We start from the raw sequence: 55241 nt of genomic DNA, 5'->3' as shown, positions 1-55241 counted from the left end.
CGGCTGCTGGTGCGCTGGCTGGCCCCGCTGCTGTTCGCCATCTCCGTGGTGGTGCTCTGGCGCGGCGGCGAGGAGCCCGGCGGCGGCTTCAACGCCGCCCTGATCGGCGCCGCGGCGCTGATGCTGATGTACCTGGCGCAGCCGGACGACCGCCGGCTGTTCCCCCGGGATCTGCCCTACGCCCTGTCCGGGTTCGGGGTGATCGTGGCCATCGTCACCGGCTTCGCCGGCTACGCGGGCGGGTCCTTCCTGGCCCCCCTCTACGGCCATCTCGCCGGCCAGCACCTGACCACCGCCCTGATCTTCGACGTGGGCGTGTACCTGGCGGTGCTCGGCATCGTCGCCGGGGCCCTGAACCACCTGGGCGGGCCGACCCGGCCCGGGTCGCCGAAGTCCCCGGAGCAGCTGGAGGCCGGGGTGGTGGCGCGCACCGGGATCCGGGTGCCGCCGGAGCAGTACGGCAGCTACCATGCGCCGCCGGAGTCGGCGGCGGCCGGGGCCGGGGCCCCGGGGAAGGAGGCCCTGCGATGATCATCGCGCTGATTGCCGCGGTCCTCGCCGGCGGGGGCGCCTACCTGGTGCTCCAGCGCGGCATGGTCCGCCTCATCATCGGCATGACGCTCATCTCCCATGCCGCGAACCTGATCATCCTGGCCACCGGGGTGGGCCGGTGGCGGGAGGAGCCGCTGATGGCCCGGGCCACCCCGGCCGGGGCGGCCGATCCCCTGCCCCAGGCCTTCGTGCTCACCGCGATCGTGATCACCATGGCGGTGACCGCGTTCATGCTCGCCCTGGCCGGGCTGGGCCGGGACGACGACACCCGGGTGGTGGAGGATCACGAGGCGAACCTGCTGCTGTCCACCGCCGGCCGCCGCGCCGGGGACTCCATGCCCGATGAGGGGCTGCGCCAGGGCCGGCGCTCCTCGGCGCGCGCCGAGGGCCGCGCCGCCGGCGAGGATGCCGCACCGGACGACGACGACCCGGGGGAGGACCGATGAGCCCCGAGACCATTTCCGCGGCGCTGCCGCTGTTCGTGGCGGTGCCGCTGATGCTCGCCGCGGTCTCCGCGGTGCTGCCCTCGCACCGCGCCCGGGTGGCGCTGTCCCTGGTGGTGCCGGCGGGGGTGTCCGCCTGCGCCTTCGCGCTGCTGGGCTGGACCGCGGCCCATGGCCCGGTGGGCCATGGGGTGGGCGCCTTCCCCGGCGGGGTGGCGATCCCCTTCGTCGCGGACCCGATGAGCATGCTGATGCTCGCCGTGGCCGCGGCGGTGGTCACCGTCGGCTCCTGGTTCGCGCAGGCGGTGGGCGAGAACTCCTCCCGCTTCTTCGGGGCGCTGACCCTGATGATGCTCGCCGGGGCGGCGGGGGCCTTCCTCACCGCGGACCTGTTCAACTTCTTCGTCTTCATGGAGGTCATGCTGCTGCCCTCCTACGGGATGATCGCGGTGACCGGCACCTGGCGCCGGCTCGCCGCGGGCCGGGCCTTCGTGCTGGTGAACCTGCTCACCTCCACGGTGCTGCTCATCGGGGTGGCCCTGACCTACGGCGCGGTGGGCGCGGTGAACATCGCCCTGCTCGCCGGGATGGCCGCCGAGGGCGGGGCCGGGGCGGTGGCCCTGGGCCTGGTGGTGCTGGCGCTGTGCGTGAAGGCGGGCCTGGTGCCGGTGCACACCTGGCTGCCGCGGACCTACCCGGGCACCTCCCCGGCGGTGATGGCGCTGTTCTCCGCGATCCACACCAAGGTCGCGGTGTACATGCTCTTCCGGATCTACGTGGTCATCGTGGGCATGAACCCGGCCTGGCACTGGCCGCTGATCCTGGTCATGGTGGCCTCCATGCTGGTGGGCGGCTTCGCGGGCCTCGCGGAGCGCACGATGCGCGAGATCCTGGCCTACCAGATGGTCAACGGGATGCCCTTCATCCTGGTCACCCTGGCCTTCACCGACGGCGACGCCCGGGCGGCGCTGGCCGCGGGCGTGTTCTACGCGGTGCACCACATGGTCACCGTGGGCTCCCTCATCATGGGCGCCGGGGCGGTGGAGGAGACCTACGGCACCGGCCGGCTGTCCCGGCTGTCCGGGCTGGCCCGCCGGGATCCGCTGGTGGCCTGGGTGATGGCCGCGATGAGCCTGTCCATCGTGGGCTTCCCGCCCTTCTCCGGCATGTTCGGCAAGGTGGCGGTGGTGTTCACCGCCGCCGCCGGCGGCGGGGCCCGCTCGGTGGTGGTGATCGCCGCGATCATCATCGCCAGCATCGGCGCCCTGCTGTCCATGGCCCGGCTGTGGCGCGGGGTGTTCTGGGGCCGGCCGATGCAGGGGGTGCCCGATTCCCTGCACGTCACCGCCGCGAAGGCGGCGCCCGCCGCGGCCCTGGCCCTGGTGGGCGTGGCCCTGTTCCTCGGCGCGGCCTGGGTGTCGTCCTGGACCGGGGCGGCCGCCGAGGCGCTGCTGGACGTGCCCGGCTACGTCGCCGCGGCGCTGGGCGACCCGGCCGCGGCCATCGGCACGATCACGAAGGGGGTCCCCTGATGCGCGTCATCCAGTTGCTCGGCTACGCGATCTGGCTGGTCGGCCAGGTCATCACCGCGGCCACGGAGGTGATCGCGGACAATCTGCGGGTGCGCCCCCGGCAGGCCCCGGTGCTGCTGGAGGTGCCGCTGCGGGTGGACCGGGACGCCGAGATCGCGGGCCTGGCCGCCTCCATCACGATGACCCCGGGCACCCTGGTGTGCGGGATCCGGGACGCCGGCGGGGGCGCGCGCTCCCTGCTGGTGCACTGCGTCTTCGGCGCGGACATACCCGCCCTGGCGGCCAGCTTCCACGAGATGGAGGAGCGGATGAGCCCGCGGGTGCGCGGGCTGCGGCGGCCGCCGGTCGCCGTGATCGACGACTACGACCCGGATGTGCACCCGGATCCGCGGGCGGTGACCGGCACCCAGCATGAGGTGGACGAGCCCCGGCCCGCGGAGCCGGCTGCCGGAGAGGAGCCCCGATGAGCGGGCGGTTGCTGGATCCGACGGTGGTGAACTGGGTCGCCGGGATCGGCGTGGCGCTGTGCGCGGTGGCCTTCGTGCTGGGGGCGGTGGCGGCCTACCGGGTGCGCGACAACGTCTCCCGGGCGGTGCTCGCCGATGCGGTGTTCTTCCCGATGGTGGGGGTGTTCCTCACCACGGCGCTGCTGCGGGAGACCGCGATCCGATTCGACATCGCCATGCTGGCGGGCCTGATGGGCATCCTGTCCACGGTGGGCCTGGCGCGGGTGCTGTCCCGGGGCAGGAGGTAGTGATGGGGATCGTGCAGGTGCTGTACACGGCGGTGTTCGCCGCCCTGGTGCTGCTCGGCTCGGTGTACCTGCTGGGTTCGGCGATCGCGATGTGGCGCAGCCCGGATGCGCTGACCCGGTTGAACCAGCTCTCCGCGGGCATCGCCTTCGGCCTGCCGGCGCTGGTGCTGGCCAATGTGCTGCTGGAGTTCAGCCACGGCACCATGACCTGGGGCAAGGCGCTCACCGCGCTGGCCGCGATCGTGGCGATGCTCGTGGTCGCGGCGGTGGCCTCGGAGGTGCTGGGGCGCTCGGTGCTGGGGGTGCGCGACGGCACCGCCGAGGATCATGACCGGCAGGTGCCGCATATCGGGGACGGGGAGCCGGACGCCCCGCCGGCGGGGCGGGACGCGCCCACCGACGGTGAACGTGGTTATCGGGCCGACCGCTGAGCCACCGGCGGCGTTACATCAGGAGGGCCTAACACCACCCCCGAAAGAGGGTGGGCCTACTTGCGCACGCAAAAGCGTGCGTAACAATGAATAAACTCCTGACCTGCGGAAACTCCGTTCATATTACAGGGGGTTCACGTTGTTCGCCTTTACCTGGGACAGTGGTCGGGGACGCCGATTGCGGCACGGGGCAGGCGGACCTAACGTATGGACCGAACGCGCTGGTGAGCCTGGGGTTCCACCGGGACCCCACTCGCCCGCCCGCCCCAGCGAGGCTCGTCCTCAGTCAGTTTCTTCCACTAGGAGTCCCACATGGAAAACGCCCCCGAGATCATCGAGGCCCTGGCCCAGTTCGCCCCGGACAGCGTCGAGGTGACCTTCCCCGACCTTCCGTTCGCCAACGTCGAGACGATCAACGGCGACGTGAACTTCATCCAGACCGGCGACATCAACATGCCCTTCGGTCGGGACGCCAACATGCCCTTCGGCGAGGATGCCTTCGACATCCACACCGAGGACACCGACTCGTACGACTTCCTCAACCCGGAGATCCACGCCGGCCAGGGCTTGGACGCCTCCCAGGGGAATTAGCCCCCAGAACCAGCGCAGAGCCCCGTCCCCGGCCGCATGGCCGGGCGGCGGGGTTTCCGCTTGCCCCGGGCAGGGGGCGCCCCTCCCCCCGCCGGCCCACCGGGTTCACCGGACCCCGGTCGCCGAGGGTGCGCGGCGGCCGGGGTCGGCTCGATCAGGCGTCGGCGTGCGCCGCGGTGAAGCGGCGGCGGACCTCCTCGCCCAGCCAGGCGTCGACCTTGCCCCAGTACTCGTAGCAGCGCTGCTCCACCTCGGGGCTGACCCCGTCCATGGCGCGGGCGATGTTGCCGGCGAGGCGATCCCGCTCGGCGTCGTCCATCACGTTGCGGACCAGATCCCCGGCCTGGGAGAAGTCATCGTCGGCGGCGTGGGTGACGTAGGCGCCGCGGAAGGGCTCCTCGCCCTGCGCGGCCCACAAGCCCAGATCCCCGGCGTCGGGCATCTCCTGGCCGCCCCGGCCGGCGGAGTTCGAGCCGTGCACCGGCAGCTCCGGGTTGGCGAAGCGGTAGGTCGCCGGCCCGTCCTGGGCGAAGGAGTTCACCGGGGCGACCGGGCGGTTCACCGGCAGCTGGTCGGAGTTGGCGCCGAGCCGGTAGCGGTGCGCGTCCGCGTAGGAGAAGGCCCGGGCCAGCAGCATCTTGTCCGGGGAGAAGCCCACCCCGGGCACCAGGTTCGAGGGCGCGAAGGCGGCCTGCTCGATCTGGGCGAAGAAGTTGCGCGGGTTCTCGTTGAGGGTGAAGTGGCCCACCTCGATCAGCGGGTAGTCGTGCTGGGACCAGGTCTTGGTCAGGTCGAAGGGGTTGTACCGGTAGCCCTCGGCCTCCGCCATGGGCATGATCTGCACCTTGACGTCCCAGGTCGGGTAGTCGCCGCGCTCAATCGCCTCGAAGAGGTCCTTGCGGGAGTGGTCGGCGTCCTGGCCGACCAGTTCGGCGGCCTCGGCGTCGGTGAGGAACTCCCAGCCCTGGCGGGTCTTGAAGTGGTACTTCACCCAGAAGCGCTCGCCCTCGGCGTTGATCCACTGGTAGGTGTGGCTGCCGAAGCCGTCCATGTGCCGCCAGTCGCGCGGGATGCCCCGGTCGCCCATCAGGTAGGTCACCTGGTGCGCGGACTCCGGGGAGTTGGTCCAGAAGTCCCACTGCATGTTCGCGTCGCGCAGGCCGGTGTCCGGCAGCCGCTTCTGCGAGTGGATGAAATCGGGGAACTTGATCCCGTCGCGGATGAAGAAGATGGGCGTGTTGTTGCCGACGATGTCGTAGTTGCCCTCCTCGGTGTAGAAGCGCAGCGCGAACCCGCGCACGTCGCGCCAGCCGTCCGGGGAGCCCTGCTCCCCGGCGACGGTGGAGAACCGGGCCAGCATCGGGGTGGTCGTCCCGGGCTGGAACACCGCGGCCTTGGTGTAGGCGGACACGTCGCCGGTGACGGTGAACTCGCCGAAGGCGCCGCCGCCCTTGGCGTGCACCACGCGCTCCGGGATCCGCTCCCGGTTGAAGTGGGAGAGCTTCTCGACCAGGTGCAGGTCGTGCAGCTGGATGCCGCCCTCCGGGCCGGTGGTCACGGAGTGCTGCTCGGAGGCGACCGGGGCGCCGTTGAGGCGGGTGGTGCCGCCGGTGGAGGTCCTGGGATCCAGGCCGTCCTCGGCGATGTCCTTGGCGGAGGTCATGGGTAACCCCTTTCAATTTCGGATGGCTGATTGGCATCGACCATACCCCGGCCCCCAGGCTTCCGCAATCGGTGCCGTTCTTTTGACAGCCTTACTCAATCATCGCAGGGCACGGCATGTTCCGGCCCGCCGATGGGTGGCTCCTGCTATGGTTGTGCCATGTCGAAGGGGCATGAGGCGGACCAGGTCACCGCCCTGGCGCTGCGCGCCGGGCGCGGCGATCGCGCCGCGCTGTCCGAGTTCATCCGGGCCACCCAGCAGGACGTGTGGCGGCTGCTCGCGCACCTGGCCAACCCGGACGTGGCCGATGATCTCACCCAGGAGACCTACCTGCGGGTGATGGGCGCGCTACCGCGCTTCGCGGCCCGATCCTCCGCCCGCACCTGGCTGTTGTCCCTGGCCAGGCGGGTGTGGGTGGATTCGGTGCGCCATGACATGGCCCGGCCGCGCTCCTCCGGGGTGAACTGGGAGGAGGCCGGCGTGGCCTCCTCCACCGGCACCTCCTGGGCGGAGCTGGTGGACGTCCGGGTGCTCCTGGAGGACCTCGATCCGGACCGCCGGGAGGCGCTCATCCTCACCCAGGTGCTCGGCTACTCCTATGCCGAGGCCGCCGAGATCGCGGGCTGCCGGATCGGCACCATCCGCTCCCGGGTGGCCCGGGCGCGCAAGGATCTGGTCGCCGCGACCCGCGCCCAGGACGCCGGGGCCACCGCCTAGGCGACCCCGGCGCCGCCCCCGTTCGGGGGGCTAGCCCATGAGCTCCCTGCGCCGCCGCCGGCGAATCAGCGCCACCGCGGTCGCCGCGGCCACCAGGACCGCCGCCACGCCACCGGCGATCCAGGGCAGCGCCCGGCGCGTCGGGGAGCTCGTCGCGGTGGCGTCCACCGCCGCCGCGGCGGCCCCGGTGCAGCCCGCGTCGATCTCCTCGCGCAGCGCCGTGGCGACCTCGGCGTAGGACTGCACCGCCACCGGCGCCCCGTAGGAGGACACGTCCCGGGCCATCTGCAGCGGGTAGCGCGGCGCCTCCGGGTTCACCGACCAGGCCTCCGGCTCATCGTCGTAGCGCGGCGGCTCCGCCGCCTCCCCGAGGATCTCCCCGGTCACCGGGTCCACCGGGGCCGGCCCCGGGCCGACCCCGCCGGGGTAGGGGTTCGGCGCCGTCCCGTCATGGCGGCCGATGAAGGCCGGGCCCTCGCCCTGCTGGGCCAGGTAGATCCCCTCCACCTCGGGTTCCCTGACCTTCGCGCTGAACAGCGGGATGTCGTCGTTGACGAAGTACACCGGGTCCTCGTCGGCGTCCACCAGCACGGGCACGATTCGGGTGCCGGTGGATTTGAGCACATTCGCCGCGGCCACCGCGGCGGAGAGGTCCGCGGCATGCGGGGCCACCCCGAAATCGCCGCCGGTGCGCACGTTGTTGGTGGTCGGCGCACCATCGGTGAGCAGGTAGAGCACGTCGTACGTCTGGGCGGGCACCTGCGCCAGGCCGCCCTCCCAATTCGTGCCGCCGGGTTCGCCGGCCCCGATCCGGTCGATCCGGTCCTTCAGCTTCGCCACGTCCCCCTCATCGGCGACCGGGAAGGGGCCGCCGGCGACCTTCGGGTTCGCCGGGGCCTTCGTGCCGAAATCGTAGACGCCGACGCTCGCGGAGGTCCCGGCGAGGACGTCCACGGCCGCCTTCGCGGCCCGTTTGAAGGCCTCGATGCCGCGCTCCCCGGCGGAGTCGGACACGTCGAGCACCAGCGCCACCGAGCCCCCGCAGGTCGAGTGCGGTTTCGGGTTGCCCTCCGGGGCCTCGCCGAACCACTCCGGCGGGACCTTGTCCGCCTGCCGGTCCGGGTTCCTCGGGATCTCCGCGGGCAGCGGACCGCCCATGTCCGGCCGGGGGCCGTACACGGTGCCCAGGTCGGCGTCATCGGGCACCTCCGGGTCCCGCTCCTCGGTGACCACCACCCCGTCGACGACCTCCTGGTTCACCGGGGGCAGGACGTCCCCGGGGCCGGGCGCGGGCACGTCCGGGGCGTAGCCGCCGGGACCATCGGGGATCGGCAGCGCGGGCTGCGGGGCGGGCCCGGGGCGCGGTGGGGCCGGCCGCGGCGGCGGGTCCTGGTCCCCCGGGTCGTCCCCGGTCCCGTTGTCCCAGCCGATCGTGCCGCCGGGGTCGCCGGGGTCCTCGTCGTCCTCCCCCGGGGCCCCGGCCCCGGGATCCTCCGTCGGCGTCCCGTCCCCGGGATCCTCCGTCGGCGTCCCGTCCCCGGGATCCTCCGTCGGCGTCCCGTCCTCGGGATCCTCCGTCGGGGGGATCGGATCCTCGGTCGGCGTCGGGGAGGTCGTCGCCTCCGGATCATCGGCGGGCGGCTGGGCCTGCGCCGGCGGCGGGGCGGCCAGGGCCAGGAGCAGTGCCGTGGCGGCGGCGGCGAGCCGGGGGCGGGGGGTTCCCGTGCTGGGGGTCATCGGTGGTACGTCCTTGCGTCTGCTGCCATGGGGAGCCGCTCCCCGCGGACGTCGCGCCAGCCGAAAACGGTGTGGAACCGGGGCCGGATATTACCGGCCCCGGTGCCGTTTGCACAGCCGCTACCCCATTCTGCGTCGTGCCCGGTGCGCCAGGACCAGCCCCGCGAGCAGCGCCAACGCGGCCGCCGCGGCATGCGGCGCCACCCCGGCGCCACCGGTCTTGGGCAGCGCGCCGCTGGCGATGTCGGCGACCCGCACCGTCAGCGTCCGGTCCGCCTGCGCCGGATTACCCGGCCCGACCTGCACCAATGCGCCATCCGCCGGATCCGCCAGGGCGATGGTGTAGCCCTCGGCGTGGCCGGTGACGTCGACCCCCACTGGGCTGGCCAGCAGGGCGTAGCCCTCCGGGGCCCTGGTCTCCACCAGGTGGTAGCGGCCCTGCCGCACCCCTTCGGCGAGGGTGGCGTTGCCGGCGCCGCCGGTGATCCGCTCATCCCAGTCGATGGACCCGTCCGGGGTGGACCCGTAGAGCGCGAACTCGGATCCGCCGAGCGGCGCCTCCTCGTCATCGGCGTCAACCTTGGTGATCCGCACCGTGGCCTCCTCGGCGGGGGCCAGCGGGATGCAGGCGTTGTCGTCGCCGGCGTCGAGGTCCCCGACCAGGCGCACCCCGTTCGGCACCCCGGTGCGGGAGGTCACCGAGGCGTCGCCGTCGCAGCGGCCCAGCCGATCCCAGTCCGCGGTGGCCGGTTCGACCACCTTCACCGGCAGGGTCACCGTGAACCTCTGCACGGCGCCGCCGGGCAGCGTGATCGCGTCGGCGATCGGGGCGCGCCGGCCGGCGTCGACCTCGGCCCTGGGGATCCGGTCCCGGAGGCCCTCGATGACCACGCCGGGGGTGTCGGGGGCCTCGATCACGGCGTCGCCGTCGGCGACGACGCCCTCCGGTAGCCGCGGCACGTCGCCGAGGTCGGCACCGCGGGCCTCCGCCGCGGCCTCCGGGTTGGAGACGGTGATCGTGTACTCCAGGTCGGCGGTGCCGTCCGGGTTGACCCGCACCGGCTCCCCGGCGACCGGGGTCTTCGCCGCCTGCGCGGCGGCGGTCTTGCGGTTGTCCACCACGCAGTCGACGGAGGCCAGGACCCCGCCGTCGGCGGTCAACCGCACCCGGAACCCGTCCTCGCCGACGTCGGTCACCGGCACCGGGATGCGCTTGCCGCCGTCGAAGGTGGTGCACACCGCGTTGCGGCCGTCGCGGGGCCGCAGCGCGAACCCGGGCCGGGCGGTCTCCCGCACGGTGACCTGCTGCGCCCGATCGGAGATGACGCGGAAGCCCACGGCGCCCTCGGCGTCGGTGCGCCCGCGCACCTCGGCGGCGGTGCCGGAGCCCTCCTCCAGCACCGGGTCGGCGGTGGTGGCGGTGAACTCCCAGCCCTTGCCGCGGGAGAGCTCATTGCCCTCGTCGTCGACGATCCGCTTGGTGATGTTCACCCGGCCGTTGCAGGGCCCGGTGACCTGCGCGCGCAGGTCCGTCGCGAGGCTGGCGTAGGACGCCACCGACACCGGGGCCTCCGGGGAGGAGATGTCCCGGGTCATGTCCCCGGCGCTGTGCCGGGTCTCGGGGTTGATGGACCAGCGCTCCGGAAGGTTCACGTAATCCCGGATCCCCTCCTTCTTGCGCAGCATCAGCCCGCCCCAGCGGGCGACGAAGAGCCCGGTGGCGTCGGCGCCCCAGCTGTTGGGCTTGGCCAGGCCGAAGTAGAACTCGTTCTTGACGTACTCCAGGTCGGGGTCGTTCTCCACGATGTCGGCGCGCAGCACGTCATCGCGGAAGAGGTGGTAGCCGCGCGAGGGGTTTCCCACCAGCAGCGGCACGATCCTGGTGCCGCCGGCCTTGAGCCGGTTCGCCTGGCCGACCGCGTGCCCCAGATCGGAGGCGTGCGGCACGGAGCCGTTGTAGTCCAGGCCGGTGCCGGCGTCATCGGCGGTGGGCACCCCGTCGGTGATGAAGTAGACGATGTCGTAGGCGCCGGTGGGCACCTGCCGCAGGCCCCCGTCCCAGTTCGTGCCGTCGAGGTCCTTCGGCGCCTTCGCCATCCGGGAGATGGCGCGCTTGACCGTGGCCACCCCGGCGGCGTCGGCGACGGGCACCGCCCCGTCGGTGACGGCCCCCGGGATCGCCGGGGCCTTCGTGGCGAAGTTGTACACGCCGATCTCGGTGGGGCTGCCCGCGAGGGCGTCGACGACGGCGTCGCCGGCGCGGCGGGATTCGCGCACCCCCTCATCGCCGATGGAGCCGGAGAGGTCGAAGACCAGCGCGATGCGCAGCCCGCACCGGGCCGGCACCTGCGGGTTCGCCGCGGGCTTGGGGTTCAGCCACGGCGGCGGGGAGTAGCCGGCGCGCCGGGTGCGCGCGGCGCGGGAGCGGGTGCGCGGCTGCAGCCCGTCCTGGGCCTCGGCCTCGGAGACCGGGGCCAGCTCGCCGACGACGGCGTCCTCGGGGACGTCCCCCGCCCCCGGATCGGGCTCCCCGGCCGGGGCGTCCTCGGCGGGGATCCCCTCCGCCGGGGGTTCGGTGGGCTCCTCCGCGGGGGCGGGGTCCGGGTCGGCGGGCGGCGCCGGGTCCGCGGCGTCGGGGATCGGCTCCCGGGTCGTCGACGGGGTCGTCGCCGGCGGGTCCGGTTCCGGGGTCGTCGTGGTCCCGGTGGTCTCGGTGGTCTCGGTGGTCGTGGTGGTCGTGGCCGCGTCCTCCGGCGGGATGGTCTCCTGCGCGAGGGCCGCCCCGCCGCCGCCGCACAGCAGGGCCGAGGCGGCGATCACCGCCAGCAGGCGGCGGGCCGGGCGGAGGCCGGGCAGATCGAAGGGGTTCACCATGGGGCGACCGTCCTTGTCGTGGTGGGGCGGGCGGTGGGCGGGGTGCCGGCGGCGGTCGGGTCAGTCATCCCGATCCCCCCGCCGGCCGAGGCGCATGGCCAGCAGGCCCGCGCCGAGCAGCAGCAGGGCGGCGCCGGCGATGCCGGCGACCGCGGCGCCGGTGACCGGCAGCGGGCTGCCCGGGGACCCGGGGGCGCCGGGTGCGCCGGGGGCGTCGGTTCCGCCGGGGTCCCCGGGCGCCGCCGGGGTGCTCGGCGGCGGGGTCCCGGGGTCGGGTTCCCCGGGCCAGGGGGTGGGCCACGGCGGGCGCTCCGGATCGGGGCCGGGCCCCTCGCCGGGGTCGGCCTTGGCGAAGACCACCGGATGGCAGTCCCAGGCGCCGTCGGCGCCGACCGGCACGGTGATGAGCAGGGGCCGGAGGTCCGGGTAGGAGTGCCCCGGGTCCTCGGGGGCGCGCACGGTGACCAGGTACAGGCCGGGGCGCAGTCCCGGGAACGCCGCGGCGCCGCCCTCGTCGGTGACCGCGGCCGCGGCGACGTCGCCGGCGGCGGCCTCGGCGGCGGCGACGCTCATCCCGCGGGCGGCGACCCAGCCGGCCGCGGTGGTCAGGTCCACGCCCTCGACGGGCCGGAGGGTGAACTCCACCCCGGCGAGCGGCCCGGGGGGCAGTTCGCCGGCGGGGACGTCATCGTAGGGGTTCGGCTCCGGCAGCCGGATGGTGAGGCCCGCGCTGGGGCAGGCCCCGGCGATGTCGGCGGCGTCGAGGCCGGTGACCTCGCCGGTGACGGTGGCGGCGGCCGCCGGTGCGGCGGCGAGGCCGAGTGCGGCGATCGCCGCGGTGGCGGCGGCCGCCGGTGCGGCGGCGAGGCCGAGTGCGGCGATCGCCGCGGCGGCGGCGCGGCGGCGGATCCGGGCGGTCATCGCGGGTCCCCCGTCGGCCCGGCCGCGTCCCCGGCGGGCCCGGCCCCCGGGTCCTCCGGGGCGTCCGCGGGGTCGTCCCCGCCGGCCTCCCCGGGACCGCCGGCGCGGAGCATCCGGCGCAGCCACCACACCAGCCAGGCGATGATGAGCGCCGCCCCGGCGAGGATGGCCCACATCCACCACTGCCAGGCCGGGCCGGAGTCGGCGAGATCAGCCTCATCGGCCGGGTCCATCGGCACCCGGTGCCCGGTGACCAGCAGCCGGTGCGTGTTGATCCCGTAGGGGGTGCAGGTGACCAGGGTGATCAGGTCCTCGTCCGCGACGGCGGCGAGGGCGTCGGTCTCCTCGGGAAGCACCACCTCGGTGGCGTGCACCTCGTACTTGAGGCGCTGCCCGGCCACCGCGACGTAGATGGCGTCGCCCTCCCGGACGTCCTTGAGGTTGTCGAAGAGGGTGGCGTTGGCCAGCCCGGTGTGCGCGGTGAGCACCGCGTGGGTGCCCTCCCCGCCGACGGGGAGATCGGTGCCGTAGAGGTGGCCGACCCCGCGCTGCAGCGTCTTCTCGGAGGTGCCGTGGTAGACCGGCAGGTCCACCTTCGCCGCGGGCACCACCAGGCGGGCCATCGCCTCCTGCTGGTCCAGTTCCGCGAGGTAGGCCCGGTAGTCGGTGTTGTCCTCGCTGATCCGCGCCAGCCAGGGATCCAGGATCGGCCCGGAGGCGCGTTCGGCGTTGTAGCGGTGGGCGCTCTCCCACGCCGCGGAGAGCTTCGCCGGATCGGTGTTCTGCTCGATTTTCGAGTACTCCTGGGCGGCCCGGACCTGCTTGGCGTTGTTCCACTGGGTCGCGATGACCGGGTAGAGCAGGATGACCAGGCCCAGCAGCACCAGGGCCACCGGCGCCAGGACGCGCTTGAGATCGCGCTTGGGCTCATCCGGCGCGGCGTGGTCGACGGCGACGCTGGCGTTGTCCATGGTCATGGACGGCTCCGATGCTGGGGTTCGCGCGGGCGGGCGCCCGCGCTTTGGGGATGTCATATGGGGATTACCCGCCGGCGGCGAATGCCGCCGCCGGCGGGGGTTGACCGGGGCGCCCGGGATACCCCGGGGGCCTCGGCCGGCGGCATGGCGGGCGCCTTAGGCCTTGGTGCCGTTGCGCTTGGCGAGCCACACGCCGGCGCCGATGATGAGCGCGCCGAGGGCGGCGATGATCCCGATGCCCATGCCGCCGGTCAGCGGCAGCGAGGGGGCGGTGGACTCCACGTTGGTGATTTTCTTGGTGAGCGTCACCCCGTCGCCGCCCTCCTCGCCGAGGGCGGTGCGGCTGAAGTCGACCTCCACCGGCTCGGCGAGCAGCTCGTAGCCGGCGGGGGCCTCGACCTCGACGAGGCAGTACTTGCCCGAATCGCCCTCCTTGTCATCGGCGAAGTCGGTGATGTGCAGCGCGTTGATGGTCGCCTGCCCGTCCACGGTGGTCCAGGTGTTCTCCCCGGCGACGCTGATCCTGTCGCCGAGATCGTCCTTGGTGGAGCAGTTGTAGAGCTCGAAGACCGCGCCGTTCAGGGGCTTGTCCCCCTCGCCGACCTTCTCCACGCGCAGCTTGCCGAAGATGGTCTGCACCTCGTTGGTGTCGGTGCTGCCGTCGGGGCCGCCGGAGCCCTCGTTGGAGGTCACCGTGGCGGTGTTGGTCACCGCGACCCCGCCGAGGCCTTCGCCGACGTTCGATTCGGCGCCCTCCGGAATCTCCTTGACGGTCGCCGGGATGGTGGTGACCACCCGGGCCTCGTGGCCCTTGCTGAGCTTCTTCAGGCCCGCCTCGGTGAAGGTGACCGTGACCGTGCCGCCCGATTCCGCCGCGGTGAAGTCCTCGCCGGGGGTCAGCGCGGTGCCGTTGTCCAGCGCCGCGGTGATCTTGGCGGGGTCGATCTCGACCATGTTCTCGTCGTAGTCGTCGACGATCTCGTACTTCGCCAGGCCGCCCGTCGCCGGGGTGGGGATGTCCGAGGTGATGGTGTAGGTGATCTCGTCGCCGGTGTGCTTCCCGGCGTCGACCACGGCCTTCTCGGCCTTGTTCTCCGTGTTCTTCGGGTACACCTGCACGTCATAGTTCCAGCCGGACTGGGTGGCCGGGTTGGTCATCGGCACCGAGACCAGGAAGGGGCCGCCGGGGACGTGGCCGGCGGGGGCGGAGATCTCCTCGACGAGGTAGCGGCCCACCTTCAGACCCTCGAAGGAGACGACGCCATCGCCCTCCGTGGTACCCGTCCGGGGCTGCTTGCCCTCCTTCTGCGCCAGGGCCTTCTCCAGGGTGAGCTGCTGGCCCGCGACGACATCCTCGGCGGAGTCGTAGGCCCGGATCAGGGTGATCTTGTACTCCACGCCATTGAGCGGGGTACCGGGCGGGTCGGCGAGCTCATTGCCGTCGGCGCCGTTGTCGGTCTTCTCGCCGGCGCGCTTGTGGATGGTGATGGAGCCGGGCTTGTCGAAGTCGATGGTGGCGGCCTGGTCGGAGGCGCTCGGCGGCTCCACGGCCACGGCGGCGGGGGCCAGGTCGAGGCTCGCCGGGGCGGCGAAGACGCCGGTGGTCAGCGCGAGGCCGAGGATCGCGGCGCTGGCCGCGGGCCGGGTGAAACGACGGTCAGTGTGCATATGGGTCACTCTCTCTGGATGGGGGCGAACCCCGGGGTGATGAGATTCTGGGGTGGTCGACCGGCGAATGGGGACATCCGCCCTCGCCGGCCGCCGCCTCCGGCCTGCCCCAGGGGGGCGCCGGGTGCCCGGCCGGGCACCGGATCGTCCGGGTCACCCGGGACGACACCTACTCCGAATCTATGGTTCACCCGCCCCGCAAGCAATTCCCCGATGAGCGAAGACAACGCCGTTGAACTGGGACGATGCAGCACCGCGCTACGACTGGGCGACCGCCGCCCACCCCCTTCCCGGACCTGGCGGACCCCACCGATCCGCGCATGCGGGGGTGCGCCCGGCCCGCCCACCCGATATGAGCTGCATCGACGCAAAGGGGCGAATCACGGTCAACCCACGCGGGGGGCATGCGGGTCACCCCCGGCGGAGAAATACCGTTTCCCATATGAGATTGCGCTTTTCATGATTGCTGTGGGCTGCGCCACAATCACAAATCACCCCCATTCGCACCCCCTATCGCCGGTGGCCGGGGCCGGACACGCGAGAACCGGGGCCGGTCCAGGGGACCGGCCCCGGTCACGGGGTCGCGCGGGCGGCTAGCTCAGCCGCCGCCGGGCGGCCAGGGCCGCGGCGAAGGCCAGCAGCGCGGCCAGCGCGAAGGGCGCCGGCCCGGTGCCGCCGGTCTTGGGCAGGGTGCCGGTGGTCAGGTCGGCGACCCGCACCCACAGCTCATCGGCGGCGGCGTCCTCCTCACCCGGGCCGACCGCGACCAGGCCGCCGTCGGCGTCATCGGCCAGGGCGATGGTGTAGCCCTCGGCGTGGCCGGTGACCTCGACCGCCACCGGGCTGGCCAGCAGGGCGTAGCCCTCCGGGGCCTTGGTCTCCACCAGGTGGTAGCGGCCCTCGCGCACGCCCTCGGCGAGGCGATCGTTGCCCGGCCCGCCGGTGATCCGGTCATCCCAGTCGATGGACCCGTCCGGGGTGGAGCCGTAGAGGGCGAACTCGGAGCCGTCGAGCGGCGTGAGCGTGTCCTCGTTGTCCACCTTGGCGATGTTCACCACCGCCTCCCGCGGCGGGGTCAGCGGGATGCAGGCGTTGTCATCGGCCGGATCCTCGTCGCCGGCCAGCTCCACCGAGTTCGGCACGCCCACCGGGGAGACGGTCGACCCGTCGCCCTCGCAGCGGCCCAGCCGATCCCAGTCCGCGCCGGCGATGTCCTCGACCTGCACCGGGATGGTCACCGTCACCGGCAGCTCCTTGCCCGGGGCCAGGGTGGCCGACTCGGCCAGGCGCACCCGGCTGTCCCGGGTCAGCTCCGCCTGGGCGATGGTGGCCGTTGGCCCGGTCACCTCCACCCCGTCGACCTCGGCGAAGGCGACGGTGGCGTCACCGGCGGCGACCACATCGGCGGGCAGGCGGATGATGTCGAAGAGCTCGCCGGCGGCGGCCTCGTTGGCGGTGGAGGGGTTCGCCACGGTGACCGTGTAGCTCAGCTCCGCGGTGCCGTCCGGGTTGACCTGCACCGGTTCGCCGAGCACGGGCTCCTTGCGGGCCGCCGCCGTGGGCACCTCGCGGTTGTCCACGATGCAGTCCACCGCGCCGAGCCGGTTCTTCAGCTCCGGCATGGTCACCGCGAACCCGTTCTCCCCCTTGTCGCGCACCTCGACCGGCACCCGCTTGCCGTTCTTGGAGGTGAAGCAGCGGGCGTTCTTGCCCTCCTGCGGGGAGAGCGCGAAGCCCTCCTGGGCGGTCTCGGTGAGCGTCACCTCCAGGGGCTTCTTGGCATCGACCCGGAAACCGGTGCGGCCCTCGGCGTCGGTGACCCGGGCGAGGCTGTCGACCCGCTCCGAGCCGTCCTCCAGCACCGGATCGGCGGTGCTGGCGGTGAACTCCCAGCCTTCGCCGCGGGAGAGCTCATTGCCCTGGTCGTCGACGATCCGCTTGGTCACGTCGACGCGGCCGCGGCAGCCGGCCAGGATCTGCTCGACCAGCCGGACCGGCACCTCCTGGTAGGTGTCCACCTCGATGGGGGCGTCCCGGGAGGAGAGGTCGCGCAGCAGCCGGCGGCCGCTGTAGGGGTTGGTCTCCTCCACCGACCACAGCTCCGGATGATCCCGGTAGTACTCCTTGCGGCCGTTCTTCCGGTAGTAGTCCTTGTACCTGCTCCCGGTCCACCGGGCGACGGTTTCGCCGCCCTGGTAGATGATGTAGAGCCGATCCCGCACCTTCGTCGCGCGGTAGCCGACCTCGATGTCATTGCGGTAGGGGAAGAACTTGGTGTTGCCGAGCCCCACCCCGATCGGCACGATCCGGGTGCCGGACTCCTTGAGCCGGTTGGCGGCGATGATGGCGTCGGTGACGTCGGCGGCGTGCGCGCCCATCGGGTAGCCGCCGGTGCGGGCGTCGTTCGTGGTCGGTTTGCCGTCGGTGACGAAGTAGACGATGTCGTAGAGCCCGAGCGGCACCTCCTTGACCCCGGCCTCGGTGTTGGTCCAGGCGTTGCTCGGCCGCCGCAGGTTCTGGGCGTTGTTCCGGGCCGCGGCCACATCGGCGTCATCGAGCATCGAGTAGGGGCCGCCGGTGGCCTGGGGGACCTGGCCGCCCTCGTAGGCGAAGTTGTAGATCCCGATCTCGGCGGGGGTGCCGGCCAGTTCGTCGATCACGCCGTTGGCGGCGTCCTGGGACCCCTGCTCGCCCGCCGCCCCGATGGAGCCGGAGAGGTCGAAGACCAGGGCCACCCGCAGCCCGCAGCGCACCGGCGCCGACGGGTTCGGTGCCGGGTTCTCGGTGAACCAGTCGGGATAGCCGCCGGCTCGGCCCATCCGGGGGGTCGGCCGGTCGGCGCCGGGGCTCAGCTGACCGGGGAGCTCCACCGGCTCCCCGGATTCGATGAAGCCCCCGTCCTCGGCGGCCTCGCCGTCGTCCCCCTCGGTGGCCTCCGGTTCCTCCTCCGCGATGGCCTCATCGCCCTCCCCGGTCCCGGGGGTCTCCTCGGCGGTGCTCGGGGCGGGCTCGGTGGTGGCCGGCTCCGGCGCGGGGGCCGGATCCTCGGCGGGGGCCGGATCGGCGCTCGGCTCCGCGGTCGGCACGTCGGCGGTGGTGGTCTCCGCGGTGGTCGGCTCCGCGGTGGTGGTCTGCTCCGCGGTGGTCGTCGAGGTCTCCTCGGCGGGGATGGCCTCCTGCGCGCCGGCGGCGTTGCCGCCCAGCAGGAGCATCGCACTCACCGAGACCAGCGCGATGGCGCGGCGGGGCAGGGCCCGCCGGATGGATCCGTTTCGGGGGGTCGCCATGGCGGCGTCGTCCTTTCCTCGGCCGGCGCCCTCGGCGCCGCGTCCGCTGCTGCTGTCCTCGCGCCTACGCATCGTCGGCGTCCCTTCGGCCGACCCGCATGAAGAGCAGGCCCGCGCCGACGAGCACGATCGCGGCCCCGGCGATCCCGGTGACCTGCGCGCCCGTCACGGGCAGCCGACTGCCCGGGGAGCCGGGCTTGCCGGAGCCACCCGGGGAGCCGGGCTTGCCCGGCGTGCCGGGCTTACCGGGCGTGCCGGGATCACCCGGGTCACCGGGCTTCCCCGGATCACCCGGCTCACCGGGCTCCCCCGGCTCACCGGGCTCCCCCGGGTCCTCCTCCGGTTCGGTCTTCGCGAAGACCACCGGCTCGCAGTTCCACTCGCCGTCCGCCCCGGTGGGCAGGGTGAGCAGGAAGGGCGCGTACTCGGGGTAGGAGTAGGCGGGGTCCTCGGGGGTGGTGACGGTGACCAGGTAGAGGCCCGGCGGCAGGGCCGCGAAGCGGGCGGCGCCGGTCTCATCGGTGGTCGCGGTGCCGGTGGCGTCCTTGGGCGCGGCCTCGGCCTCCCCGACGGTCATCTTCCGGGCGGCGACCCAGCCGGCGGAGGTGTCCAGGTCGATGCCCTCGACGCGCTCCGCGGTGAACTCGGTCCCGGACAGCGGACCACGGGGCTTCTCGCCGGCGGGCACCTCGTCATAGGGGTTCGGGATCGGGGTCTGGATGGTCAGCGCCACGGTGGGGCAGGTCGCGGAGACCTGCGCCGCGTCGAGGCCGGTGACCTCGCCGGTGACGGTGTCCGCGGCCGCGCCGGCGGCCATGCCGAGCGTGCCCAGCACCGCCACCGCCCCGGCGGCGGTGACACGGCGGAATAGGTTCAGCTGGTTCATCGGTCGTGCTCCTCGGTCGCGGCGGAATCGCCGTCGGGGACCCGGTCGGGGTCGGTGCCGGCTTCGGCGCGCCGGCCGCGCAGCGCCCGGATGAGCCACCAGGTCAACCAGGCGAGGATCAGCAGGGCGGCGGCGAGGATCGCCCACATCCACCACTGCCAGTGCAGGCCGGAGTCGGCGAAGCCCGCCTCATCGGCCGGGTCCATCGGCACCCGGTGCCCGGTGACCAGCAGCCGGTGCGTGTTGATCCCGTAGGGGGTGCAGGTCACCAGGGTGATCAGGTCCCGGCCGGGCTGCACCACGAGTCCCTCGGTCTCCTCGGGCAGCACCACCTCGGTGGACTCCACCTCGTACTTGAGGCGCTGCCCGGCCACCGCGACGTAGATGGCGTCGCCGGTGTGGACGTCCTTGAGGTTGTCGAAGAGGGTGGCGTTGGTCAGCCCGGTGTGCGCGGTGAGCACCGCGTGCGTGTCCGGGCCGCCGACCGGGAGATCCGTGCCGTAGAGGTGGCCCACCCCGCGCTGCAGCACCTTCTCCGTGGAACCGTGGTAGACCGGCAGGTCCACCATGGCCGCGGGCACCACCAGGCGGGCCATCGCCTCCTGCTGGTTCAGCTCCGCGAGGTAGGCCTGGTAGTCCGCGTTGTCCTCGCTGACCCGGGAGAGCCAGGGGTCCAGGATCGGCCCGGAGGCGCGCTCGGCGTTGTAGCGCTGGGCGCTCTCCCAGGCCGCGGACAGCTTGGCCGGGTCGATGTTCTGCTCGATCCGGGAGTACTCCTGGGCGGCGCGGAGCTGCTTGGCGTTGTTCCACTGGGTGGCGACCACCGGGTAGAGCAGCACCAGCAGCCCGAGCAGCACCAGCAGCGCCGGCGCGAGGACCGTGCGGGCCTGGCGCCGGGACGGCTCGGCCCGGGTCTCCTCGACGATGACTCCGGTGTCGGCGGCGTCCATGGATGGCTCCGATGCTGGGGCTGACCGTGGCGGGGCGGGTGCCCCGCGGTGGGCGGAAGGGGGTGATGGGGGCTGCCGGCCGACCCCGCGGTTGCGGGGGCCGGCCGGCGGTGACCCGGGCGGGCCCGGGCCGGTCGCCGCGGCCTAGGCCTTGGCGTTGTTGCGCTTGGCGAGCCAGGCGCCGGCGCCGACGATCAGCGCGCCCAGGGCGGCGATGATCCCGATGCCCATGCCGCCGGTCAGCGGCAGCGAGGGGGCGGTGGACTTCACGTTGGTGATGTCCTTGACCAGGGTCACCGAGTCATCGACGGCGCCCTCGCCCTCCGAGTAGCCGATCGCCTCGCGGGTGAAGTCGACCTCCACCGGCTCGGCGAGCAGCTCGTAGCCCTCCGGGGCCGCCACCTCGACCAGGCAGTACTTGGCGGGGCCGGCCGGGGCATCATCGGCGTAGTCGGTGACGTGCAGCGCGTTGATGGTCAGCGACCCGTCCTCGCCGGTGGTCCAGTCGGTGGCGCCGTCGACGGTGATCTGCTCGCCGAGCTCATCCTTGGAGGCGCAGTTGTACAACTCGAACTTCGCGTCGGCCAGCGGGGTGGCATCCTCGTCGGCCTTCTCCACGCGCAGCTTGCCGAAGTATGTCTGCACCTCGTTGGTGTCGGTGCTGCCGTCGGGGCCGCCGGAGCCCTCGTTGGAGGTCACCGTGGCGGTGTTCGGCACGACCACGCCGCCGGTGGCCTCGCCCTCGGGCACGGTCTCGTCGCCGTCGATCTCCAGCACCGTGGCGGGGATGGTGGTGACCACCTTCTCCTCGGCGTTCTCGGAGAGCTTGGCCAGACCCGCCTTGGTGAAGGCCACCCGGACCTCGCCCTCGATGAGCTCCGCGGTGAAGTCCTCGCCGGGGGTCAGCGCGGTGCCGTCGGAGAGCGCCGCGGTGACCTTGGCGGGGTCGATCTCGACCATGGTCCCGTCGTAGTCGTCGGTGACCACGTACTTGCTCAGCCCGTTCTCGGAGGGGGTGGGGATGTCCGAGGTGATGGTGTAGGTGATCTCGTCGCCGGTGTGCTTCCCGGCATCGACCACGGCCTTCTCGGCGGCGTTCTCGGTGTTCTTCGGGTACACCTGCACGTCGTAGTTCCAGCCGGACTGGGTGGCCGGGTTGGTCATCGGCACCGAGACCAGGAAGGGGCCGCCGGGGACGTGGCCCTCGGGGGCGGAGAGCTCCTCGACCAGGTAGCGGCCCAGGGCCAGGCCCTCGAAGGAGGCGACGCCGTCGGCGTCGGTGATGATGTCGGTGACCGGCTTGCCCGCCTTCTGCGCCAGGGCCTCGTCGAGGGTGAGCTGCTGGCCCTCGGTGACGTCGGCGGCGGTCTCGTAGGCCTTGATCAGGATGACCCGGAACTCGGCGCCCTCCAGCGGGGTGCCGGGCGGGTCGGCGAGCTCATTGCCGTCGGCGCGATCGGCGGACTTCTCCCCGGCGCGCTTGTGCACGGTGATGGAGCCGGTGCGGTTGAAGTCGATGGTGGAGGCCTGCTCCTCGGAGGCGCCCTCGCCGGAGCCCTCGCCCTCACCGGAGCCCTCGCCCTCACCCCCTCCCTCGCCGGAGTCGGCGGCGCCGCCCTCCTCGCCATCGGCCTCCTGGGCGACGGCGGTCGGGGTGAGATCGAGGGCCTCGGGGATGCCGTAGACGCCGGCGCCCAGGGCGAGGCCGAAGACGGCGGTCAGGGTCACGGACCGGAGGGTGCGTTGCTGTGCGTGCATGTACGGGGCTCTTTCCTATGCCGGGGTTTTCCCGGGGGACGGGCAGGTCGGGTGACGGTCGGCTCCCTCGCCGGCGCATCGCGCCGGGTCGGGTCACGGGGTTTCCGACACGGCACCTGAGACTGAACCTATGGGGCAGCCGGGCCCCCAACAACACGAAAATGACGTTCACGCTGGGACGATGCCGGAATCCCCGCCCCCGGGGTCGCCGCCGCCGGCGCAACCGCGATAGGGCACGCCCATCGCCGGGTTCTCCGCGGGCCGCCCTGCGAAACCTTCGAAACTTCCGCACGCACGCAGGAAAGATAAGGCTGACCTCAAGCTTCACTCGGAAACGCCTTGGCTGCGGCCCGGGCCTCCGCGGGACCCCCCAACGTCGGGGGCGTTACCAATCGCAATGTGGGATGGATCACATTGCATGGACTATCGATGCACCCCCGAATTCCCCCCCGGATCCGGGGGCCCGCGCGGGAGGGGGTGCGGCCCGCCGGGGGCCCCGCGAACCGGCCGGCCCTCCCCGCCGCACCCCCGCGCGGGGCCCGGTGCGCCGCCGGCGCCGGCGACCCCGATCCGGCGGGCCCGCACCGGATGCGCCGCAGGATCGCGCGGGGCGCCGGCGGCCGCCCCGGCCGCCGGCGCCCCGCGCCGGATGCGTGGACCTCAGTCCAGCAGCAGCTCCGCGATCTGGATGGTGTTCAGCGCCGCGCCCTTGCGCAGGTTGTCCCCGGCCACCACGAACACCAGCCCGCGGCCCTCCGGCACGGACTGGTCCCGGCGGATCCGGCCCACCAGGGAGGGGTCCGCCCCGGCGGCGGCCAGGGGGGTCGGCACGTCGACGACCCGCACCCCGGGGGCGGCCTCGAGCAGCTCGGTGGCCCGCTCCGGGGTGATCCCCCGCTCGAACTCGGCGTGCACCACCAGGGTGTGCCCGGAGTACACCGGGATCCGCACGCAGGTGCCGGCCACCGCCAGCTCCGGGATGCCCAGGATCCGGCGGGACTCGTTGCGCAGCTTCTGCTCCTCGTCGGTCTCCCCGGCGCCGTCCTCGACCAGGTTGCCCGCCCAGGGCAGGGCGTTGAAGGCGATCGGGGCCACGTAGGGGCCCAGCTCCCCGGCGGCCATCGCGGAACCGTCGGTGACCAGCTCCTCGGCATGGTCCAGGTTCTCCCGCAGCTGGGCGGTCAGGGTGCGCACCCCGGCCAGCCCGGACCCGGACACCGCCTGGTAGGAGGCCACCCGCAGCCGGGTCAGGCCCGCCTCCGCGTGCAGCGGGCCGAGCACCGGCATCGCCGCCATGGTGGTGCAGTTCGGGTTCGCGATGATCCCCTTCGGCGGGTTCTTCGCCTCGCCCGGGTTGACTTCGCTGACGATGAGCGGCACCTCCGGGTCCTTGCGGAAGGCCGAGGAGTTGTCCACCACGGTGGCGCCCGCGGCGGCGAAGCGCGGCGCCTGCTCCCGGGCCAGGGCCCCGCCGGCGGAGAACAGGGCGATGTCGATCCCGGCGAGATCGGCGTCCGCGACGGCGGCGACGTCCTCGACGACGACGGGCGTCCCGCGGTAGTCCAGCTCGGTGCCGGCGGAGCGGGCGGAGGCGAAGAAGCGGACCTTGTCCGCCGGGAAATCGCGCTCCGCCAGGATGGTGCGCATCACGCGGCCGACCTGGCCGGTGGCGCCGACGACGGCGAGGGTGGTCATGGGGGAACTCCTGTCAACTGGGTGGGGATGGTGATGCGGGGCGGGGCGGGGCTAGCGGCCGGTGCCGGCGTAGACCTTCGCCTCCTCCTCCCCGCCGAGCTCGAAGGCGCGGTGCAGCACCCGCACCGACTCCTCCAGGTCGGTGTCGCGCACCAGCACCGAAATCCGGATCTCGGAGGTGGAGATCAGCTCGATGTTGATGCCCGCCTCGCTGAGCGCCTCGCAGAAGGTGGCGGTGACCCCCGGATGGGACTTCATCCCGGCGCCGATGAGGGAGACCTTGCCGATGTGATCGTCGTAGGTGACGTCCTGCCACTCCCCCTCGGCCTGCATCCTCTTCAGCAGCTCCATCGCCCGGGGGCCGTCGGCGCGCGGGCAGGTGAAGGTGATGTCGGTGCGGTTGTCCGCCAGCTTGGAGACGTTCTGCAGCACCATGTCGATGTTGATCTCCGCATCGGCGATGGCGCGGAACATCTTCGCGGCGTGCCCGGGCTCGTCGGGGATGCCCAGCACGGTGACCTTGGCCTCCGAGGCGTCGTGCGCGACGCCGGTGAGAACTGCTTCTTCCACGGGGATATCCTCCACTGATCCGTTGACGAGGGTGCCGGGCTCGTTGCTGTACGACGAGCGAACCCGGAGGGGAACGTTGAACGCGCGGGCGTACTCCACGCAGCGCAGCTGCAGGATCTTCGCGCCCACCGCGGCCTGCTCGAGCATCTCCTCGAAGGAGATCGTCTCCAGCTTCTGCGCATCGGGCACGATCCGCGGATCCGCGGTGTAGACCCCGTCGACATCCGAGTAGATCTCGCACACGTCGGCGTCCAGGGCCGCGGCCAGGGCCACCGCGGTGGTGTCCGAGCCGCCGCGACCCAGGGTGGTCACGTCCTTCGTCTCCCGGTTGACCCCCTGGAAACCGGCGACCAGGCAGATATGCCCCTCGTCCAGGGCCTCCCGGACCCGGCCCGGGGTGACCTCCAGGATCCGGGCGTTGCCGTGCCGCTCGGTGGTGATCACCCCGGCCTGGGAGCCGGTGAAGGAGCGCGCCGAGGCCCCGAAGCTGGCGATCGCCATGGCCACCAGGGAATTGGAGATCCGCTCCCCGGCGGTGAGCAGCATGTCCATCTCCCGCGCCGGCGGCACCGGGTTGACCTGGGCGGCCAGGTCCAGCAGCTCATCGGTGGTGTCGCCCATCGCGGAGCAGACCACCACCACGTCATTGCCCTGCTTGCGCGATTCCACGATCCGCTCGGCGACGCGGCGGATGCGCTCGGCGCTCTCCAGCGACGATCCGCCGTACTTCTGCACGACCAGTGCCATGGTGTCGGGGCTCCTCGTGTCCGTCCGTGCCCGCCGGGCGCCCGCCGCGAACCGGCGGGACCCGGCGATATGTCCCGTTCAACATACAACAGCGCCGACGCGCGGTCCGAGGCCGGCGGAGCGCCCCGGCGGTGATCGCCGCTAATCTGGCGGCGTGCACTCACCGCCGCTCGCCATCGCCCTGGGCCTCGCCTCGGCGCTGTCCATCGCCTGGGGCACCGTCATCCGGCATCAGCTCTCCGGGGTGCTGCCCGACGGCACCGGCACCCTGCGCGGGGTGCTCGGCGTGGTCGCCCGCCCGCTGTGGTGGGCCGGCCTGGGCCTGGCCATGCTCGGCTACGGGCTGCAGATCGGCGCCCTCGCCTTCGGCTCCCTGCTGCTGGTGCAGCCGCTGCTGGTGATGAAGCTGATGTTCACCCTGCCGCTGTCCGCCCGGGTCAACGGCCGCCGGATCTCCCGCACCGAGACCGCCTGGGCGACGGTGCTGTCCATCGCGGTGGCGGTGCTCATCATCCTCGGCCGGCCGCTGCCCGGCGCGGCCCGGCCCCCGCTGGCGATCTGGCTGCCCGCGCTCGCCGTGGGCGCGGTGGTGTTCCTGCTCATGTACCGGGGCGCGGACCGGCTGCGCCGCGGGCCGAAGGCGGTGCTGCTCGGCCTGGCCACCGGGCTGCTCTACGGCTACGTCGCGGTGCTCAGCAAGGCCGTCGTCGACGTCGGGGTGCGCGAGGGCGCCCTGGCGCTGGCCGCCTCCTGGGAGCTGTGGTTGCTCATCGCCCTGGCGCTGGTGGGCACCGGGGTGCAGCAGGCCTCCTTCAACGCCGGGGCGCTGCGGCACTCCCTGCCCGCGATGACCTGCGGGGAGCCGATCATCGCCTTCGCCCTGGGCTACGTGGTGCTCGGCGAGCGCTTCCAGGTCTCCGGCTGGAACTGGGCGGCGCTGGCGGTGGCCCTGGCCGCCATGGTGGTGGCCACCGTGCAGCTCTCCCGCCGGGGGGTGTGAGCCCGCCCGCGCGGCGGACCCCGCCCGGGGGAAAACCCCGCCGATCGACGTGACCGGGATCACCTTCGGCACCCCCCGGCGGCCCACTCCGTGTTGAGTCGCCACACATCCCGGTTGTAGGCTGCCTCACATGCAGCGCGCGCTTCTCCTTCCGTGCCGCGGCGGGGCTTAACCGAGACCGGCATCCCCTCCGCGGAGTCTTTCGGGTCCGGTCGGCACGATCGCGTGCACCAGAAGACACACAAGGAAGAGACCGACGCCATGTCCCCCACCGACGCCTTCATCTCCGCGCCCTCCCGGATCACTACCCCGGACGGGCCCATCCCGGAGGGCCAGCCCGCCTGGAACACCCAGCGCAACTCCTCGATGCCCGTGCACCGCTACGAGCCCTACGACGTGGAGGTGCAGGACTTCCAGCTGCCGGACCGCACCTGGCCGGACAAGCGGATCACCCGCGCCCCGCAGTGGTGCGCCGTGGATCTGCGCGACGGCAACCAGGCCCTGATCGACCCGATGAGCCCCGAACGCAAGCGGCGCATGTTCGACCTGCTGGTGCAGATGGGCTACAAGGAGATCGAGGTGGGCTTCCCCTCGGCCTCGCAGACCGACTTCGACTTCGTCCGCGAGATCATCGAGCAGGACCTGATCCCCGATGACGTGACCATCCAGGTGCTGGTGCAGGCCCGGGAGCACCTGATCCGGCGCACCTTCGAGGCCTGCGAGGGCGCGAAGAACGTGATCGTGCACTTCTACAACTCCACCTCCATCCTGCAGCGCGAGGTGGTGTTCCGGAAGGACAAGGAGGCGATCAAGAAGATCGCCGTGGACGCCGCGGAGCTGGTCAAGGAGATCGCCGCGGACTACCCGGGCACCAACTGGCGCTGGGAGTACTCCCCGGAGTCCTTCACCGGCACCGAGGTGGAGTACGCCAAGGAGGTCTGCGATGCGGTGATCGCGGTGATGGACCCCACCCCGGAGCACCCGATCATCATCAACCTGCCCTCCACGGTGGAGATGATCACCCCGAACGTCTACGCCGACTCCATCGAGTGGATGAGCCGCAACATCGACCGCCGCGACTCGGTGATCCTCTCCCTGCACCCGCACAACGACCGGGGCACCGGGGTGGCCACCGCGGAGCTGGGCTACCTGGCCGGCGCGGACCGGATCGAGGGCTGCCTCTTCGGCAACGGGGAGCGCACCGGCAACGTCTGCCTGGTCACCCTGGGCCTGAACATGCTGGTGCAGGGCGTGGACCCGCAGATCGACTTCTCCGACATCGACCAGGTGCGCCGCACCGTGGAGTACTGCAACCAGCTGCGGGTGCCGGAGCGGCACCCCTACGGCGGGGATCTGGTGTTCACCGCCTTCTCCGGCTCCCACCAGGACGCGGTGAACAAGGGCCTGGACGCGATGGCGGAGAAGGTCCGCCCCGGCGCGGCGGTGAAGGAGCTCACCGACGAGGAGCTGCGCAAGGTGGTCTGGGAGGTGCCCTACCTGCCCATCGACCCGAAGGACGTGGGCCGCACCTACGAGGCCGTGATCCGGGTGAACTCCCAGTCCGGCAAGGGCGGGGTCGCCTACATCATGAAGACCGACCACGGCCTGAACCTGCCGCGGGCGATGCAGGTGGAGTTCTCCTCCGTGGTGCAGTCGGTGACCGACGCCGAGGGCGGCGAGGTCAACCCGAAGGCGATGTGGGACATCTTCGCCGGGGAGTACCTGGACCGGGAGGCCCCGCTGGAGACCATCTCGGTGACCGTGGACGCCCCGCAGAACGAGGCGGAGGACACCCACGTCAAGGCCCGGGTGGTGCACAACGGCGCCGAGCAGGTCATCTCCGGGGTCGGCAACGGCCCGCTGGCCGCGCTGGCCGCCGCCCTGGAGACCCTGGGCATCGACCTGGAGGTGCAGGAGTACGTGCAGCATGCGCGCACCGCCGGCGATGACGCCGAGGCCGCCGCGTACGTGCTCGCCGACGTCGGCGGGCGCAAGGTGTGGGGCTGCGGCATCGCCGGGTCCATCACCTACGCCTCCCTGAAGGCGGTCATCTCCGCGGCGAACCGCGCGCTGGCGGGGGCGTAGCCCACGGTGGCCGGGGATCCGGACGGCGGTTTCGTCGCGGCGGTCGCCCGCACCACCGGCATCCACCCGCGCTCGGCGCGGCTGGTCGCGCTGGGGCTGCTGGAGGTCGCCGCGGACGGCTCCCCCGGGCGCACCTGGCATGCGGTGCTGCGCATCGACGCCGATCCCGGCCCGGAGCACCTGCACTGGCTCGACGCCGCGGAGCTGGCCCGGGGCCGCCGCTTCGGCAAAGTGCTCGACGAGGTGTCGGACATCCTCGACGGCCGCACCCTGGTGGTCCATGACGCCCCGCTGACCTGGGGCTTCATCGTGGAGGAGGCCCGGCGGGCCCGGCAGGGGGCGAACCGGGCGAACCGCTCGCGCAACCGCCGCGGCGGCCGCCCCCGGCCCCGGGCGAGGGTGGGCCGCACCCCCGCCCCGGCCCGGATCGTGGACACCCTGGCCACCGCCCGCCGCACCGGGGCCCGCCTGGCCGATCCCCGGCTGCTCGGGGTGGCCCGGGCGCATGGGGTGCCGGCGCCCTCGCCGGTGGCCAGCGTGGACAATATCGGCCTCGCCGAACGCGACCGCACCCTCGCCGAACTGGAGGCGCTGCGCCGGCTGCACCTGGCCCAGGTCGCCGCGGACCCGGCGACGGTGATGTCCTGGACCCCGGGCGAGCTGCGCGCCGACCCGGCGGGGCTGCAGCGCTCCCGGGTGCGGGTGGACGCGATGGAGGCGCCCCGGCCCACGCCCAACCCGGGCCGCTACGCCCATGGCGGGGCGCTGGCGCCCGGCATGGAGTTCACCGTCGCCGACGAGGTGGAGCTGCCCGCGGACGAGATCATCGCCGCCGGGGTCGCCGCGGGCCTGGCCTACTCGGAGAAGATCACCCGGGCCTGCTCGGTGCTGGTGTTCAACCAGCCCGCGGATCTGCCGCCGGCGGAGTTCACCGGCAAGGCGATGCACGCGCACCGCAAGGGCGTGCCGCTGGTCGCCGACGCCGCCTTCCTGCGCCTGGCCGCCGATCTCGCGGCGCGTTCCTGAGCCGTTCCCGTGGACACCTCCCCCTCGGTGCATTAGCCTTGCCTCGGGTAACCCCTAAGGCGTTAAGGCATTGTATCCGAAGGAGAAGGACATGACCGACCGGGCGCCGGTCCTCGACGTGCGGGGGCTGCGGTGCGAGCTGGGCCGGGGCGAGAAGCGGGCGGAGATCCTCCGCGGGGTGGATCTCACCATCCCCGCCGGCGGGATCGTCGCCGTGCTCGGCGCCAACGGGGCCGGCAAGACCACCCTGATCAACGTGCTGTCCACGCTGCTGCCCGCCTCCGGCGGCACCGCCGTGGTCGCCGGCCACGATCTCGCCGCCGATCCCCGCGGGGTGCGCTCCTCGATCGCGCTCACCGGCCAGTACGCCGCCGTGGACGAGGAGCTCACCGGCCGGGAGAACCTGGTCTACTTCGGCCGGCTCGCCGGTCTGGCCAAGGCCGAGGCCCGCGCCCGGGCCACCGCCCTGCTGGAGCGCTTCGACCTGGTCGCCGCCGCGGACAGCCTGGTCAGCGAGTACTCCGGGGGGATGCGCCGGCGCCTGGACATCGCCGCCTCGCTCACCGTGCCGCCGAAGCTGCTCTTCCTCGATGAGCCGACCACCGGCCTGGACCCGGCCTCGCGGTCCTCGGTGTGGGCGCTGATCCGGGATCTCGCGGCGGCCGGCACCTCCATCCTGCTCACCACCCAGTACCTGGAGGAGGCGGATCACCTCGCCGACTCGGTGGCGGTGCTCGCCGGCGGCCGGGTGCTCGACGAGGGCACCCCCGCGGAGCTGAAGGAGCGCTACGGCACCGCGGTGCTGGAGGTCACCCTCGCCGACGACGACGCCGCCGCCCGCTTCGCCGCCCGGCTGGCCGACTCCGGCCTGGCCGGCCGCGCCGAGGGCCCGGTGGTGCGCGCCGAGGCCCCGCGCGGCTACCGCAGCCTGGTGGACGCCCTGGCCGCCTGGGACGGCGCCGAGGGCGACGTCCTCGACGCGGGCCTGACCCCGCCCACCCTCGACGACGTCTTCCTGGCGCTCGCCGACTCCGGGGACATCGCCCGGGATCCGGGGGACGGCCGATGAACGCCGTCGCCGCGGTCTGGCGCCGCGATGTGCTGCGCACCCTGCGCAACAAGGCGGTGATGGTCTCCGCACTGCTCATCCCGGGACTGTTCCTGCTCGCCTTCCACGCCGCCTTCTCCCGCTCCGCGGCGGATCTGGGCATCGACTACGCCGACTACCTGCTGCCCACCGCGATGATGCAGGCGATCATCTTCACCGCCGGCGGCTCCGCCCTGGCGGTGGCCCGCGACGCCGAGGAGGGCATCCACTCCCGGCTGCGCACCATGCCCGCGCCGATGTGGGCGGTCGCCGCCGGCCGGGTGCTCGCCGATCTCACCCGGATGGCCTGGTCCGGCGGGATCGTGCTGGCGCTCTCCCTCGCCCTCGGCGCCCGGATCCGCGGCGGGATCGGCGGGATCCTCGTCATGCTGCTGATCTTCGCCCTGGTCACCGCGATCATCGCGGCCGGGGTGGACGGGCTGTGCCTGCTCAGCGCGAAACCGGTGTCCACCGCCCTGCTCTTCCAGTCCCTGACCATCATCATCCTGATGTTCTCCACCGCCTTCGTGCCCGCGGAGGCCCTGCCCGACGCCCTGGCCCCGGTGATCCGGCATGTGCCGGTCTCCCCCATCCTGGAGACCATCCGGGCCCGGATGGCCGGCGATCCGGCCGGCGCCGCCGGGGTGGAGGCCGCCGCCTGGCTGGTCGCGCTCGCCGGCGCCGCCGGCTGGGGCTTCGTGCACGCCCTGTCCAGGAGGAGCCATGCCTGAGCCCGCCCACGCCCGCGCCCATCTGGGCCGCCTGCTCACCGGCTGGTCCCGGGACCGGGTGGCCATCGCGAACACCATCCTCAACCCGATCCTCATGCTGGTCGTGGTCCGGCTGCTCTTCGGCGACCTGATGCGCCTGGCCCAGGGCGCGGAGACCCTGGACCCGCTGCCGCTGACCGTGATGATGATCTTCGCCACCCAGGCGATGAACTCCGTGGAGGCCGCCGCGCACGGGGTGCGCGAACGCCAGCGCGGCCTGGTCGCCCGGGTGGCGGTGACCCCCGGCGGGGCCGGGCCGCTCATCGCCGGCCGCTGGCTCTTCGACTGGCTGCGCACCACCATGAGCGGCACCGCCGCCCTGGTGGTCGGCATCATCCTGGGCGTGCGGGTGCACACCTGGGCCGCCGCCGGCTGGCTGGCGGTCGTGATCGCGGTCGGCGGGATGTTCGCCGCCACCCTGGCGATGCTCATCGGCGCCCTGGCGGCCACCCCGGAGGCCACCATGGCCGCCACCCCGCTGCTGATGGCGGTGACCTTCCTCAACGGCGGCATGGTGCCCCCGGAGCGCTTCGTCGCCGCGGCCCAGCCGATCGCCCGGAACAACCCGGTGAACCACCTGGTGGACGCCGCCCTGGCCTTCAACGGCTCCCCGCTGGCGGACACCGCCGCGGCGACCCCGGCGTGGACCGCCCTGGTCTGGCTGGGCGGGCTCACCGCGGTGGCGGCGATCGCCGCGATCCGGCCGCTGCGCCGCCGCCTGGTCTGAGCCGCACCCGCCGGGCGACTAGGATCCGGGGCATGACCAAGCGCAGCATGGGCCCCCGATCGCGGCTCGCCGCCGCGGCGGCGCGGGCGGCGACCTGGGCCTCCCGGGCCACCGGCCGCGGCGCCGGCGGCATGATCGGCGGCCTCGTCGCCCAGAAGCTGGATCCGTCGATCCTCGGCGCCCTGGGCGGCGGCCGGCCGGCGGCCATCGTCACCGGCACCAACGGCAAATCCACCACCACCCGGATGCTCGCCGCGGCGGTGCGGGAGCTGGGGCCGGTGGCCACCAACGACGGCGGGGACAACATGGACGCCGGGGTGATCTCCGCCCTGCTCGCCGGCCGGGACGCCGAGCGGCTGGTGCTGGAGGTCGACGAGCTGCACGTGGCGCATATCGCCGCGGATCTCGACCCGGCGGTGCTGGTGCTGCTCAACCTCTCCCGGGACCAGCTGGACCGGGTGGGCGAGATCAACTCCATCGAGCGCTCGCTACGCGCCGCGGTGGCGGCGCACCCGGGGGCCACCGTGATCGCCAACTGCGATGACCCCCTGGTCACGGCGGCCTGCTGGGATCATCCGCGGGTGGTCTGGGTCGCCGCCGGCGGGGGCTGGACCAATGACGCGACCAGCTGCCCGCGCACCGGGGGCGCGATCGTGCACGGCCCGGACGGCTGGCGGGCCAGCGAACCGCTGCCCGACGGCGGCGAGTTCCGCCGCCCGGAGCCGGACTGGACGGTCGACGCCACCGGGCTGCGCGGCCCGGACGGGGTGAGCCGGCCGCTGCGGCTGCGCCTGCCCGGGGCGGCGAACCGGGGCAACGCCGCCCAGGCGGTCGCCGCGGCGGTGGCCCTCGGCGCGGACCCGGCCGCGGCGGTGGCCGCGGTGGGCCGGGTGGATTCGGTGGCCGGGCGCTACTCCACCCTGGACCTGGGCGCGCACCGGGTGCGGATGCTGCTGGCGAAGAACCCGGCCGGCTGGCAGGAGGCGCTGTCCATGGTGGACCGGGACGCCGATGCGGTGGTGATCGCGGTCAACGGCCACGTCGCCGACGGGGAGGACCTGTCCTGGCTGTGGGACGTCCGCTTCGAGGACTTCGGGGACATGCGGGTGCGCGCCAGCGGGGAGCGGGCCACCGACCTGGCGGTGCGGCTGCTCTACGCGGGCATCGACCATGAGCTGGTCGCCGACCCGGCCGCCGCGATCGACCAGCTGCCGCCGGGGAGGGTGGAGGTGCTGGCCAACTACACCGCCTTCCGGGACCTGCGCCGGGTCCTGGACCGACGCGCCGAGGAGGCCGCGCGATGAGCGACACCCTGACCATCGGCCTGGTGCTGCCGGATGTGCTGGGCACCTACGGCGACGACGGCAACGCCCTGGTGCTGCGGCAGCGCGCCCGGATGCGCGGCCTGGCCGCGGAGATCCGCCCGCTGCACCTGGGCGAGCCGGTACCGGAGTCACTGGACCTGTACTGCATCGGCGGCGGCGAGGACGTCGCCCAGAAGCTGGCGGTGCGCCATCTCGCCGCCGACGGGGGCCTGGCCCGGGCGGTGGCCGCGGGCCGGCCGGTGCTGGCGATCTGCGCCGGCTTCCAGATCCTCGGCGAATCCTTCCACGCCGGCGGGGAGCGGGTCGCCGGGCTCGGCCTGGTGGACGCGGTCACCGAGCCGCGGGCCAGCCGCAGCATCGGGGAGCTGGTGTCCACCCCGCTGGTGGCGGATCTCGCCGAGCCGCTCACCGGCTTCGAGAACCACCTCGGCGGCACCACCCTGGGCGCGGACGCCGCCCCGCTGGGCCGGGTCACCCGCGGGGCGGGCAACCCCGGCGCGGCCGTGGCGCCGGGCGAGGCCCGGGACGGGGCGGTGCAGGGCTCGGTGATCTGCACCTACATGCACGGCCCCGCGCTGGCCCGGAACCCGGAGCTGGCGGACCTGCTGCTCACCCGGGCGCTGGGCCGGGCCCCGGGGTCGCTGCCGCCGCTGGAGCTGCCGGTCATCGACCGGCTGCGCAGCGAGCGGATCCACTCCCGGCCGCGGCCGGACAGCGAGCGCCGTTGAGCGCACCGGGGCTGCACGGCTTCGTCCTCGCGCTCTCCCTCATCGCCGCCATCGGCGCGCAGAACGCCTACGTGCTGCGCGCCGGGGTGGCCCGCCGCCATGTCGGGGCGGTGGCGGCGCTGTGCATCGCCTCCGATGCGGTGCTCATGTCGGCGGGCACCGCCGGCTTCGGCGCCCTGGTCACCGCCCGGCCCGGGCTGCTCGCCGCGGTCACCGCGGTGGGCGTGGCCTTCCTGATCGGCTACGGGGCGCTGGCCCTGCGCGGGGCGGTACGCGGGATCCGGGCGCTGCGCGCGGGGGCCGCCGCCGGGCTGGCCGCCGACGCCGGCGCCGGGGCCGGCGGGCTCGGCGCGGCGCTGGCCGGGGCGGCGGCGGTGACCTGGCTGAACCCGCACGCCTACCTGGACACGGTGGTCTTCGTCGGCTCCGTGGCCGCCGCCCAGGGACCGGACCGGTGGGTCTTCACCGCCGGGGCGGTGGCCGCCTCGGCGACCTGGTTCACCGCCCTGGCCGCCGGCGCCCGGGCGGCGGCGCCGTGGCTGGCCCGGCCCCGGGCCTGGGTGGCGGTGGACGCGCTCACCGGGGCGGTGATGCTGCTGCTGGCCTGGCGGATCGGCGCCGGCCTGTGGTGGTGAGGCCGGCCGGGGCCGGGCTCAGAGCACCGAGAGCCGGCCGGTGAGCGCCCGGGACAGGGTCAGCTCGTCGACGAACTCCAGATCCCCGCCCAGGGGCATCCCCGAGGCCAGCCGGGTCACCCGCAGCCCGGGGAAGTCCCGGAGCAGCTTCGCCAGGTAGGTCGAGGTCGCCTCCCCCTCGGTGTTCGGGTCGGTGGCGATGATCACCTCGTGGATCTCCGGCGCCGGCTCCGTCGCCGCCGGGTCGTCGACGGTGGGGATGTCCGGCAGCACCCCGCCGATCCGCTGCAGCAGGGTGCGGATGTTCAGCTCATTGGGCCCCACCCCGCCGAGCGGATCCAGGGCGCCGCCGAGCACGTGGTAGCGGCCCCGGAACTCCCCGGTGCGCTCCAGCGCCTGGATGTCCCGGGCCTCCTCCACCACGCAGATGAGGCCGGCGTCGCGGCGCCGGTCCGCGCAGTAGCGGCACACCTCCTCCTCGGCGATGTTGCCGCAGATCCGGCAGAAGCGGATCCCGCCGCGCACCGCGCCCAGCGCCGCCTGCAGCCGGGAGATGTCCTCCGGCTCCACCTTCAGCAGGTGGAAGGCGATCCGCTGCGCGGACTTCGGGCCCACCCCGGGCAGCCGGGCGAGCTCGTCGATCAGATCCTGGAGCGGTCCCTCGAACACCGGGCGCTTACAGCCCCATCCCGGGCAGCGCGTCGCCGAGGCCGCCGAAGCCCTGGGACAGCGGGCCCATCTTCTGCTCCGCCAGCTCCGCGACCTTGCCGGTGGCGTCGCCGAAGGCGCCCACCACCAGGTCCTGCAGGGTCTCCACGTCCTCCGGGTCGACCACCTTCGGGTCGATCGCGATATCGGTGACCTCCCCGGCGCCGGTCATGGTGAGCTTCACCAGCCCGCCGCCGGCGACGCCCTCCACGGTGGAGGCGATGATCTCCTGCTGGGCGGCCTCCAGCTGGGACTGCATCTGCTGGGCCTGGGCCAGGATGGCGTTCATGTCGGGCTGGGTCACGGTGGATCCTTTCGTCGTCGGCGACCCGGCGGGCGCCCCGCCGGGTTCGCGTCGCAGTGTACCGCCCGGGGGCTACAGCGGGCGGGCGCCGAGCTCCTTGGCCAGGAAGTCCATCACCACCTGGCGCAGATCCCGGTGATCCCGCTCCCCGGGGGCGTCGTCGAGCATCGCGTCGATCTCCGCGGGGTCGGCCGGCTCCTCCGGGGGCGGCGGCGCCTCCTCCATGCCCGGGTCGAAGGGCTCCGGCGGGGGCGGCGGCTCATCCGGCGCCGGGGCGGGCGCCGGGGCGGCCCCGGCCGGCCGGTAGCGCCGGCGCAGCTCCTCGATCGGGGAGGCCGCGGGCTCGGCCGGGGCGGTCGGGGCCGGATCCGCGGAGCGGGCGCGGGCGCGGCGGCGCTCCAGCAGCCGGCGGTAGGCCGGTTCCGGGCCGCCGTCGGAGTCGGCGGGCGCCTCCCCGGCCTCGGCGGGGTCGGCGTTGCGCTGCCGCGGCCGGGCCGCGGGGCGGGCCTGGCCCACCACGGCGCGCACCCGCGGCCGCACCCCGTGCACCCGGTGGATCGCCTCGCCCAGGGCGGCGGCGTTGTCCTCGGCGTTCAGCCGGTTCGCCAGCGCCCCGGTGTGGTGGCCGATCACCAGCTCCTCCCCGGTGAACTCCAGCGGCGTCGCCGCGGAGGCCATCACCCGCACCGGCAGCGCGTCCCCGGCCACCGCGGCCATCACCTCCGGCCAGCTGCGCCGCAGGGCGGCCACGTCCAGTTCACCGGACCCCGGCCCGGAATCGGCCACCGGCCCCGGCGCGGATTCGGTGGCCGACTCGGCCTCCGGCTCCGACATGGGTTCGGCCGCGGGCTCGGGCGCCGGGTCCGACGTGGATTCGGCCATGGTCTCGGCCGCCGGCTCCGGCTTGGGCTCGGGCTCGGCCGTGGGCTCGGGCGCCGGGTCCGGCTCGGGCTCGGGTGACGGGTCGGGTTCGGATGCCGGGTCGGGTTCCGGGGCCGCGTCGGACTCGGCGCGGCGGGCGGCGGCCTCGCGGGCCATCGCCTCCCGGTGCCGCTCCTGGCGCTCCTGCTCCCGGGCGGCCTCCTGCAGCCGGCGCGCGGCCTCCCGGGCCTCCCGGGCGCGGCGGGCGCGCTCCTCCGGATCCGGGCCCTCGGCCGGCCCCGCCTCCGGCGCGGCCGGCGCGGACTCGGCGGCCGGGGCGGAGGCGGGCTCCTCCCCGCGCATCGCCTTGAGCTTGGCCAGCGCCAGCTCCGCGCCGGTGCGCCCGGCCGCATCCGCCCCCGGCGGCGCCGGGGTCGGCGCCGGGGCCTCGGCCGCGGGCGCGGCGGGGGCGGCGGCCGGCGCCGGGGCGGCGACGCCGCCGCGCTCCAGGGCCTCCACCCGCTGCAGCAGCGCCTCCGGGTCCCCGCTGGCGCCGGGCAGCAGCATCCGGGCGCAGACCACCTCCAGCAGCAGCCGCGGCGCGGTCGCCCCGGACATCTCGGACAGGCCGGCCACCAGCACCTGGGCGAAGCGGGTCGCCGCGGCCGGGGGCATCGCCTGCGCCTGCTGCGCCAGCAGCGGGGCGCGCTCCCCCATCGCGTCCACCAGGCCGCGCTGCACCGCGTCCGGCACCGCCTGCACCATGATCAGATCCCGCATCCGGGTGAGCAGATCCTCGGCGAAGCGCCGCGGATCCTGGCCGGACTCCACCACCCGGTCCACGCAGTCGAACAGGCCCGCCCGGTCCATCCCGGCCAGGGCGGTCACCGCATCGTCGATGAGCGTCTCGTCGGTGACCCCCAGCAGGCCCGCGGCCAGGCGGTGGTCCACCCCCTCCGGGCCCGCCCCGGCGAGCAGCTGGTCCAGCACCGAGAGGCAGTCCCGGGGCGACCCCGCCCCGGCCCGGATCACCAGCGGCAGCACCGAGGGCTCGACCGGCACCCCCTCCTCGTCGATGATCCGCTGCAGCAGCCCCCGCATCACCGAGGGCGGCAGCAGCCGGAAGGGGTAGTGGTGGGTGCGCGAGCGGATGGTGGGGATCACCTTCTCCGGCTCGGTGGTGGCGAAGACGAAGATGACGTGCTCCGGCGGCTCCTCCACGATCTTCAGCAGGGCGTTGAACCCCGCGGTGGTGACCATGTGCGCCTCGTCGATGATGAAGATCCGGTAGCGCGCGTCCGCCGGGGCGTAGCCGGCCTTGTCCCGCAGATCCCGCATATTGTCCACGGAGTTGTGCGAGGCCGCGTCGAGCTCCACCACGTCCAGGGTGCCCGCCCCGTCGGGGCCCAGCGCCACGCAGAAGCCGCATTCCCCGCAGGGGGTGGAGGTGGGCCCCTGCACGCAGTTCAGGCTGCGCGCCAGGATCCGCGCCGAGGAGGTCTTCCCGCAGCCCCGCGGCCCGGAGAACAGGTAGGCGTGGTTGATCCGGTCCGGGCGCCCGTCGGCGCCGCGCGAGTCCAGGGCCGCGGACAGGGGCCGGGTGACGTGCTCCTGGCCCACGACCTCGCCGAAGGTTGCCGGACGATACTTCCTGTACAGAGCCACGCGGCCAGCTTACCGGCCCGGGGCCGGGGCCACCGGGGCCCGCCGCCAGTCGCCGGGATCGGCCCCGGCGGCGGCCAGCGCCGCCAGCAGCGCCGCCGGGCCCTCCGCCCGGGCCAGGGCCAGCTCACCCTCGCTGATCGCGATGAGCTGGGCGATCGTGGTGATCCGGCCGGCGGGGGCGGGCCCGGCCTCCGGGTGCGGGCCCGGGTCGGCGTCGTGCACGTGCACCCGGCCGGGGGCCTCGGTGACGGTGGGGGTGCCCCGGGACCACACCCGGGGCTCGATGAGCATCCCGTGCGCCACGGTGAGGCCGGCCGGGACCTCCTGGCCGCCGTCGGCGAGATCCGCCAGGGTCCAGGTCATCGCCTCCGGCAGCAGGGTGCCCGGGGTGGGGGGGATGGTGCCGGCGGATTCGGAGACGATGGTCGCCGCGGTGGCCAGGAAATCCGCCGCGGGCAGGTCCGCCGCCGCGGCGGTGACCAGCTCCACCCGCACCTCCGCGCCATCCGGGGTGCGCAGCCCGGAGTCGAAGCGGGAGAGATCCAGGGTGGCGCAGACGCCCTCGGCGACGCCGACGGTGAAGGGCTCCCCGTGCGCGGGCCCGGCGTGCCGCCCGGTGCCGGGCAGCGCCGCCTGCAGCTCCCAGACGGTCATCTCCCCGGGCAGCAGGGAGTCGATCCAGTACTCGGTTTCGGCGAGGTTCACCCGGCGCGCTGCTCCGCGGCGGCGAGCAGCACGCAGGTGGCGACGCCGTCCATCGCCTCGGCGAGCTCCTCCAGCGGCGGCAGCGAGGGCGCCAACCGGATGTTGCGGTCGTCCGGGTCGCGCTTCAGCGGGAAGGAGGAGCCCGGCCCGGTGAGGGCGATCCCGGCCTCCTTGGCCAGCTCGATCACCCGGCGGGCGGTGCCGTCGACGACGTCGAGGGAGATGAAGTAGCCGCCTGCCGGGGTGGTCCAGGTGGCCACGTCCCGGCCGCCGAGGCGCTCCTCGAGGATGCGCAGCACCAGGTCGAACTTCGGGGCCAGGGAGCCGGCGTGGCGGCGCATCTGCTCGCGCACCCCGGCGGCGTCGCCGAAGAACTTCGCATGCGCCAGCTGGTTGACCTTGTTCGGGCCGATCCCGCGGATCGAGGCATGCCGCGTGTAGTCGGCGATGTTGTCCGGGGAGGAGGCGAAGAAGGCCACCCCGGACCCGGCGAAGGTGATCTTCGAGGTGGAGGCGAACACCCAGGGCCGGTTCGGGTGCCCGGCCTCGGCGCACATGCCGACGATGTCGTGGTTGGCGGGGAACTCCTCGGTGAGGGTGTGCACCATGTAGGCGTTGTCCCAGACCAGCCGGAAGTCCGCGGCGGCGGCGGGCATCTGCGCCAGCCGGCGCACCGTCTCCGCCGAGTAGGTCACCCCGGTGGGGTTGGAGAACACCGGCACGTTCCACATGCCCTTGATCTGCGGGTCGGAGGCCACCAGGCGCTCCACCACGTCCATGTCCGGGCCGTCCCCGGTCAGCGGCACCGGGATCATCTCGATGCCGAAATGCTCGGTGATGGAGAAGTGCCGGTCGTAGCCGGGCACCGGGCACAGCCATTTGAGCACCGGCTCCTCATGCCACGGCCGGGGCGAGTCCACCGTCCCGAACTGCATCGCCCAGCTCACCAGGTCGAACTGCATGTTCAGGGAGGAGGAGTCGCCGGCGAGGACCTGCGCCACCGGCAGCTCCAGCAGCTCCGCCCAGATCGCGCGGATGTCGGTGATGCCGGCGAGGTTGCCGTAGTTGCGGACGTCCTCGCCGTCGGCGGCGCGGTAGTCGGGGGCGGGCAGGCCCAGCAGCGGGTTGGCGAAGTCGAGCTGCTCGGCGGAGGGCTTGCCGCGGGTCAGGTCGAGCGCGAGCCCGCGGGCCTTCAGCTCCGCGTAGGCCTCCCTGAGCTGGGCGAGGTCCTGGACGTCATGGGCTTCCGGGGTCATCTGGGTATCGGCTTCCTGTCTGCGTGGGGCGGGCCGCCGGCGGGCGGCTCGCCACACAGGATAGTCGGGCCCGGGAAAAAGGGGGCCCCACGCACCCGCCAGAGCTCGCTGACCCTTGCTGCATTCCTGCCCTGGGGGAGTTCACGAGATGGGCGCCGCGTGGGACCCGCGCTCACCATACCCGGGCCCGCGGCGGCCTTCAAACACGCCGCCGCGCCCACCCCGACCGGGGACGGGATCGGGGATCCGGCCATGCTCCGGGGCGGTCGGGCCGGCACCTGCGCGGACATCCCGAAACCCCTGGTGGCGGGACCGGGGATCGGAAGAACCCCCAGGTCGGTGGTGACCTGGGGGTTCTCCCTCTGGCGGAGGATAGGGGATTTGAACCCCTGAGGGATTGCTCCCAACTCGCGTTCCAGGCGAGCGCCATAGGCCGCTAGGCGAATCCTCCGGGGGCTAGGTTACCGAAGAGCGCCCGCTTGGCAAAATCCCCGCTCAGCCGGCGCGGGCGACCCGCAGCCCGCCGAGGATGAGCGGCAGCTGCAGCGGCAGCCGGCCGTAGGCGATGGCCCGCTGCGGCCAGTCCCGGTGCCGCCACTGGCGGGCCATCTCGATGTTGCCGGGGAACACCGCGGCCATCAGCGCGGCGGTGGCCCAGCCGCCGGCCCGGCGGGTCGCCGGGCGGGCGAGCATGCTGCCCACGGCGAGTTCGGCGGCGCCGGAGACGATGGTGGCCTGCCGGGCGGTGCCCGGCGCCCAGTCCGGGACGATGGAGTCGAAGGGCTCCGGGCGGAGCATGTGCAGTGCGCCGGCGCCGAGCAGCAGTCCGGCCAGCGCCTTCGCGGTGGTGTCGGGGGTCATGGCCATGGGCACAGGGTAGCCCCGCCGGCCCTAGGAGCGCAGCAGCCGGGCGATCGCGGTGGAGGCCTCCGCCAGCTTCGCGTCCAGCTCCGCCTCCCCGCCGGCGGCGGCGCCGAGCACGCAGTGGTGCAGGTGATCGTCGAGCAGCCCCATGGCCAGGGCGCGCAGCGCGGACTGGGCGGCGCTGACCTGGGTGAGGATGTCGATGCAGTAGCGCTCCTCGTCGACCATCCGGTGCAGTCCGCGCACCTGGCCCTCGATCCGGGCGAGCCGGTCCAGGTAGGCCTTCTTGTCGCCCAGGTAGCCGTGGTGGGCGCAGTCCGGTCCACCGCTCATGCCGGGTCCCCGGCGATGGCGGAGCGGAAACCGCGCAGGCGCAGGCTGTTGGACACCACGAACACGCTGGACAGGGCCATCGCGGCACCGGCGAGCATCGGGTTGAGCAGGCCGAGGGCGGCCAGCGGGATGGCGGCGACGTTGTAGGCGAAGGCCCAGAACAGGTTGCCCTTGATGGTGCCCAGGGTGCGCCGGGCCAGCCGCACCGCGTCCGCGGCGGCGCGCAGGTCCCCGCGCACCAGGGTGATGTCCGCCGCGGCGATCGCGGCGTCGGTGCCGGTGCCCATCGCCATGCCCAGGTCCGCGGTGGCCAGGGCGGCGGCGTCGTTGACCCCGTCGCCGACCATGGCCACCACCCGGCCGGAGTCCTGCAGTTCGCGCACCACCGCGGCCTTGTCCTCGGGCAGCACCCCGGCGATCACCCGGTCGATCCCGGCCTGGTCGGCGATGTCCCGGGCGACGGCCTCCCGGTCCCCGGTGAGCAGCATCGGCTCCAGGCCGAGTCCGCGCAGCATCCGCACCGCCTCCGCGGAGGTGTCCTTGATCCCGTCGGCGATGAGCAGCACGCCCCGGTCGGCCCCGCCCCAGCTGACGTGCACCGCGGTGCCGGCGCCGGCCTCGGCCGGGCCGGCGGCGGCGGGGACGCCGGCGGGCAGTTTGCCGACCACGACCTCCTCGCCGTCGACCAGGCCGCGCACCCCGTGCCCGGGCAGCGCGGTGATCTCCTCGGCGGCGGCGACCTCCCCGGCGGCGTCGACGATGGCGCGGGCGATCGGGTGCTCGCTGCCGGCCTCCACCGCGGCGGCGCGGGCGAGCAGCTCCGCGGGGTCGACCCCGGCGGCGGGGTGCACCGCGGTCAGGGTCATCTCCCCGTGGGTGACGGTGCCGGTCTTGTCCAGCACCACGGTGTCCACCCGGCGGGTGGATTCGAGCACCTCCGGGCCGGAGAGCAGCACCCCGAATTCGGCGCCGCGGCCGGTGCCGACGAGCAGCGCGGTGGGGGTGGCCAGGCCCAGGGCGCAGGGGCAGGCGATGATCAGCACCGCCACCGCGGCGGTGAAGGCGTGCTCGACGGAGTCGCCGAGCACCAGCCAGGCGACCAGGGTGGCCGCGGCGATGAGGATCACCGCGGGCACGAACACCCCGGCGACCCGGTCGGCGAGGCGCTCCACCCCGGCCTTGCCGGACTGGGCGTCGGCGACCATCTTCGCCATCCGGGCCAGCCGGGTGTCGGAGCCCACCGCGGCGGCCTCCACCACCAGCCGCCCGGAGGCGTTGACGGTGGCGCCGGTGACCCGGTCGCCGGGGCCGACCTCCACGGGGGCGGATTCCCCGGTGAGCATGGACTCGTCGATGGCGCTGCGGCCCTCCAGGACCACCCCGTCGGTGGCCACGGCCTCCCCGGGGCGGACGATGAACCGGTCGCCGACGGCGAGCCGGTCGACGTCGATGCGCTCCTCCCGGTCCCCGCGCAGCACCGCCACCCGCTTCACCCCGAGGTCGAAGAGCTCGGTGATGGCGTCGGCGGCGCGGTGCTTGGCGCGGCGCTCGTAGTAGCGGCCGCCGAGCACGAAGAGGATCACCCCGGCGGCGGTCTCCAGGTAGATATTGCCGCCGCCGTCGCCGGGGGCGGCGGTGAGGGTGAACTCGTGGGTCATCCCCGGCTCCCCGGCGTGGCCGAGGAAGAGGGCGTAGAGCGACCAGGCGAAGGCCGCCGAGGTGCCCACCGTGATCAGGGTGTCCATGGTCGCCGCGCCATGCTTGAGGTTCGCCCAGGTGGCGCGGTGGAAGGGCCAGCCGCACCAGACCACCACGGGGGCGGTGAGGGTCAGGCAGAGCCACTGCCAGTGGGTGAACTGCAGCGCCGGCACCATGGACAGCGCGATCACGGGGATGGTCAGCCAGGCGGCGCCGATGAAGCGCCGGCGCAGGCCCTCCAGTTCCGCGTCGCGGCGCTCCGCGGCCGGGGCCGGCGCCTCCTCCCCGGCCGGCTCCGGGTCCTCCTCGACGGGGAAGGCCTGGTAGCCGGCGGCCTCCACGGCGGCGACCAGCTCGGCGACGTCGACGCCGTCGGCCTGCACGTGGGCCCGTTCGGTGGCGTAGTTGACGCTGGCGGTGACCCCGTCGATTTTGCCGAGCTTGCGCTGCACCCGGTTCGCGCAGGAGGCGCAGGTCATCCCGCCGATGTCGAGATCGATCTCCTTCACCGCCATCGTCGCCCCTCCCCTAGACCGCGGGCGTGGCCTCGTAGCCGGCCTCCTCGACGGCGGCCACGACGAGCGCGGGGTCGATGGCGTCGGCGGAGGTCACCGCGAGGTGCTCGCGCTCCCGGTCGACGTCGACGGCCTCCACGCCGGGGATCTCGGAGACCTCCTCGCGGACGCTGGCCTCGCAGTGCCCGCAGGTCATCCCGGTGACGGTGAAATTGGCGGTGACGGACATGATGGTTCCCTTTCGCTCGGTTGCGCCCGCCAGGCTATACCCCCTCCCCCTATGCGGCAAGGCGCTAGCGGAAGGCCGGTTCGCCCACCGGCCGGCGCAGCTTCCGGGAGTGCAGCCGGGCCGGATCCGCGGCCATCGCCTCGCAGGCGCGCACCGCGGTGAGCAGGTGCTCCCGCTTGGACTCCCGGTAGAAGCGGCGCGCCGAGCGCGGCAGCTTCGGCTGGTCGTGCAGCGGCATATCGGAGACCCCGAGCAGCGCCCCGTAGGGCACCCGGAAGCGGTAGCCGTTGGCGGCGATCGTCGCCGACTCCATCTCCACCCCGATGGCGGTGGACTTGAGCAGCTCCCGGTAGATCTCCTGCTGCGGCCGCCACTCCCAGTTCCGGTCCGAGGTGGACAGCACCGTGCCGGTGCGCAGCCGCTTGCGCAGCGCCTCCCCGGTGAGCCCGGTGACCTCCGCGAAGGCGGCGGTGACGGCCTGCTGCACCTCCGCGATCGGCGGAATCGGCTTCTCCGGGGGCACCAGGGCGTCGAGCACCCCGTCGGCCCGGTCGTAGCCGTTGGCCAGGATCATGTCGCCCACCCGCATCCGGCCGTCCAGGCCCGCGCAGTGGCCGACCATCAGCCAGCAGTGCGGGCGCAGCACCGCCAGGCAGTCGGTGATCGTCTTCGCGTTGGAGGGCCCCACCCCGATGTCGATGATGCTCACCCCCAGCCCATCGGGGCGCACCAGATGATGCGCCGGCATCTGGCAGGCCTCCGCCGGGATGGTCTCCGGCACCTCCCCGATGGGGTACTCCCGGCCACCCGGGGCGACCAGGTGCGTGTAGCCGGGGGCCGCGCCGGGGCGCAGCGAGCGGGCGTGCTCGAGGAACACGTCCACGTGCAGCCGGTAGTTGGTGAACAGCACGAAGCGCTGGATGTGCCCGGCCGCCGAGCCGGTGTAGTGCTCCAGGCGCTGCAGCGCCAGATCCACCCGCGGGGCGGAGAACAGGCTCAGCGGCTTGACCTCCAGGGAGAGGTAGTCGCAGTCCCCGTCGGCGACCGCGTCGTCGATGAAGGCCGAGTCCACCGGGGTGAAGGCGGCGTCCACCGCGGCGAGCTGCCCCCGGTCCAGCCCGGAGAGGTCGATATCGTCGAACCCCGGGGCCAGGCGCACCGGGATCGGGGTCGCGGATTCCCCGATCTCCACCTCGCCGCCGTGGTTGGCCAGCAGATCGGAGACCTGCGCCACCAGGTAGCGGCGGAACAGCCGGGGCCGGGCGATGGCGGCGGCGAAGCGGCCCGGCCGGTCCACGAACCCGTGGGAGAGCGCCGGGTCGACCTCGCCGAGCCGGTCCACGGTGAAGCGCAGCTCCGGGTAGTGCCGCACCACCGGCGCCGGCTCCCCGCCGGCGGCGACCGCCGCCACCGCCGTCCGGTAGCCGGCGAGCAGATCCGCCACCGCCGCATCATGGCGTTCGATGAGCTCGGCGACCGCCGCGTCCGGATCCGCGTGCCGGCTCACTGCCGGATCCCCATGCCCCCGGCCAGGGCGTGCGCGGCGAGGGTGCCGCCGAGCTCCGCCAGCGCCGCCCGGCGCGCCCCGTCCAGTCCGCCGGTGAAGCACACCGGCTCCGCCGCGGCCCGCCAGCCGAAGCCGGTGGTGATCGCCTCCATGGCCCGTTCGGCGCCGGTGGTGTCCTGGCCACCGCGGATCCAGTAGCCGAAGGGCAGGCCCCGGCGGACCTCCGCGCAGTCGGCGAAGGTGGAGTCGAAGAAGTGCTTCAGCGCCCCGGAGAGGTAGCCGAAGTTCGCCGGGGTGCCCAGCAGGATCGCGTCCGCGGCGAGCAGATCGTCGCTGGTGGCGGCCAGCGCCGGCACCTCGACGACCTCCACCCCGGCCAGGTCCGGGTGCCGGGCCCCGGCGAGGACCTCGCCGAGCACCTCCCGGAGCAGCTCGGTCGGGGAATGGTGCACCACCAGCAGTCGTCCGCTCATGCCCCCAGGGTAGGTGAATCGGCGGGCAGCAGCGCCGGGTGGAACAGCTCCGGCAGCCGCTCCACCGGTGCGCCCGGGAAGCCCAGGGAGGACATGATCCACGCCCGCGCCCGGGCCGGGTCGAGCTCGCGCAGGGTCACCGCCCCGTCGCGTTTGGCCAGCCGCGCCCCGGTGGGCCCCAGCACCAGCGGCACATGCAGGTACTCCGGGGGCCGGTGGCCGAGCAGGGTCGCCAGATGCGCCTGCCGCGGCGCCGAGGCGAGCAGGTCCGCGCCCCGGACCACCTGGGTGACGCCCTGCTCGGCGTCGTCGACGACCACCGCCAGGTGGTACGCCCAGTCCCCGTCGGCGCGGCGCAGCACCATGTCGTCGACCTCCCCGCGGTACTCCCCGGCCAGCAGATCGTGCACCGTCCAGGAGCCGACCTCCGCGGCCAGCCGGATCGCCGGGCCCAGCCCCGCCGCCCGGCGCGCCGCGGCCCGGCGGGCGAGCTCCCCCGGGTCCATCCGGCGGCAGGTGCCCGGGTAGGCGCCGGGGGCGCCGTGCGGGGCGCTGGCGGCCTCCCGGATCTCCCGGCGGCTGCACCAGCAGGGGTAGGTGGGTAGCCGGCCCAGGGCGGCGGCGTAGCGCTCCCCCCGGGTGGACTGGCGCAGCACCGGGCCATCCCAGTCGAGGCCCACCGCGGCGAGGTCGGCGAGCTGGCGTTCGACGAACGCCTCCCGGCAGCGGCCGGTGTCGACGTCCTCCACCCGGACCAGGAACCGCCCCCCGGCGGATCGGGCCGCCGCCCAGGCGACCGCCGCGGTGCGCAGATTGCCCAGGTGCAGGTCCCCGGTGGGGCTCGGCGCGTAGCGCCCGGTCACACCCGCATCAGCCATGCCCCCACCGTAGCGGCGTAGCATCGCACCATGAGCCACTACGTCATCCTCCTCGGGTCCCTGCGCGCCGACTCCACCAACCGACAGCTGGCCGAGGCCTTCGCCGGCACCCTCCCCGACGGCGACGACGCCGCCATCTTCGAACCGCTGCGGGAGGTGCCCTTCTACGACGAGGATCTCGACGTCACCGGGCATGAGCCCGGCGCGGCCCGGCAGCTGCGGGCCACCGTCGCCGCCGCCGACGCGGTGGTCATCGTCACCCCGGAGCACAACCACACCGCCCCGGCGGTGATCATCAACGCCATCGAGTGGCTGGCCCGGCCCCGCGGCAAGTCCGCGCTGCTGCGCAAACCGGTGCTCATGCTCGGCGCCACCCCCGGCCCCCGGGCCGTCGCCGGGGCGATCGCGGTGCTGCGCGAGGCGCTCGCCGCCGCGCACGCCGACGTGGTGGCCACCGACTACACCTGGGGCGACGTCTACCACGTGCTCGACGGCCGGCATCCCGGGGAGGTCGACGAGATCGTCGGGGTGCTGCACAAGGCCCGCACCGAGCTGGAGGCGATCGTCGCCGACCGCCCGGAGGCCTCCCCGGAGTAGGGTCCGCGGCGGTAGCATCCCCGCCATGACCGACTCCCCCGCCGCCGGGCCTGGGCCGGGCGCCGCCCCCCGGGCCGCGTCCGAGAACACCCCGCCCGCCCGCATCCCCGTCCCCGACTCCGCCTACCCCGCCCTGGTCGCGCTCTTCGCCGCGATCCTGCTGGTCTCCAACATCACCGCCAGCAAGGGCGTCGCCCTGGGCCCCCTGATCACCGACGGGGCCTTCCTGCTCTTCCCGCTGAGCTACGTCATCGGCGACGTGCTCTCCGAATGCTACGGCTGGCGCGCCACCCGCCGGGCGGTGTGGGTGGGCTTCGCCGCCCTGGTGCTGGCCATCGCCTTCTTCCAGGTGGCCATCTGGCTGCCGCCGGCGGACTTCTACGGGGGCCAGGCGGCCTTCGCCGCCACCCTCGGCGCGGTGCCCCGGATCGTGCTCGCCGGGCTGGCCGGCTACCTGGTCGGCCAGCTGCTCAACGCCCGGGTGCTGGTGGCGCTGAAGGCGCGCACCGGGGAGCGCCGGCTGTGGGCCCGGCTGCTCGGCTCCACCGTGGTCGGCGAATTCGCGGACACCCTGGTGTTCTGCGCCATCGCCGCCTCCGTGATCGGGGTGGACACCCCGGCGGCCTTCGTCAACTACGTGGCGGTGGGCTTCCTGTGGAAGACCGGGGCGGAGGTGGCGGTGATGCCGGTGACCTACCGGGTGATCGCCCGGGTGAAGCGCCGGGAGGGCTATTTCGCGCCCGCGTAGTAGCGGCCCAGGAACTCCTCCCGGAACTCCGGGAAGCGCCCGGCGCGGATCGACTCCCGGATCCGGTCCACCAGGTCCACCATGAAGAAGACGTTGTGCAGGGTGCAGATGGTGCCCGCCAGGTACTCCTTCGACTTGAGCAGGTGGTGCAGGTAGGCCCGGCTGTAGCCGGCGGTGGGCGAGGGCGTCTCCGCGTCGATGGGCCCGAAGTCCCGTCTGAACCGGGCGTTGGTGAGGGTCAGCCGGCCGTCCCGGGTGTACACCCCGCCGCGGCGGGCCAGCCGGGTCGGCGCCACGCAGTCGAAGGTGTCCGCCCCGGCGGCCACCGCGGCGAAGACGTCGTCCGGTTCGGAGATGCCCAGCAGGTGCCGGGGCCGGTTTTCGGGCAGCTCCGCGGTGACCCAGCCGACGATGTCGCCCAGCCGGGCCTTCTCGATCGCCCCGCCGATCCCGTAGCCGGCGAAGCCGGGGCGGCCGGCGGCCTCCGCGGCGTCGGAGAGCGCCACCAGCCCGCGGGCGGCGGCCCGGCGCAGATCCTCGTACTGGGCGCCCTGCACCACCCCCCACAGCTGCTGGGCGGGCCGGGCGCCGGGGGGCAGCGCCCCGGCCGGGCCGGGGCGCTGGTTGCGCTCCCGGCTGAGCCGGTCGTGCTCGGCGAGGCAGCGCCGCGCCCACCGCCGGGTGCGCTCCACCGAGGCCTCCTGGTAGCCGCGGGTGTTCATCAGGGTGGTCAGCTCGTCGAAGGCGAAGATGATGTCCGCGCCCAGGGCGTGCTGGATGCCCATGGACACCTCCGGGGTGAACCGGTGCGTGGAGCCGTCCACGTGCGAGCGGAAGGTCACCCCCTCGTCGTCGACGAAGGCGTTGCGCTGCTTGCCGGGGGCGACCACGTCATCGTCGGCGAGCCCGGAGACGTCCATCGCCAGGGTCTTGCGGAAGCCCACCCCCAGGCTCATCACCTGGAAGCCCCCGGAGTCGGTGTAGGTGGGGCCATGCCAGTTCGCGAACTCCGCCAGCCCCCCGGCGGCGTCCACCACCTCCGGCCCGGGGCGCAGGTAGAGGTGGTAGGCGTTGGCCAGGATGGCCTGCGCCCCGGTGGCCCGGATCTGGTCGGCGGTGAGGGTCTTCACGGTGGCCTTGGTGGCCACCGGGATGAACGCCGGGGTGGCGATCTCCCCGTGCGGGGTGCCGATCACCCCGGCCCGGGCGGCGGTGCCCTCGACCCGGGCGGTGATCCGGAATCCGGCGTGCTCCATGGCGGCTCCTCCCTCGGCGGCGTCGGTGCCCCATCATTCCACGCCGGCGGCCTCCAGCAGCCGGCGGCGGTGGCCCTCGATGCCCTCGCCCTCCACGTCCACCTTGGGCAGCACCCGGTCCAGCCAGCCCGGCAGCCACCAGGTGGCCCGGCCGAGCAGGAACAGCGCCGCCGGGATGAAGGTCATCCGGATGAGGAAGGCGTCGAAGAGGATCGCCGCACCCAGGGCGAAGCCGAAGATCCGGACGAAGGCCAGGGGCTGGCCGATGAAGGCCACGAAGACGCTGATCATGATGATCGCGGCGGCGGTGACCACCCGGGCGCCGAGGGAGAAGCCCTCCACGATGGACTCCTCCACCGCGGTGTACGGGGATCCCGGGCGGGCCCGGCCGCCGGATTTGGTGAAGTGCTCCCGCATCCGGGACACCAGGAACACCTGGTAGTCCATGGCCAGGCCGAAGGTCACCCCGATGAGGAAGATCGGCATGAAGGAGATCAGTGGCCCCGGGGTGGGCACCAGATCCCACAGGCCCTCCTGCCAGAACAGCACGGTGAGCCCGAAGGCGGCGCCGACGGAGAGCAGGAACCCCGCCCCGGCGGTGAGCGGCACCGCGATGGAGCGGAACACCAGCAGCAGCAGCACCACCGCCAGGCCCACCACCACCGCCAGGTACACCGGCATCGCCTCGGTGAGGGTGACCGTCACATCATGCTCGATGGGCACCAGCCCGGTGATCCCGATCCGCGCCCCGGTGGCGGCGGCCAGCTGGGGCTGCTGCCGGCGCAGCGCGGCGATGAGCTCCCCGGTGGCGTCGTCCAGCGGCCCGGCCACCGGGGTGAGCAGCAGCTGCGCGGCGGTGCCGGCCTCGTTCGCCCCGATGATCTGGACATGGTCCACGTCGACGTTGTTGCGCAGGTGGTCGAGCACATAGGGCACCGCCGCGGCCCGCCCGTCCTCGACCGCCCCGGCCAGGGGGGCCAGCGCCGGGGCGGCCGGGTCGGCGTCGCGGGCGTCGACGACCACGATCATCTGGGCGTTGCGCCCCGGGCCAAAGCCCTCGTCGACCAGCTGCACCGCCCGGCGCTGGGTGGAGCCGTATTCGGCGGTGGCGTCGGAGGGCAGCGCCAGGGCGAGATCCTTCGCGGGCACCGCCAGGGCGCCGAGGATCCCGATCACGGCGACCAGCATCAGCCCCGGCACCCGGTGCACCAGGCCCACCCAGCGCCGGCCCAGGGTGCGGTCCCCGAAGAGGCGCACCCGGTGCCCGCGCACCGGGTTGCCCGCCACCCCCGGGATCGCCCCGGCGAAGGCGCGCCGGCCGGCCACCGCGAGCAGCGCCGGCACCAGGGTCAGGGAGAGCAGCACCGCCACCGCCACGGTCGCCGCGGCGGAGACGCCCATCAGGGACAGGAAGGGGATCCCGGCCAGGGTCAGCGCGGCCAGGGCGATGAGCACGGTGAGCCCGGCGAAGACCACCGAGGACCCGGCGGTGGCCACGGCCAGCCCGGCGGCGTCCGCCCGGTGCAGGCCGCCGCGCAGCTCCGCGCGGTAGCGGGCCATGATGAACAGGGCGTAGTCGATGCCCACGGCCAGGCCGATCATCACCGCCAGCACCGGGGTGACCGTGTTCAGCTTCCAGAACGCGGTCATCAGCACGATGCCCAGCGCCCCGACCGCCACCCCGGTGACCGCGGTGATGAGCGGCAGCCCGGCGGCGACCAGGGAGCCGAAGGTCAGCGCCAGCACCAGGAAGGCCACCCCGATGCCGACCACCTCGCTGACCGCGGTGATCTCCACCGGGTCGAAGAAGCCCGGCCCCATCGCCTCCACCTCGATCCCGGCCTCCCGGCCGAGGTCCATGGCGTCGAGCACCGCCTGCCGGTTGCCGGGCTCGATCTCCGGGGGCGCGGCGACGTCGAAGCTGAACATGGCGGTGCCCACCCGGCCGTCGTCGGAGAGCACCCGCAGGAAGTACCCGTCGCGTTCGGCGACCTCCCGGGGCAGGCCCCCCTCGACGCCGCCGGCGACCACCGCCTCGCGCAGCTTCGGGTCCAGCTCCACGGGGTTGAGCAGCTGGGCGTCATCGCCGATCTGCCCGGCGTGGTCGCGGATGTGCTCGAGCACCCGGTCCACCGCCGCGGAGTTGGCCGGGTCCGCCAGGCGCTCGCCCTCGGGGGCGGCGAAGACCAGGGTGACGGACTGCTCGGCCACCGGGTTGGGCTCCCCGGGGAAGGCCTCGGAGAGCAGCGCGGCGGCCTCCGCGCTGGGCGCGCCGGGGATCTCGAACTCGTCGGAGAACCCCTTCTGCAGGCTCGCCGCGGCCCCGCCGAGGGCGGCCAGCAGCAGCGCCCAGCAGAGGATCACCGCCCAGTGGTGGCGGTGGGACCAGCGGCCCAGGGCGAACAGGGCCTTCGCCATGATGGTGGCACCCCTTCCCGGGCGGGCCGGCGCCCGCCCCTCACCCCCCAATGTACGGGCGGATCGGAAAGGGCCCGGGCCGGGCGTTCCCTCGCGCTGAGGGGCGCCCGGCCCGGGCCGGCTGCGGTGGCGGAGGGATTTGAACCCCCGGTCGCTGTTACGCGACACTCGCTTTCGAGGCGAGTACCTTCGGCCGCTCGGACACGCCACCGCGGGTGAATCTACCGCGCGGCCGCGCCAGGCGGCAAATTCGCCCCCGGCCTACTTGTCGTCGCCGGTGAGCTTGCCCAGGGCCTCGGTGGCCTTGTCCTTGACGTTCTCCACGCCCTCCTTGATCTTGGACTTGGCCTGGTCGCCGCGGCCCTCGTCGCGCAGGTCCTCATTGCCCACGGCCTCGCCCGCGGCCTCCTTGGCCTTGCCGCCGAACTCCTCGGCCTTGTTCGAGAAATCGCTCATCTGCTGTCTCCTTCACGTGCACGGGCCGGGGGCGTCTCCCCCGGGCCCTTCCGGCGCCTGGTGGCGTCGACGACCAGGGTAGTGGACCGCCGCGGGCGCGGCAGCCCCCATGAACCTATTTCACCGAATCGTGACCGCGGCGGTCCGCGAAGAAGGCCGGCAGCAGCGCCGCGCATTCGGCGGCGAGCACCCCGCCGACCACCTCCGGGGCGGAGGGGTGCGCCGGGTCCCGGATCACGTCCGCGATGGAGCCGCAGGCCCCGGTCTTCGGCGACCAGGCGCCGAAGACCACCCGGGACACCCGGGCCAGCACCGCCGCCCCGGCGCACATCACGCAGGGCTCCAGGGTCACCGCCAGGGTGCACTCGGACAGCCGCCAGCCGTCGCCGAGGGCGCGGGCGGCGGCGCGCAGCGCCAGCACCTCGGCATGGGCCAGGGGGTCGCCCTCGGCCTCCCGCCGGTTGGTGGCCCGCGCCAGCACCGCCCCGTCCGGGCCGACCACCACCGCGCCGACCGGCACCTCCCCCGGCGGGGACTGCGCCGCGGCGGCCAGCGCCAGGCGCACCAGGGCCTCGTCGCGCAGCTCCGGGACCGGCCGCGGCAGCGCGGCCGCCGGCTCAGTCGTCATCGACCCCGTAGCCGGTGACCTCGGCGAGCTCATCGTCGAAGCCCAGCACCTGGGCCACCGCGTGCAGCTGCTCGGAGGCCCACAGGTTGGCGTCCTCGCAGATCACCGCCAGCACGTCCTCCGGCAGGCCCACGTCGGCGAGCAGCCCCAGATCCCCCTCCGGCCACGGGTCCGCGGCGGCGGCCTCGTCCTCGTCGAGGTCGGGGACCTCCTCGTCGAGCTCGTCGAGCACCTCCGCGGCGATGTCGTCGGTGACCGCGGCGGTGGCGTCGGAGAGCAGCGCGTGCACCGCCCCCGGCACCGGCCGGAGGATGATGAAGTAGTCGTCGTCGATGTTCAGCAACGCGAAGCAGGCCCGCTCCGCGCGCAGCCGGCGCAGCCGGGACACGGCCCCGGCCAGCGAGTCCAGGGCGGCGTCGTCGAGTTCGGTGACGGACCAGCCCTCCTCGGCGAGGGTCACGGCGACGGCGTAGGAGCGGTCCTCGTCGGCGCCGGCGTATTCCCGGTCGGTGGTGCTCATGGGCCCAACGGTAGTCGCGGTATGTCATGCTTGTCAGATGAGCCGCAATGTCCCCGAAACCCCCGTCTGCATCCTCGGCCTGGGCCTCATCGGGGGCTGCCTGCTGCGCGATCTGACGGCCGCGGGGGCCCCCGCCTACGGCTGGAACCGCTCCCCGGAGACGGTGCGCCGCGCCGTCGCCGACGGCCACGACGCCGGCGCCGACCTGGCGGCGACCCTGGCCCGCGCCGAGGCGGACCGGGCGCTGGTGGTGATCGCCGCCCCGATGCCCGCCGTCGGCGATCTGCTCGACGCGATCGCCGAGCACGCCCCGAACGCCGGGATCACCGACGTGGTCAGCGTCAAGCAGGCCGTCTACGACGAGGTGCGCGCCCGCGGCCTGGCGGACCGCTACGTCGGCTGCCACCCGATGGCCGGCACCGCCGACTCCGGCTGGGCGGCCACCTGCGAGGGCCTCTTCCGCGGCGCGGCCTGGGTGGTCGCCTTCGACCACGCCGATGACCTGCAGCGCGCCGGGCGCGCCGCCGGGGCCCGCTGGGTGGAGGTCTTCCGCCAGGTCGTCGCCCTCGGCGACGCCGTCGGCGCGGAGGTGATCCCCTCCCGGGCCCGGCACCACGACCGGGCGGTGGCGAGGGTGTCGCATCTGCCGCATCTGCTCGCCGAGGCCCTGGCGGTGGTCGGCGACCACGGCGGGGCGCTCACCCTGTCCCTGGCCGCCGGGTCCTTCCGGGACGGCACCCGGGTCGCCGGCACCCGCCCGGATCTGGTGCGCGCCATGTGCGAGGGCAACGCCACCGCCCTCGGCGAGGCCCTGGACCAGGCCCTGGAGCTGCTCGGCGACTGCCGCCGGCAGCTCGCCGAGGAGGGCTCGGTGGCGGATCTGGTGGAGGCCGGGCACGTCGGCCGCACCCGCTACGAGATCCGCTCCGGGCGCCGGGAGCTCGCCGGCGGGGCCACCCTGTCGCACCGGCCGGTGATCCGGGTCAGCCCCGGCCAGCGCGGCTGGGTCGCCCAGCTCGAGCATGCCGAGCACCTCGGCGCGAGGCTGGAGATCTTCTAGCCGCGGGGCTCTCCTAGAGTCGGGGAGGAACGTTCACCCGACCCCGGAGGTCCCCCGCATGCCCGCAACCGGCAACCCCATCATCCGCACCGCGATCATCGGCTACGGCAATCTCGGCCGCAGCGTGGAGCGCATCATCGCCGACCAGCCCGACATGGAGCTGGCCGCGGTGTTCTCCCGCCGCGCCGAGGTCGGCTCGGCCGCGCCGACCCTGCCCGCCGACGCGGTCGCCGAGCACGCCGCGGACATCGACGTGGCCTTCATCTGCCTGGGCTCGGCCACCGACGTGCCCGAGCGGGCCCCGGAGCTGGCCCGGCTGGTCACCACCGTGGACACCTACGACAACCACGGGGACCTGCCCCGGCACCGCGCCGCGATGGACGCCGCCGCCCGGGAGACCGGCCACCTGGCGATGGTGGGCACCGGCTGGGACCCGGGCCTGTTCTCCCTCAACCGGGTGCTCGCCGACGCGATCCTGCCGGAGAACTCCCAGATGACCTTCTGGGGGCCGGGGCTCTCCCAGGGCCACTCCGACGCGGTGCGCCGCATCGACGGGGTGATCCGGGCCGTGCAGTACACCAGGCCCCGCCCGGAGGCCATCGAGCGGGTGCGCGCCGGGGAGGCCGCCGGCGTGGACGCCGCCTCCGCGCACCTCCGGCACTGCTACGTCGTCGCCGACCCCGCCGATCAGGAGCGGATCCGGGAGGAGATCGTCACCATGCCCGGCTACTTCGCCGGCTACGAGACCATCGTGGACTTCATCGACGAGGCCACCTTCGACGCCGAGCACGCCGGGATGCCCCATGGCGGCCGGGTGCTCACCCGGGGCCGGGCCGGCGACTCCCACCACGTGGTGGAGTTCGGCCTGCAGCTGGAGCGCAACCCCGATTTCACCGCCGCCGCCCAGGTCGCCTACGGCCGGGCCGCGCACCGGCTGCGCGCCGCCGGGGAGGTCGGCGCCCGCACCGTCCTCGAGGTGCCCCCGCACCTGCTCTCCGCCACCGATCTGGACGAGCTGATCGCGGCGAAGCTCTAGCCCCGGCGGCGGCGGCGCGGATCCGCGGGCAGGATCGGGTCCATGGACATCATCCTCGCCGGCGGCACCGGCTTCGTCGGCCGGCTCACCGCCGAATACCTCGCCGCGCACGCCCCGGCGGGCACCCGGGTGGGCCTGGCCGGGCGCAACCCGGTGCGCCTGGCCGCGGTGCGCGACGCCCTGCCCGGCGCGGACGGCTGGCCGCTGCTGGCCGCCGATCTCAACGACCCGGCCGACGCCGCCCGGGTCGCCGCGGCCGCCCCGGTGGTGGTGAGCACGGTCGGCCCCTACGACCGGCTGGGCCGGCCGCTGGCCGCCGCCTGCGCCCGGGCCGGGGCGGACTACCTGGATCTCACCGGGGAGGTGCTCTTCCACCGGTGGAGCGTGGCG

Annotated in this window: 51 protein-coding genes, 2 tRNA genes and 1 other RNA gene (2 of these 54 running past the window's edge); 22 read left to right on the top strand and 32 right to left on the bottom strand. The window is 74.1% G+C overall.

All coding sequences use genetic code 11. The features are described from left to right. From CSPHI_RS00745 to CSPHI_RS00715, 7 genes are all read left to right on the top strand, one after another. Positions 1–531, top strand: partial view of a DUF4040 family protein gene (locus CSPHI_RS00745; RefSeq protein WP_075691057.1) — the 3' portion only. It extends 2382 nt beyond the left edge of the window; the window shows 531 of its 2913 coding nt (coding positions 2383–2913); its start codon lies off the left edge, out of view; the stop codon is at positions 529–531. Continuing rightward, the gene (locus tag CSPHI_RS00740) at positions 528–998 is read left to right on the top strand and encodes a cation:proton antiporter subunit C (RefSeq protein WP_075691056.1); all 471 of its coding nucleotides are present in this window, start codon (positions 528–530) and stop codon (positions 996–998) included. The genes CSPHI_RS00745 and CSPHI_RS00740 overlap by 4 nt, the downstream gene beginning before the upstream one ends. Further along, on the top strand, positions 995–2527 hold the full coding sequence (locus CSPHI_RS00735; protein WP_075691055.1) for a monovalent cation/H+ antiporter subunit D family protein: 1533 nt from the start codon (positions 995–997) through the stop codon (positions 2525–2527). The genes CSPHI_RS00740 and CSPHI_RS00735 overlap by 4 nt, the downstream gene beginning before the upstream one ends. Further along, the gene (locus CSPHI_RS00730) at positions 2527–2994 is read left to right on the top strand and encodes a Na+/H+ antiporter subunit E (RefSeq protein ID WP_075691054.1); all 468 of its coding nucleotides are present in this window, start codon (positions 2527–2529) and stop codon (positions 2992–2994) included. The genes CSPHI_RS00735 and CSPHI_RS00730 overlap by 1 nt, the downstream gene beginning before the upstream one ends. Then, positions 2991–3281 (top strand): MnhF protein, encoded by a 291-nt coding sequence (locus CSPHI_RS00725; RefSeq protein ID WP_075691053.1) that lies wholly within the window; start codon positions 2991–2993, stop codon positions 3279–3281. Before CSPHI_RS00730 ends, CSPHI_RS00725 begins: the two co-directional genes overlap by 4 nt. 2 nt (positions 3282–3283) lie before the next feature. Further along, positions 3284–3712: a monovalent cation/H(+) antiporter subunit G gene (locus CSPHI_RS12595; protein WP_075691052.1), complete on the top strand. Its 429-nt coding sequence runs from the start codon at positions 3284–3286 to the stop codon at positions 3710–3712. Positions 3713–4024: 312 nt separating this feature from the next. After that, positions 4025–4303 (top strand): hypothetical protein, encoded by a 279-nt coding sequence (locus CSPHI_RS00715; RefSeq protein ID WP_075691051.1) that lies wholly within the window; start codon positions 4025–4027, stop codon positions 4301–4303. A gap of 154 nt (positions 4304–4457) precedes the next feature. On the opposite strand, the gene CSPHI_RS00710 is transcribed toward CSPHI_RS00715, so the two are convergent. After that, on the bottom strand, positions 4458–5966 hold the full coding sequence (locus CSPHI_RS00710) for a catalase (RefSeq protein ID WP_075691050.1): 1509 nt from the start codon (positions 5964–5966) through the stop codon (positions 4458–4460). A 159-nt stretch (positions 5967–6125) separates the two neighbouring features. On the opposite strand from CSPHI_RS00710, the gene CSPHI_RS00705 reads away from it, so the two are divergent. Further along, complete coding sequence (locus CSPHI_RS00705) at positions 6126–6683, top strand: RNA polymerase sigma factor (RefSeq protein ID WP_075691049.1); 558 nt, start codon at positions 6126–6128, stop codon at positions 6681–6683. A gap of 30 nt (positions 6684–6713) precedes the next feature. Here the strand turns inward: CSPHI_RS00705 and CSPHI_RS00700 are convergent, their stop codons facing one another. The 11 genes from CSPHI_RS00700 to CSPHI_RS00645 form a co-directional block, all read right to left on the bottom strand. Next, positions 6714–8420: a vWA domain-containing protein gene (locus CSPHI_RS00700; RefSeq protein ID WP_075691048.1), complete on the bottom strand. Its 1707-nt coding sequence runs from the start codon at positions 8418–8420 to the stop codon at positions 6714–6716. A gap of 120 nt (positions 8421–8540) precedes the next feature. Continuing rightward, positions 8541–11294, bottom strand: coding sequence for a vWA domain-containing protein (locus CSPHI_RS00695; RefSeq protein ID WP_075691047.1), 2754 nt, complete (start codon positions 11292–11294; stop codon positions 8541–8543). 60 nt (positions 11295–11354) lie between these two features. Then, positions 11355–12215, bottom strand: coding sequence for a SpaA isopeptide-forming pilin-related protein (locus CSPHI_RS00690; protein ID WP_075691046.1), 861 nt, complete (start codon positions 12213–12215; stop codon positions 11355–11357). Further along, entirely contained in the window at positions 12212–13192 is a 981-nt protein-coding gene (locus CSPHI_RS00685) for a class C sortase (RefSeq protein WP_075691045.1), read from the bottom strand. Before CSPHI_RS00685 ends, CSPHI_RS00690 begins: the two co-directional genes overlap by 4 nt. A 156-nt stretch (positions 13193–13348) precedes the next feature. Further along, positions 13349–14860 (bottom strand): SpaH/EbpB family LPXTG-anchored major pilin, encoded by a 1512-nt coding sequence (locus CSPHI_RS00680; protein WP_075691044.1) that lies wholly within the window; start codon positions 14858–14860, stop codon positions 13349–13351. Positions 14861–15453: 593 nt separating this feature from the next. Beyond that, positions 15454–18147 carry a SpaA isopeptide-forming pilin-related protein gene (locus CSPHI_RS00675; RefSeq protein ID WP_075691043.1) on the bottom strand — a complete coding sequence of 898 codons (2694 nt, stop codon included), beginning with the start codon at positions 18145–18147 and terminating at the stop codon, positions 15454–15456. 64 nt (positions 18148–18211) lie between these two features. Further along, positions 18212–19033: an isopeptide-forming domain-containing protein gene (locus CSPHI_RS12590; RefSeq protein WP_075691042.1), complete on the bottom strand. Its 822-nt coding sequence runs from the start codon at positions 19031–19033 to the stop codon at positions 18212–18214. Next, the gene (locus CSPHI_RS00665) at positions 19030–19983 is read right to left on the bottom strand and encodes a class C sortase (protein WP_084210153.1); all 954 of its coding nucleotides are present in this window, start codon (positions 19981–19983) and stop codon (positions 19030–19032) included. Before CSPHI_RS00665 ends, CSPHI_RS12590 begins: the two co-directional genes overlap by 4 nt. A 144-nt stretch (positions 19984–20127) precedes the next feature. Continuing rightward, positions 20128–21741: a SpaH/EbpB family LPXTG-anchored major pilin gene (locus CSPHI_RS11800; RefSeq protein ID WP_157118439.1), complete on the bottom strand. Its 1614-nt coding sequence runs from the start codon at positions 21739–21741 to the stop codon at positions 20128–20130. Between the two features lie 660 nt (positions 21742–22401). Then, the gene (locus CSPHI_RS00650; RefSeq protein WP_075691041.1) at positions 22402–23436 is read right to left on the bottom strand and encodes an aspartate-semialdehyde dehydrogenase; all 1035 of its coding nucleotides are present in this window, start codon (positions 23434–23436) and stop codon (positions 22402–22404) included. A 51-nt stretch (positions 23437–23487) separates the two neighbouring features. Continuing rightward, the gene (locus CSPHI_RS00645) at positions 23488–24753 is read right to left on the bottom strand and encodes an aspartate kinase (protein ID WP_075691040.1); all 1266 of its coding nucleotides are present in this window, start codon (positions 24751–24753) and stop codon (positions 23488–23490) included. A 154-nt stretch (positions 24754–24907) separates the two neighbouring features. On the opposite strand from CSPHI_RS00645, the gene CSPHI_RS00640 reads away from it, so the two are divergent. The 9 genes from CSPHI_RS00640 (at position 24908) to CSPHI_RS00600 (ending at position 34136) form a co-directional block, all read left to right on the top strand. Next, the gene (locus tag CSPHI_RS00640) at positions 24908–25753 is read left to right on the top strand and encodes a DMT family transporter (RefSeq protein ID WP_075691039.1); all 846 of its coding nucleotides are present in this window, start codon (positions 24908–24910) and stop codon (positions 25751–25753) included. Positions 25754–26014: 261 nt separating this feature from the next. Beyond that, complete coding sequence (gene leuA, locus CSPHI_RS00635; RefSeq protein WP_075691038.1) at positions 26015–27838, top strand: 2-isopropylmalate synthase; 1824 nt, start codon at positions 26015–26017, stop codon at positions 27836–27838. A gap of 6 nt (positions 27839–27844) precedes the next feature. Then, on the top strand, positions 27845–28864 hold the full coding sequence (locus CSPHI_RS00630) for a hypothetical protein (protein ID WP_075691037.1): 1020 nt from the start codon (positions 27845–27847) through the stop codon (positions 28862–28864). Between the two features lie 91 nt (positions 28865–28955). Then, positions 28956–29933, top strand: coding sequence for an ATP-binding cassette domain-containing protein (locus CSPHI_RS00625; protein WP_084210151.1), 978 nt, complete (start codon positions 28956–28958; stop codon positions 29931–29933). Further along, positions 29930–30682 carry an ABC transporter permease gene (locus CSPHI_RS00620; RefSeq protein WP_075691035.1) on the top strand — a complete coding sequence of 251 codons (753 nt, stop codon included), beginning with the start codon at positions 29930–29932 and terminating at the stop codon, positions 30680–30682. Before CSPHI_RS00625 ends, CSPHI_RS00620 begins: the two co-directional genes overlap by 4 nt. After that, positions 30675–31448, top strand: coding sequence for an ABC transporter permease (locus CSPHI_RS00615; protein WP_075691034.1), 774 nt, complete (start codon positions 30675–30677; stop codon positions 31446–31448). Before CSPHI_RS00620 ends, CSPHI_RS00615 begins: the two co-directional genes overlap by 8 nt. Positions 31449–31480: 32 nt before the next feature. Continuing rightward, complete coding sequence (locus CSPHI_RS00610; RefSeq protein ID WP_075691033.1) at positions 31481–32752, top strand: MurT ligase domain-containing protein; 1272 nt, start codon at positions 31481–31483, stop codon at positions 32750–32752. Next, a complete protein-coding gene (locus tag CSPHI_RS00605) occupies positions 32749–33501 on the top strand; it encodes a type 1 glutamine amidotransferase (protein WP_075691032.1) in 753 nt (250 codons plus the stop codon). Before CSPHI_RS00610 ends, CSPHI_RS00605 begins: the two co-directional genes overlap by 4 nt. After that, the gene (locus tag CSPHI_RS00600) at positions 33498–34136 is read left to right on the top strand and encodes a LysE/ArgO family amino acid transporter (protein WP_075691031.1); all 639 of its coding nucleotides are present in this window, start codon (positions 33498–33500) and stop codon (positions 34134–34136) included. The genes CSPHI_RS00605 and CSPHI_RS00600 overlap by 4 nt, the downstream gene beginning before the upstream one ends. Positions 34137–34154: 18 nt before the next feature. Here CSPHI_RS00600 and recR read toward each other — a convergent pair whose 3' ends face one another. From recR to gluQRS, 14 genes are all read right to left on the bottom strand, one after another. Next, positions 34155–34805, bottom strand: coding sequence for a recombination mediator RecR (gene recR / locus CSPHI_RS00595; protein WP_075691030.1), 651 nt, complete (start codon positions 34803–34805; stop codon positions 34155–34157). A gap of 7 nt (positions 34806–34812) precedes the next feature. Beyond that, positions 34813–35148 carry a YbaB/EbfC family nucleoid-associated protein gene (locus CSPHI_RS00590; RefSeq protein WP_084210150.1) on the bottom strand — a complete coding sequence of 112 codons (336 nt, stop codon included), beginning with the start codon at positions 35146–35148 and terminating at the stop codon, positions 34813–34815. A gap of 72 nt (positions 35149–35220) precedes the next feature. Further along, on the bottom strand, positions 35221–37674 hold the full coding sequence (locus CSPHI_RS00585) for a DNA polymerase III subunit gamma and tau (RefSeq protein ID WP_075691029.1): 2454 nt from the start codon (positions 37672–37674) through the stop codon (positions 35221–35223). A 9-nt stretch (positions 37675–37683) separates the two neighbouring features. Beyond that, the gene (locus CSPHI_RS00580) at positions 37684–38379 is read right to left on the bottom strand and encodes a hypothetical protein (protein ID WP_075691028.1); all 696 of its coding nucleotides are present in this window, start codon (positions 38377–38379) and stop codon (positions 37684–37686) included. Next, positions 38376–39635: an aspartate aminotransferase type Ic gene (locus CSPHI_RS00575; RefSeq protein WP_075691027.1), complete on the bottom strand. Its 1260-nt coding sequence runs from the start codon at positions 39633–39635 to the stop codon at positions 38376–38378. The genes CSPHI_RS00580 and CSPHI_RS00575 overlap by 4 nt, the downstream gene beginning before the upstream one ends. Before the next feature lie 76 nt (positions 39636–39711). Continuing rightward, positions 39712–39806: signal recognition particle sRNA small type (gene ffs / locus CSPHI_RS00570), an RNA gene on the bottom strand. A gap of 192 nt (positions 39807–39998) precedes the next feature. Next, a tRNA-Ser gene (locus tag CSPHI_RS00565) sits at positions 39999–40086 on the bottom strand. Positions 40087–40130: 44 nt separating this feature from the next. Next, complete coding sequence (locus CSPHI_RS00560; RefSeq protein ID WP_211274670.1) at positions 40131–40502, bottom strand: DoxX family protein; 372 nt, start codon at positions 40500–40502, stop codon at positions 40131–40133. 24 nt (positions 40503–40526) lie between these two features. Next, complete coding sequence (locus CSPHI_RS00555; protein WP_075691026.1) at positions 40527–40832, bottom strand: metal-sensitive transcriptional regulator; 306 nt, start codon at positions 40830–40832, stop codon at positions 40527–40529. Further along, positions 40829–43045, bottom strand: coding sequence for a heavy metal translocating P-type ATPase (locus CSPHI_RS00550; RefSeq protein WP_075691025.1), 2217 nt, complete (start codon positions 43043–43045; stop codon positions 40829–40831). Before CSPHI_RS00550 ends, CSPHI_RS00555 begins: the two co-directional genes overlap by 4 nt. 13 nt (positions 43046–43058) lie before the next feature. Continuing rightward, the gene (locus CSPHI_RS00545) at positions 43059–43274 is read right to left on the bottom strand and encodes a heavy-metal-associated domain-containing protein (RefSeq protein WP_075691024.1); all 216 of its coding nucleotides are present in this window, start codon (positions 43272–43274) and stop codon (positions 43059–43061) included. Between the two features lie 64 nt (positions 43275–43338). Continuing rightward, the gene (locus tag CSPHI_RS00540) at positions 43339–44781 is read right to left on the bottom strand and encodes an AMP nucleosidase (protein WP_075691023.1); all 1443 of its coding nucleotides are present in this window, start codon (positions 44779–44781) and stop codon (positions 43339–43341) included. After that, positions 44778–45254 (bottom strand): flavodoxin family protein, encoded by a 477-nt coding sequence (locus CSPHI_RS00535; RefSeq protein WP_075691022.1) that lies wholly within the window; start codon positions 45252–45254, stop codon positions 44778–44780. The genes CSPHI_RS00540 and CSPHI_RS00535 overlap by 4 nt, the downstream gene beginning before the upstream one ends. Further along, positions 45251–46132: a tRNA glutamyl-Q(34) synthetase GluQRS gene (gene gluQRS, locus CSPHI_RS00530; protein ID WP_075691021.1), complete on the bottom strand. Its 882-nt coding sequence runs from the start codon at positions 46130–46132 to the stop codon at positions 45251–45253. The genes CSPHI_RS00535 and gluQRS overlap by 4 nt, the downstream gene beginning before the upstream one ends. Before the next feature lie 30 nt (positions 46133–46162). On the opposite strand from gluQRS, the gene CSPHI_RS00525 reads away from it, so the two are divergent. Continuing rightward, positions 46163–46729, top strand: a complete 567-nt coding sequence (locus CSPHI_RS00525) for an NAD(P)H-dependent oxidoreductase (RefSeq protein WP_075691020.1) — start codon at positions 46163–46165, stop codon at positions 46727–46729. A 25-nt stretch (positions 46730–46754) separates the two neighbouring features. Then, the gene (locus CSPHI_RS00520) at positions 46755–47477 is read left to right on the top strand and encodes a queuosine precursor transporter (RefSeq protein WP_075691019.1); all 723 of its coding nucleotides are present in this window, start codon (positions 46755–46757) and stop codon (positions 47475–47477) included. Here CSPHI_RS00520 and tgt read toward each other — a convergent pair. The 6 genes from tgt to CSPHI_RS00490 form a co-directional block, all read right to left on the bottom strand. Then, positions 47459–48733, bottom strand: coding sequence for a tRNA guanosine(34) transglycosylase Tgt (gene tgt / locus CSPHI_RS00515; RefSeq protein WP_075691018.1), 1275 nt, complete (start codon positions 48731–48733; stop codon positions 47459–47461). The two genes, CSPHI_RS00520 and tgt, sit on opposite strands and share 19 nt — an antisense overlap. Positions 48734–48766: 33 nt before the next feature. After that, a complete protein-coding gene (locus CSPHI_RS00510; protein ID WP_075691017.1) occupies positions 48767–51151 on the bottom strand; it encodes an MMPL family transporter in 2385 nt (794 codons plus the stop codon). A 124-nt stretch (positions 51152–51275) separates the two neighbouring features. Beyond that, positions 51276–51362 (bottom strand) — tRNA-Ser (locus CSPHI_RS00505). 50 nt (positions 51363–51412) lie between these two features. Further along, positions 51413–51607, bottom strand: a complete 195-nt coding sequence (locus CSPHI_RS00500; protein WP_075691016.1) for a CsbD family protein — start codon at positions 51605–51607, stop codon at positions 51413–51415. A 115-nt stretch (positions 51608–51722) separates the two neighbouring features. After that, positions 51723–52235 carry a nucleoside deaminase gene (locus CSPHI_RS00495; RefSeq protein WP_075691015.1) on the bottom strand — a complete coding sequence of 171 codons (513 nt, stop codon included), beginning with the start codon at positions 52233–52235 and terminating at the stop codon, positions 51723–51725. After that, entirely contained in the window at positions 52225–52755 is a 531-nt protein-coding gene (locus CSPHI_RS00490; RefSeq protein WP_075691014.1) for a tRNA adenosine deaminase-associated protein, read from the bottom strand. Before CSPHI_RS00490 ends, CSPHI_RS00495 begins: the two co-directional genes overlap by 11 nt. Before the next feature lie 37 nt (positions 52756–52792). Between CSPHI_RS00490 and CSPHI_RS00485 the strand changes: the two genes are divergently transcribed. The 3 genes in view from CSPHI_RS00485 to CSPHI_RS00475 are tightly spaced (at most 58 nt apart) and all read left to right on the top strand, a layout consistent with a single transcriptional unit that may run on beyond the window. Then, the gene (locus tag CSPHI_RS00485) at positions 52793–53815 is read left to right on the top strand and encodes a prephenate dehydrogenase (protein ID WP_075691013.1); all 1023 of its coding nucleotides are present in this window, start codon (positions 52793–52795) and stop codon (positions 53813–53815) included. A gap of 58 nt (positions 53816–53873) precedes the next feature. Next, positions 53874–54851: a diaminopimelate dehydrogenase gene (locus tag CSPHI_RS00480; RefSeq protein ID WP_075691012.1), complete on the top strand. Its 978-nt coding sequence runs from the start codon at positions 53874–53876 to the stop codon at positions 54849–54851. Positions 54852–54893: 42 nt separating this feature from the next. Next, positions 54894–55241, top strand: the 5' end (the start) of a protein-coding gene (locus CSPHI_RS00475) for a saccharopine dehydrogenase family protein (RefSeq protein WP_075691011.1). It continues 816 nt past the right edge of the window; the window shows 348 of its 1164 coding nt (coding positions 1–348); the start codon lies at positions 54894–54896; its stop codon lies off the right edge, out of view.

The sequence above is a fragment of the Corynebacterium sphenisci DSM 44792 genome (assembly GCF_001941505.1).
In the GTDB taxonomy this organism is placed as follows: domain Bacteria; phylum Actinomycetota; class Actinomycetes; order Mycobacteriales; family Mycobacteriaceae; genus Corynebacterium; species Corynebacterium sphenisci.
The sequence above is the reverse complement of the archived record's forward strand: the minus strand, read 5'-3'. Positions and strand labels throughout refer to the sequence as shown.

What these genes read in the sequence shown, in the direction of transcription:
- CSPHI_RS00740 (WP_075691056.1), top strand. Translation starts at nt 528, where the DNA reads ATGATCATCGCGCTGATTGCCGCGGTCCTCGCCGGCGGGGGCGCCTAC.
- CSPHI_RS00735 (WP_075691055.1), top strand. Translation starts at nt 995, where the DNA reads ATGAGCCCCGAGACCATTTCCGCGGCGCTGCCGCTGTTCGTGGCGGTG.
- CSPHI_RS00730 (WP_075691054.1), top strand. Translation starts at nt 2,527, where the DNA reads ATGCGCGTCATCCAGTTGCTCGGCTACGCGATCTGGCTGGTCGGCCAG.
- CSPHI_RS00725 (WP_075691053.1), top strand. Translation starts at nt 2,991, where the DNA reads ATGAGCGGGCGGTTGCTGGATCCGACGGTGGTGAACTGGGTCGCCGGG.
- CSPHI_RS12595 (WP_075691052.1), top strand. Translation starts at nt 3,284, where the DNA reads ATGGGGATCGTGCAGGTGCTGTACACGGCGGTGTTCGCCGCCCTGGTG.
- CSPHI_RS00715 (WP_075691051.1), top strand. Translation starts at nt 4,025, where the DNA reads ATGGAAAACGCCCCCGAGATCATCGAGGCCCTGGCCCAGTTCGCCCCG.
- CSPHI_RS00710 (WP_075691050.1), bottom strand. Translation starts at nt 5,966, where the DNA reads ATGACCTCCGCCAAGGACATCGCCGAGGACGGCCTGGATCCCAGGACC.
- CSPHI_RS00705 (WP_075691049.1), top strand. Translation starts at nt 6,126, where the DNA reads ATGTCGAAGGGGCATGAGGCGGACCAGGTCACCGCCCTGGCGCTGCGC.
- CSPHI_RS00700 (WP_075691048.1), bottom strand. Translation starts at nt 8,420, where the DNA reads ATGACCCCCAGCACGGGAACCCCCCGCCCCCGGCTCGCCGCCGCCGCC.
- CSPHI_RS00695 (WP_075691047.1), bottom strand. Translation starts at nt 11,294, where the DNA reads ATGGTGAACCCCTTCGATCTGCCCGGCCTCCGCCCGGCCCGCCGCCTG.
- CSPHI_RS00690 (WP_075691046.1), bottom strand. Translation starts at nt 12,215, where the DNA reads ATGACCGCCCGGATCCGCCGCCGCGCCGCCGCCGCGGCGATCGCCGCA.
- CSPHI_RS00685 (WP_075691045.1), bottom strand. Translation starts at nt 13,192, where the DNA reads ATGACCATGGACAACGCCAGCGTCGCCGTCGACCACGCCGCGCCGGAT.
- CSPHI_RS00680 (WP_075691044.1), bottom strand. Translation starts at nt 14,860, where the DNA reads ATGCACACTGACCGTCGTTTCACCCGGCCCGCGGCCAGCGCCGCGATC.
- CSPHI_RS00675 (WP_075691043.1), bottom strand. Translation starts at nt 18,147, where the DNA reads ATGGCGACCCCCCGAAACGGATCCATCCGGCGGGCCCTGCCCCGCCGC.
- CSPHI_RS12590 (WP_075691042.1), bottom strand. Translation starts at nt 19,033, where the DNA reads ATGAACCAGCTGAACCTATTCCGCCGTGTCACCGCCGCCGGGGCGGTG.
- CSPHI_RS00665 (WP_084210153.1), bottom strand. Translation starts at nt 19,983, where the DNA reads ATGGACGCCGCCGACACCGGAGTCATCGTCGAGGAGACCCGGGCCGAG.
- CSPHI_RS11800 (WP_157118439.1), bottom strand. Translation starts at nt 21,741, where the DNA reads ATGCACGCACAGCAACGCACCCTCCGGTCCGTGACCCTGACCGCCGTC.
- CSPHI_RS00650 (WP_075691041.1), bottom strand. Translation starts at nt 23,436, where the DNA reads ATGACCACCCTCGCCGTCGTCGGCGCCACCGGCCAGGTCGGCCGCGTG.
- CSPHI_RS00645 (WP_075691040.1), bottom strand. Translation starts at nt 24,753, where the DNA reads ATGGCACTGGTCGTGCAGAAGTACGGCGGATCGTCGCTGGAGAGCGCC.
- leuA (WP_075691038.1), top strand. Translation starts at nt 26,015, where the DNA reads ATGTCCCCCACCGACGCCTTCATCTCCGCGCCCTCCCGGATCACTACC.
- CSPHI_RS00625 (WP_084210151.1), top strand. Translation starts at nt 28,956, where the DNA reads ATGACCGACCGGGCGCCGGTCCTCGACGTGCGGGGGCTGCGGTGCGAG.
- CSPHI_RS00620 (WP_075691035.1), top strand. Translation starts at nt 29,930, where the DNA reads ATGAACGCCGTCGCCGCGGTCTGGCGCCGCGATGTGCTGCGCACCCTG.
- CSPHI_RS00615 (WP_075691034.1), top strand. Translation starts at nt 30,675, where the DNA reads ATGCCTGAGCCCGCCCACGCCCGCGCCCATCTGGGCCGCCTGCTCACC.
- CSPHI_RS00610 (WP_075691033.1), top strand. Translation starts at nt 31,481, where the DNA reads ATGACCAAGCGCAGCATGGGCCCCCGATCGCGGCTCGCCGCCGCGGCG.
- CSPHI_RS00605 (WP_075691032.1), top strand. Translation starts at nt 32,749, where the DNA reads ATGAGCGACACCCTGACCATCGGCCTGGTGCTGCCGGATGTGCTGGGC.
- CSPHI_RS00575 (WP_075691027.1), bottom strand. Translation starts at nt 39,635, where the DNA reads ATGACCCCGGAAGCCCATGACGTCCAGGACCTCGCCCAGCTCAGGGAG.
- CSPHI_RS00560 (WP_211274670.1), bottom strand. Translation starts at nt 40,502, where the DNA reads ATGGCCATGACCCCCGACACCACCGCGAAGGCGCTGGCCGGACTGCTG.
- CSPHI_RS00555 (WP_075691026.1), bottom strand. Translation starts at nt 40,832, where the DNA reads ATGAGCGGTGGACCGGACTGCGCCCACCACGGCTACCTGGGCGACAAG.
- CSPHI_RS00550 (WP_075691025.1), bottom strand. Translation starts at nt 43,045, where the DNA reads ATGGCGGTGAAGGAGATCGATCTCGACATCGGCGGGATGACCTGCGCC.
- CSPHI_RS00545 (WP_075691024.1), bottom strand. Translation starts at nt 43,274, where the DNA reads ATGTCCGTCACCGCCAATTTCACCGTCACCGGGATGACCTGCGGGCAC.
- CSPHI_RS00535 (WP_075691022.1), bottom strand. Translation starts at nt 45,254, where the DNA reads ATGAGCGGACGACTGCTGGTGGTGCACCATTCCCCGACCGAGCTGCTC.
- gluQRS (WP_075691021.1), bottom strand. Translation starts at nt 46,132, where the DNA reads ATGGCTGATGCGGGTGTGACCGGGCGCTACGCGCCGAGCCCCACCGGG.
- CSPHI_RS00525 (WP_075691020.1), top strand. Translation starts at nt 46,163, where the DNA reads ATGAGCCACTACGTCATCCTCCTCGGGTCCCTGCGCGCCGACTCCACC.
- CSPHI_RS00520 (WP_075691019.1), top strand. Translation starts at nt 46,755, where the DNA reads ATGACCGACTCCCCCGCCGCCGGGCCTGGGCCGGGCGCCGCCCCCCGG.
- tgt (WP_075691018.1), bottom strand. Translation starts at nt 48,733, where the DNA reads ATGGAGCACGCCGGATTCCGGATCACCGCCCGGGTCGAGGGCACCGCC.
- CSPHI_RS00510 (WP_075691017.1), bottom strand. Translation starts at nt 51,151, where the DNA reads ATGGCGAAGGCCCTGTTCGCCCTGGGCCGCTGGTCCCACCGCCACCAC.
- CSPHI_RS00500 (WP_075691016.1), bottom strand. Translation starts at nt 51,607, where the DNA reads ATGAGCGATTTCTCGAACAAGGCCGAGGAGTTCGGCGGCAAGGCCAAG.
- CSPHI_RS00495 (WP_075691015.1), bottom strand. Translation starts at nt 52,235, where the DNA reads ATGACGACTGAGCCGGCGGCCGCGCTGCCGCGGCCGGTCCCGGAGCTG.
- CSPHI_RS00490 (WP_075691014.1), bottom strand. Translation starts at nt 52,755, where the DNA reads ATGAGCACCACCGACCGGGAATACGCCGGCGCCGACGAGGACCGCTCC.
- CSPHI_RS00485 (WP_075691013.1), top strand. Translation starts at nt 52,793, where the DNA reads ATGAGCCGCAATGTCCCCGAAACCCCCGTCTGCATCCTCGGCCTGGGC.
- CSPHI_RS00480 (WP_075691012.1), top strand. Translation starts at nt 53,874, where the DNA reads ATGCCCGCAACCGGCAACCCCATCATCCGCACCGCGATCATCGGCTAC.